Source organism: Salinimicrobium maris, from assembly GCF_049680855.1.
GTDB lineage: Bacteria > Bacteroidota > Bacteroidia > Flavobacteriales > Flavobacteriaceae > Salinimicrobium.
Map to the genome: position 1 here is coordinate 519,043 of NZ_JBMPGS010000002.1, position 57,671 is coordinate 576,713.

At 39.2% G+C, this 57,671-nt stretch carries 48 protein-coding genes (2 of these 48 only partly in view); 19 read left to right on the forward strand and 29 right to left on the reverse strand.

Going from position 1 to position 57,671, the window contains the following annotated elements; all coding sequences use genetic code 11:
• Positions 1-1,025, reverse strand: partial view of a S9 family peptidase gene (locus tag ACOV1Q_RS07815; RefSeq protein ID WP_424493838.1) — the start only. It extends 1,045 nt beyond the left edge of the window; only the first 1,025 of its 2,070 coding nucleotides appear in the window; it begins with the start codon at positions 1,023-1,025; its stop codon lies off the left edge, out of view.
• A gap of 127 nt (positions 1,026-1,152) precedes the next feature.
• Between ACOV1Q_RS07815 and ACOV1Q_RS07820 the strand changes: the two genes are divergently transcribed.
• Positions 1,153-1,473, forward strand: coding sequence for a YbaB/EbfC family nucleoid-associated protein (locus tag ACOV1Q_RS07820; protein WP_424493839.1), 321 nt, complete (start codon positions 1,153-1,155; stop codon positions 1,471-1,473).
• A 60-nt stretch (positions 1,474-1,533) separates the two neighbouring features.
• On the opposite strand, the gene ACOV1Q_RS07825 is transcribed toward ACOV1Q_RS07820, so the two are convergent.
• The gene (locus tag ACOV1Q_RS07825) at positions 1,534-2,568 is read right to left on the reverse strand and encodes a threonine aldolase family protein (protein WP_424493840.1); all 1,035 of its coding nucleotides are present in this window, start codon (positions 2,566-2,568) and stop codon (positions 1,534-1,536) included.
• A 195-nt stretch (positions 2,569-2,763) separates the two neighbouring features.
• Here ACOV1Q_RS07825 and prfB point away from each other — a divergent pair.
• The 4 genes from prfB to ACOV1Q_RS07845 all read left to right on the forward strand — a co-directional run bounded on the left by prfB (position 2,764) and on the right by ACOV1Q_RS07845 (position 7,427).
• Positions 2,764-3,862 (forward strand): peptide chain release factor 2 gene (prfB, locus tag ACOV1Q_RS07830; RefSeq protein WP_424493841.1). Its coding sequence is split into 2 segments (ribosomal slippage): positions 2,764-2,826 and positions 2,828-3,862, totalling 1,098 coding nucleotides; the frame shifts between segments, so codons are not numbered across the junction.
• Between the two features lie 153 nt (positions 3,863-4,015).
• Positions 4,016-4,360 (forward strand): arsenate reductase (glutaredoxin), encoded by a 345-nt coding sequence (gene arsC, locus ACOV1Q_RS07835; protein ID WP_424493842.1) that lies wholly within the window; start codon positions 4,016-4,018, stop codon positions 4,358-4,360.
• Between the two features lie 88 nt (positions 4,361-4,448).
• On the forward strand, positions 4,449-4,835 hold the full coding sequence (locus tag ACOV1Q_RS07840; protein ID WP_424493843.1) for a hypothetical protein: 387 nt from the start codon (positions 4,449-4,451) through the stop codon (positions 4,833-4,835).
• A gap of 93 nt (positions 4,836-4,928) precedes the next feature.
• The gene (locus ACOV1Q_RS07845; RefSeq protein WP_424493844.1) at positions 4,929-7,427 is read left to right on the forward strand and encodes a TonB-dependent receptor domain-containing protein; all 2,499 of its coding nucleotides are present in this window, start codon (positions 4,929-4,931) and stop codon (positions 7,425-7,427) included.
• A gap of 319 nt (positions 7,428-7,746) precedes the next feature.
• On the opposite strand, the gene arsB is transcribed toward ACOV1Q_RS07845, so the two are convergent.
• Together arsB and ACOV1Q_RS07855 are read right to left on the reverse strand one after the other, a co-directional pair.
• Positions 7,747-8,817, reverse strand: coding sequence for an ACR3 family arsenite efflux transporter (arsB, locus tag ACOV1Q_RS07850; protein WP_424493845.1), 1,071 nt, complete (start codon positions 8,815-8,817; stop codon positions 7,747-7,749).
• 1 nt (position 8,818) lies between these two features.
• Entirely contained in the window at positions 8,819-9,592 is a 774-nt protein-coding gene (locus ACOV1Q_RS07855; RefSeq protein WP_424493846.1) for a metallophosphoesterase family protein, read from the reverse strand.
• A gap of 435 nt (positions 9,593-10,027) precedes the next feature.
• Between ACOV1Q_RS07855 and ACOV1Q_RS07860 the strand changes: the two genes are divergently transcribed.
• The 4 genes from ACOV1Q_RS07860 (at position 10,028) to ACOV1Q_RS07875 (ending at position 12,338) form a co-directional block, all read left to right on the forward strand.
• Positions 10,028-10,774, forward strand: coding sequence for a LytR/AlgR family response regulator transcription factor (locus ACOV1Q_RS07860; protein ID WP_424493847.1), 747 nt, complete (start codon positions 10,028-10,030; stop codon positions 10,772-10,774).
• Positions 10,775-10,885: 111 nt separating this feature from the next.
• Positions 10,886-11,647, forward strand: a complete 762-nt coding sequence (locus tag ACOV1Q_RS07865; protein ID WP_424493848.1) for a hypothetical protein — start codon at positions 10,886-10,888, stop codon at positions 11,645-11,647.
• Positions 11,648-11,667: 20 nt separating this feature from the next.
• Positions 11,668-12,084 (forward strand): hypothetical protein, encoded by a 417-nt coding sequence (locus ACOV1Q_RS07870; RefSeq protein WP_424493849.1) that lies wholly within the window; start codon positions 11,668-11,670, stop codon positions 12,082-12,084.
• 14 nt (positions 12,085-12,098) lie between these two features.
• Positions 12,099-12,338 (forward strand): hypothetical protein, encoded by a 240-nt coding sequence (locus ACOV1Q_RS07875; protein ID WP_424493850.1) that lies wholly within the window; start codon positions 12,099-12,101, stop codon positions 12,336-12,338.
• Between the two features lie 10 nt (positions 12,339-12,348).
• On the opposite strand, the gene ACOV1Q_RS07880 is transcribed toward ACOV1Q_RS07875, so the two are convergent.
• A complete protein-coding gene (locus ACOV1Q_RS07880; protein ID WP_424493851.1) occupies positions 12,349-14,310 on the reverse strand; it encodes a histidine kinase dimerization/phosphoacceptor domain -containing protein in 1,962 nt (653 codons plus the stop codon).
• Between the two features lie 173 nt (positions 14,311-14,483).
• Positions 14,484-16,190: a gamma-glutamyltransferase gene (gene ggt / locus ACOV1Q_RS07885; protein ID WP_424493852.1), complete on the reverse strand. Its 1,707-nt coding sequence runs from the start codon at positions 16,188-16,190 to the stop codon at positions 14,484-14,486.
• 326 nt (positions 16,191-16,516) lie between these two features.
• Here ggt and ACOV1Q_RS07890 point away from each other — a divergent pair, with 326 nt between their 5' ends.
• Entirely contained in the window at positions 16,517-18,094 is a 1,578-nt protein-coding gene (locus ACOV1Q_RS07890) for an NADP-dependent glyceraldehyde-3-phosphate dehydrogenase (RefSeq protein ID WP_424493853.1), read from the forward strand.
• A gap of 7 nt (positions 18,095-18,101) precedes the next feature.
• On the opposite strand, the gene ACOV1Q_RS07895 is transcribed toward ACOV1Q_RS07890, so the two are convergent.
• From ACOV1Q_RS07895 to ACOV1Q_RS07910, 4 genes are read right to left on the reverse strand one after another with little or no spacing between them, the layout of a single operon-like run.
• A complete protein-coding gene (locus ACOV1Q_RS07895; protein ID WP_424493854.1) occupies positions 18,102-18,662 on the reverse strand; it encodes a biliverdin-producing heme oxygenase in 561 nt (186 codons plus the stop codon).
• Positions 18,646-19,209, reverse strand: coding sequence for a response regulator (locus ACOV1Q_RS07900; protein ID WP_424493855.1), 564 nt, complete (start codon positions 19,207-19,209; stop codon positions 18,646-18,648). Before ACOV1Q_RS07900 ends, ACOV1Q_RS07895 begins: the two co-directional genes overlap by 17 nt.
• 50 nt (positions 19,210-19,259) lie before the next feature.
• Entirely contained in the window at positions 19,260-21,470 is a 2,211-nt protein-coding gene (locus ACOV1Q_RS07905) for an ATP-binding protein (protein ID WP_424493856.1), read from the reverse strand.
• Positions 21,471-21,472: 2 nt separating this feature from the next.
• Complete coding sequence (locus tag ACOV1Q_RS07910; protein WP_424493857.1) at positions 21,473-25,114, reverse strand: CheR family methyltransferase; 3,642 nt, start codon at positions 25,112-25,114, stop codon at positions 21,473-21,475.
• A gap of 384 nt (positions 25,115-25,498) precedes the next feature.
• On the opposite strand from ACOV1Q_RS07910, the gene ACOV1Q_RS07915 reads away from it, so the two are divergent.
• The 6 genes from ACOV1Q_RS07915 to ACOV1Q_RS07940 all read left to right on the forward strand — a co-directional run bounded on the left by ACOV1Q_RS07915 (position 25,499) and on the right by ACOV1Q_RS07940 (position 35,230).
• Entirely contained in the window at positions 25,499-26,617 is a 1,119-nt protein-coding gene (locus ACOV1Q_RS07915; RefSeq protein WP_424493858.1) for an MBL fold metallo-hydrolase, read from the forward strand.
• Positions 26,618-26,844: 227 nt separating this feature from the next.
• Positions 26,845-28,128: a carboxypeptidase-like regulatory domain-containing protein gene (locus ACOV1Q_RS07920; RefSeq protein ID WP_424493859.1), complete on the forward strand. Its 1,284-nt coding sequence runs from the start codon at positions 26,845-26,847 to the stop codon at positions 28,126-28,128.
• A gap of 258 nt (positions 28,129-28,386) precedes the next feature.
• Entirely contained in the window at positions 28,387-29,607 is a 1,221-nt protein-coding gene (locus ACOV1Q_RS07925) for an exonuclease SbcCD subunit D C-terminal domain-containing protein (protein ID WP_424493860.1), read from the forward strand.
• The gene (locus ACOV1Q_RS07930; RefSeq protein ID WP_424493861.1) at positions 29,604-32,630 is read left to right on the forward strand and encodes an AAA family ATPase; all 3,027 of its coding nucleotides are present in this window, start codon (positions 29,604-29,606) and stop codon (positions 32,628-32,630) included. The genes ACOV1Q_RS07925 and ACOV1Q_RS07930 overlap by 4 nt, the downstream gene beginning before the upstream one ends.
• A gap of 120 nt (positions 32,631-32,750) precedes the next feature.
• Entirely contained in the window at positions 32,751-33,896 is a 1,146-nt protein-coding gene (locus ACOV1Q_RS07935; protein WP_424493862.1) for a PQQ-dependent sugar dehydrogenase, read from the forward strand.
• Between the two features lie 128 nt (positions 33,897-34,024).
• Entirely contained in the window at positions 34,025-35,230 is a 1,206-nt protein-coding gene (locus tag ACOV1Q_RS07940; protein ID WP_424493863.1) for a GAF domain-containing sensor histidine kinase, read from the forward strand.
• A 106-nt stretch (positions 35,231-35,336) separates the two neighbouring features.
• Here the strand turns inward: ACOV1Q_RS07940 and ACOV1Q_RS07945 are convergent, their stop codons facing one another.
• The 4 genes from ACOV1Q_RS07945 to ACOV1Q_RS07960 all read right to left on the reverse strand — a co-directional run bounded on the left by ACOV1Q_RS07945 (position 35,337) and on the right by ACOV1Q_RS07960 (position 38,601).
• Complete coding sequence (locus tag ACOV1Q_RS07945; protein WP_424493864.1) at positions 35,337-36,518, reverse strand: MFS transporter; 1,182 nt, start codon at positions 36,516-36,518, stop codon at positions 35,337-35,339.
• Positions 36,519-36,639: 121 nt separating this feature from the next.
• Complete coding sequence (locus ACOV1Q_RS07950) at positions 36,640-37,155, reverse strand: O-acetyl-ADP-ribose deacetylase (protein WP_424493865.1); 516 nt, start codon at positions 37,153-37,155, stop codon at positions 36,640-36,642.
• A gap of 66 nt (positions 37,156-37,221) precedes the next feature.
• Complete coding sequence (locus ACOV1Q_RS07955; RefSeq protein ID WP_424493866.1) at positions 37,222-37,833, reverse strand: class I SAM-dependent methyltransferase; 612 nt, start codon at positions 37,831-37,833, stop codon at positions 37,222-37,224.
• A 135-nt stretch (positions 37,834-37,968) separates the two neighbouring features.
• Complete coding sequence (locus ACOV1Q_RS07960; protein WP_424493867.1) at positions 37,969-38,601, reverse strand: Crp/Fnr family transcriptional regulator; 633 nt, start codon at positions 38,599-38,601, stop codon at positions 37,969-37,971.
• Between the two features lie 679 nt (positions 38,602-39,280).
• Between ACOV1Q_RS07960 and namA the strand changes: the two genes are divergently transcribed.
• Both namA and ACOV1Q_RS07970 read left to right on the forward strand, forming a co-directional pair.
• The gene (namA, locus tag ACOV1Q_RS07965) at positions 39,281-40,372 is read left to right on the forward strand and encodes an NADPH dehydrogenase NamA (RefSeq protein WP_424493868.1); all 1,092 of its coding nucleotides are present in this window, start codon (positions 39,281-39,283) and stop codon (positions 40,370-40,372) included.
• A gap of 129 nt (positions 40,373-40,501) precedes the next feature.
• A complete protein-coding gene (locus ACOV1Q_RS07970; protein ID WP_424493869.1) occupies positions 40,502-41,530 on the forward strand; it encodes a M28 family metallopeptidase in 1,029 nt (342 codons plus the stop codon).
• Between the two features lie 192 nt (positions 41,531-41,722).
• On the opposite strand, the gene ACOV1Q_RS07975 is transcribed toward ACOV1Q_RS07970, so the two are convergent.
• The 14 genes from ACOV1Q_RS07975 to ACOV1Q_RS08040 form a co-directional block, all read right to left on the reverse strand.
• The gene (locus ACOV1Q_RS07975; RefSeq protein WP_424493870.1) at positions 41,723-42,862 is read right to left on the reverse strand and encodes a PepSY-associated TM helix domain-containing protein; all 1,140 of its coding nucleotides are present in this window, start codon (positions 42,860-42,862) and stop codon (positions 41,723-41,725) included.
• 67 nt (positions 42,863-42,929) lie between these two features.
• Positions 42,930-45,410: a TonB-dependent siderophore receptor gene (locus ACOV1Q_RS07980; protein ID WP_424493871.1), complete on the reverse strand. Its 2,481-nt coding sequence runs from the start codon at positions 45,408-45,410 to the stop codon at positions 42,930-42,932.
• 370 nt (positions 45,411-45,780) lie between these two features.
• Positions 45,781-46,197, reverse strand: coding sequence for a hypothetical protein (locus ACOV1Q_RS07985; protein WP_424493872.1), 417 nt, complete (start codon positions 46,195-46,197; stop codon positions 45,781-45,783).
• Between the two features lie 41 nt (positions 46,198-46,238).
• Positions 46,239-46,583, reverse strand: a complete 345-nt coding sequence (locus ACOV1Q_RS07990) for a hypothetical protein (protein ID WP_424493873.1) — start codon at positions 46,581-46,583, stop codon at positions 46,239-46,241.
• 259 nt (positions 46,584-46,842) lie between these two features.
• Complete coding sequence (locus ACOV1Q_RS07995; protein WP_424493874.1) at positions 46,843-47,556, reverse strand: hypothetical protein; 714 nt, start codon at positions 47,554-47,556, stop codon at positions 46,843-46,845.
• Positions 47,553-47,831: a hypothetical protein gene (locus tag ACOV1Q_RS08000; protein WP_424493875.1), complete on the reverse strand. Its 279-nt coding sequence runs from the start codon at positions 47,829-47,831 to the stop codon at positions 47,553-47,555. Before ACOV1Q_RS08000 ends, ACOV1Q_RS07995 begins: the two co-directional genes overlap by 4 nt.
• A gap of 245 nt (positions 47,832-48,076) precedes the next feature.
• Positions 48,077-49,033, reverse strand: a complete 957-nt coding sequence (locus ACOV1Q_RS08005) for a M12 family metallopeptidase (protein WP_424493876.1) — start codon at positions 49,031-49,033, stop codon at positions 48,077-48,079.
• A gap of 50 nt (positions 49,034-49,083) precedes the next feature.
• A complete protein-coding gene (locus ACOV1Q_RS08010; protein WP_424493877.1) occupies positions 49,084-49,272 on the reverse strand; it encodes a Z-ring associated ZapG family protein in 189 nt (62 codons plus the stop codon).
• Positions 49,273-49,298: 26 nt separating this feature from the next.
• A complete protein-coding gene (locus ACOV1Q_RS08015; RefSeq protein WP_424493878.1) occupies positions 49,299-49,883 on the reverse strand; it encodes a peptidoglycan recognition protein family protein in 585 nt (194 codons plus the stop codon).
• A 288-nt stretch (positions 49,884-50,171) separates the two neighbouring features.
• Positions 50,172-50,567, reverse strand: a complete 396-nt coding sequence (locus tag ACOV1Q_RS08020) for a hypothetical protein (RefSeq protein WP_424493879.1) — start codon at positions 50,565-50,567, stop codon at positions 50,172-50,174.
• Between the two features lie 35 nt (positions 50,568-50,602).
• A complete protein-coding gene (locus ACOV1Q_RS08025) occupies positions 50,603-52,018 on the reverse strand; it encodes a right-handed parallel beta-helix repeat-containing protein (protein WP_424493880.1) in 1,416 nt (471 codons plus the stop codon).
• Positions 52,019-52,211: 193 nt separating this feature from the next.
• Positions 52,212-53,108 (reverse strand): hypothetical protein, encoded by an 897-nt coding sequence (locus tag ACOV1Q_RS08030; protein ID WP_424493881.1) that lies wholly within the window; start codon positions 53,106-53,108, stop codon positions 52,212-52,214.
• Positions 53,108-53,323 carry a hypothetical protein gene (locus tag ACOV1Q_RS08035; RefSeq protein ID WP_424493882.1) on the reverse strand — a complete coding sequence of 72 codons (216 nt, stop codon included), beginning with the start codon at positions 53,321-53,323 and terminating at the stop codon, positions 53,108-53,110. The genes ACOV1Q_RS08030 and ACOV1Q_RS08035 overlap by 1 nt, the downstream gene beginning before the upstream one ends.
• Positions 53,320-56,118, reverse strand: a complete 2,799-nt coding sequence (locus ACOV1Q_RS08040) for a hypothetical protein (protein ID WP_424493883.1) — start codon at positions 56,116-56,118, stop codon at positions 53,320-53,322. The genes ACOV1Q_RS08035 and ACOV1Q_RS08040 overlap by 4 nt, the downstream gene beginning before the upstream one ends.
• Positions 56,119-56,203: 85 nt before the next feature.
• On the opposite strand from ACOV1Q_RS08040, the gene ACOV1Q_RS08045 reads away from it, so the two are divergent.
• Positions 56,204-56,530 (forward strand): hypothetical protein, encoded by a 327-nt coding sequence (locus ACOV1Q_RS08045; RefSeq protein WP_424493884.1) that lies wholly within the window; start codon positions 56,204-56,206, stop codon positions 56,528-56,530.
• On the opposite strand, the gene ACOV1Q_RS08050 is transcribed toward ACOV1Q_RS08045, so the two are convergent.
• Positions 56,511-57,671: the 3' portion of a hypothetical protein gene (locus tag ACOV1Q_RS08050; RefSeq protein WP_424493885.1), read on the reverse strand. The gene runs 840 nt beyond the window's last position; only the last 1,161 of its 2,001 coding nucleotides appear in the window; its start codon lies off the right edge, out of view — the gene reads right to left on this strand; it ends in the stop codon at positions 56,511-56,513. The two genes, ACOV1Q_RS08045 and ACOV1Q_RS08050, sit on opposite strands and share 20 nt — an antisense overlap.

Sequence of the window (57,671 nt, forward strand, 5' to 3'; positions counted from 1 at the left end):
TTGCTCCTTTCACTTACAACCAAATATTTGTGAAAGATATCTATATCCTCCAACAGCACATTCTCTCGATGAAAAATGACATTTTTCCAATTTTTCATCCCGGGACTTACCACAGGGGTCTTCATAAGTTTGAAGTTGGTCGCGTCATCCTTATTCGTCAGGATGTAAAAGAAATCTTCAAAATGATATAAGGTATATTCCAAGCCGCGCACCCTTGGCTGCACAATTTTAAATTCTCCATTTGGGTTATTGGCGTTCAGGAAACGATATTCGCAGGTAAGCGTACTGCTGGAACCTATAATGATAAAATCCCTCGATTTGGATTTATAAACATAGGTGTTAAAAGTCTCATCTTCTTCATGATAAACCACTTTATCTTCTTCCACAAAAGTTCCCAGGGTATGCTTATATATTGTATCAGATCTTAATGTCTTCTCATCCTTCCTGGTGTAAAACAGGGTCTTGTTATCATTGGCCCAGGTAGAACCTCCCGTAGTAGTCTCGATCTTCTCCGGTAGCAGCTCTCCCGTTTCCAAATTTTTAATTTGAATAGTATACTTTCTACGACTCACTGTGTCTACCGCAAAAGCAGCCAATTTATTATCTGGACTCACGTTAATTCCTCCCAGGCTGTAGTAATCAAAATCCTTTGCCATTTCGCTTACATCAAAAAGCACCTCTTCAGGAGCATCAAGGCTTTCTTTTTTTCGAGAATAGACTGGATAATCCTTTCCTTTTTCATATCTGGTAATATACCAGTAGCCGTTTAGTTTATAAGGAACAGATTCATCATCTTCCTTTACCCTTGCCTTCATTTCCTCAAACAACTGCTCCTGAAAGGTTTTGGTATGAGCAGTCATCTCTTCATTGTACTCATTTTCTCTTTTCAAGTACTCTAAAACTTCAGGATTCTCCCTGTCCCTGAGCCAAAAATAATTGTCTATTCGAACATCATCATGTATCTCTAATTTTGTCTCTATTTTCCTGGCTTTAGGAGCCTTAATTTCTTTTTCTAAAAATTTCATTCCAACTATTTTACAAGGTTTGCAAAAGTACGGCTTCTATAGAAAATTAGAAGTATCTTTCTAATTAAAGAACGGTTTAGAAGTTTTTGTCATAATTTTGTATTTATCAACTTAAAAAAGAGAAAGCATGTTTGGAGATATGATGGGTATGATGAATAAGATCAAAGAAACCCAACAAAAAGTAGAAGAAACTAAAGAACGATTGAAAACAGTGATGATCGATGAAGAGTCCAGTGACGGACTTTTAAAGATCACCATTACTGCAAACCGTGAGATCAAAAATATTAGTGTGGCAGATGAGCTTTTGGAAGACAAAGAACAACTGGAAGATTACCTCGTGCTGACCCTTAACAAAGCCATTAATAAAGCTACTGAAGTCAATGAAGCCGAACTTGGTGCCGTAGCAAAAGCGGGAATGCCAGATATTCCCGGACTGGATAATATGTAGCAGAACCTCAAAAAAGGTAATAAAAGGGCTGATTCTAAATCAGCCCTTTTCCATTTACTTCTATTTCTTTAGCTTAATCTTTTCTACTACAGAAAGAAATTTCTGGTGCATTTCTTCAGTATAATCAAGATGAGTAACAATTCTCAATTTTCCCTGCCCCATGTTACTGATCCGGATACTGTTCTTTTCTAGTTGTTTCAGGAAATTCTGTTCTTCCGAAGGATTTTTAAGGTAAAAAATAACAATGTTCGTAGCCACCGGTTCTACTTCCTTCACGTAAGGCTGCCGGCTTAGAGCTTTTCCAATTTCTGCTGCCCTTTCATTGTCTTTTGCCAGGCGATCTACATGATTATCCAGAGCATATATTCCTGCTGCAGCCATAAAGCCTACCTGTCGCATTCCGCCGCCTAAAACTTTTCGAATACGCATGGCTTTTTTCATGTATTTTTCATCACCAATCAGCACCGATCCCATGGGAGTTCCCAGTCCTTTTGAAAGGCAGATAGAAATGGTATCAAACAACTCACCATATTGCTTTGGTGACTCACCTTTGGCAACTAAAGCATTGAACAGCCGCGCACCGTCCAGGTGTAATCCCAAGCCATTTTTGGTACAAACTTTTTTGATCTTTTTAATCTCTTCGAGATCATAACATGCGCCACCACCCTTATTGGTAGTATTTTCGAGACAAACCAAAGTGGTTAACGGACTGTGATAAAAATCTGGCGGATTAATACTGTTCTCAACCTGCGCGGCAGTGATCATTCCCAGGTGCCCGTCTACCAGCTTGCAGGAAACTCCGCTATTGAAAGAGACTCCGCCGCCCTCATAATTGTACACATGGGCCCATTTATCGCAAATAAGCTGCTCGCCCGGCTGGGTATGCATTTTTATCGCCGCCTGGTTTGCCATCGTTCCCGTAGGAAAGAATAAAGCAGAAGATTTTCCGAACATTTCAGCGAGTTTCTGCTCCAGGATATTCACTGTTGGATCTTCTTTATAAACATCATCTCCTACTTCTGCCGCCATCATGGCCTGCAACATTCCTTTTGTGGGTTTGGTTACCGTATCGCTTCTTAAATCTATTTCTTTCATATTGTTTATCCTGAAAATTTTAAAAATGCCGCTTATTTCAATTCAATCTTAAAGACTTCAAATGCAACAAGTTTCAAAAATGGCATTTTTGGATGGATTTCTTCGCTATTTCTTGTGCGGCCTAAAACTATAAAATAATCGTAAAATAGTTTCCTTTGCAGGTGTATAATTCTATTTTTGTGCAAAACTTAATCTATGATTACTACAGATACTATTAAGGACCTTAAAGATCGCCTGGTTGCGTTAAGGAGGTATCTTTGACGTTGATGCCAAGCAAATTGAAATAACCAATCTTCAGGAAAAGACACTTGCACCCGACTTCTGGAACGATCCTAAAAAAGCAGAAATTCTTGTAAAGAACCTGAATGCTGAAAAAAAATGGGTCGATGATTATCACGAAGCCGAAACTCTTGTAGAAGACCTTGAGGTTATTTACGAGTTCTATAAGGAGAAGGAAGCCTCTGCGGAAGATGTGGAAGAACGTCATCAAAAAGCGCTTGATCTCATCGAAAAATTGGAGTTTAAGAATATGCTTTCTGAAGAGGGTGACAGCCTGAGTGCAGTGCTGCAAATCACGGCAGGTGCCGGCGGCACCGAAAGTTGTGACTGGGCAGAAATGCTTATGCGAATGTACTTGATGTGGGCCCAAAAAAGCGGTTTTAAAGTAAGGGAACTGAATTACCAGGCCGGGGAAGTCGCAGGTATCAAAACCGTCACGATAGAAATAGAAGGAGAATATGCCTTTGGCTGGCTCAAAGGTGAAAACGGGGTGCACCGTCTCGTGAGGATCTCCCCTTTTGACAGCAACGCCAAGCGGCACACATCCTTCGCCTCTGTTTATGTATATCCCCTGGCAGATGAAACTATTGAGATCGACATAAATCCTTCGGAAATTTCCTGGGAAACCATGAGATCATCTGGTGCCGGCGGACAAAATGTCAACAAGGTCGAAACTGCCGTGAGACTTCGACATGCTCCCACCGGAATTGTCATTGAGAATTCCGAAACACGCTCGCAGCTCGAAAATAAGACAAAAGCAATGCAGTTGCTGAAGAGTCAGCTGTACGAGATTGAACTTCAGAAGCAACAGGCACAGCGCAGGGAAATTGAAGATTCCAAGATGAAGATTGAATGGGGATCACAAATAAGGAATTATGTGATGCACCCTTACAAACTCGTGAAAGACGTACGTACTGCTGAAGAAACAGGAAACGTAGATGCTGTCATGGATGGGGAAATAGATCAATTCCTGAAAGCTTTTCTCATGATGATGGGACAAAAAGAAGAAGATTAAAAAGTACGGAAAAATACTATTTTGAATGCAAACCTGAAGATGAATATCCAAAAATGACTTTTTGAGATGCTCTTCAGGTTTGTTATTTTTATATGTAGAAGCTTCTTCAGCTAAAGGAGAAACAATACAAATATCAACTTCAAAAGCAATTATATGATTACTATATATCACAACGCCCGCTGCAAAAAATCCAGGGAAGGACTGGAAGTGCTAAAGCAATCAGGCCAGGAATTTGAAACGAGGGAATATTTAAAAGAACCTGTTTCAGAAGAAGAATTGAGCACGTTACTGGACCAACTGGGCATGGCACCCATAGAACTGGTACGTCGCGAAGAAAAAATTTGGAAGGAAAATTATAAAAGCAAAGATCTTAGCGACAAGGAGCTGATAAGGATCATGACCGAAAACCCCAAGTTGATCCAGCGACCAATCGTCGTTAGAAATAACGAAGCTGTAGTAGGAAGGCCTGCAGAAAAGATTGAAAAACTGCTTCACTAGTGCCATTTTTGACTGTTCTTCAAATATTTAACTACGTATTAACCCCACAGGCGCATTCTTATTCTTATTTTTAAAAGAAAAGGAAGAAATGAAAATTCAGATAAAATATCAAATCCTGTTACTTTTTACCGTTACCCTACTCGCGGGAGGGAATATATACTCCCAATCTTTTGTTCAGGAAGACGCAAGCCAGGAAGTGCAGGAAGCAGCTAAAGAGAAAACTACGATGTGGATCAATGAACTTTCACTTACAGGAAAACAGGCTGCGCTTATGGAAAAAAAGATCATTGAATTTGCAATAAAGAAGGAGAAACTCATCCAATCGAAGATGAGGGAAGAAGCAAAAACAGAAAAATTACAGGCGCTTCAGGAACTGGAGTATAAAGACATGCGAGATATCCTTACCCAGCCACAGTTTAATCGATACCTGGCCCTCAAAAAGCAAGAGGTGAAGGCGCAGCAAGGAAATAAGTGAAACAAAAAATACTATTAGAAAATTTTAATAAAATTTTCATGCTCTCCATTTAAACCATTGGGTTTTTGTCCTGTCCTATAAGAAAAACAAGACATGACCTTCCAAACATCAAGGCCTTTTACAGCAAGTGCCCTTTTATTCCTTTTATTCTTAAGCTTTACGCTACATGCACAAAATCCCAGATATACAGTAACTGGAAAAGTTACAGATGAATCTGGTGTACCTCTGGAGTATGCAACAATATCCTTCGTAAACGCCAGTAATCCTGAAAATGTCAATGGCGGAATTACTGATCCTGAAGGTAACTTTGCCATTGACGTACGCGAAGGCACCTATAATATTACAGTAGAATTTATCTCATTTGAATCTAAATCTTTCCCAAACACTGAAATTACGGGAGACCGTGATCTTGGTACTGTAACCCTGGGCATGGCCGCCGGGGAGCTGGATGAAGTAGTTGTTACTGCCGAAACTACGCAGGTTGAAGTGAGGCTCGACAAAAAGATCTATAATATAGGTAAAGATTTGACTACCGCAGGAGGTACTGTAAGTGATGCGTTAAATAATGTACCATCAGTCTCTGTAGACCTGGAAGGCGGAATTAGTCTTCGTGGAAATGAGAACGTGCGCATTCTAATTAATGGAAAACCATCAGCAATGGCCGGTTTTGGAAGCACCGATGTACTGGCGCAATTACCTGCCGATGCTATTGAGCGCGTAGAAGTGATCACTTCACCTTCTGCACGGTATGACGCAGAAGGAACAGCCGGAATCCTTAATATCATTCTTCGGAAAGAAAAAACACTCGGTTTTAATGGATCCGTGACATTAAATGCTGGGTATCCTGATAACGCAGGAATTTCAGCAAATGTAAACTACAGGACAGATAAATTTAATGTATTCAACACCACAGGTTTCAGATATTTTGATGCTCCCGGAAATGGTTACTTCGACACAAGGTACAACGAAAACAGCAGTGTAGATTTCGACCGTATAATAGAGGACAGAGATATTGAAAGGCTAAACCGCGGGTACAATACCAACCTTGGTTTAGAATACTATCTTACAGATCAATCATCTATAACCGGTAGTATTTTCTTCAGGACAGGTGAAGATGAAGATGTAACTACAAATGTCACCTCCAACTTTATGGATGGCACAACTGGCCCTGCTTATAGCACTACGAGGATAGAAAATCAAATGGAGGAGGATAACAGCTGGCAGTTTGCGTTAAATTATATTAATCGATTTAATGACAGTGGTCATCAATTGACGGCAGATCTTCAATATGAAAACGACAAAGAAACACAACATACCATTATTGATGAAAATGAAGATGTAAATACCATTGGGTACGAGCGTTTCCTGTATGCTGAAGATATAGACCAGGAGGAAACACAAGAAGAATGGTTGCTGCAGGCAGACTATGTTCTTCCTATAGGTGAGGAATCACAATTTGAGGCAGGTTACCGTGGCAACTTCGAAAATGAAGTTACAGATTATGCCATTAGACAGGAGAATACAGGAGGTGAATTTGTATTGAATGAAAGACTGACCAATGTTTTTGATTATTCTGAAAATGTTCAGGCTTTATACGCTCAATATGGAACCAAATTAGGCGAATTCTCATTCCTGCTTGGATTAAGATTAGAAAATACGAATCTTAAGGGGGAAATAGATTCAGAATTAACGGAAGCTGAACTCGAAGAAGAATTCGGTTTTCCTATAAATACAAGTTTTGATAATAACTACCTGGGGCTTTTTCCAACGGTAAATGTTATTTATGAATTGGGTGAAACAGAAAACATCACTATAGGATATAACAGAAGGATTAATAGACCAAGAGGATGGTTCATTAATCCTTTCCCGTCAAGAAGCAGTACAAATAATGTCTTTCAGGGAAACCCTAACCTGCAACCTGCCTTTTCTAACGCATTTGATCTTGGATATTTAAAAAGATGGGATAAACTTACCCTCACTTCTTCTGTATATTATCAAAAGGAAACAGATGCTTTTGAAAGAATTGAAGAAAATGTTGCAGGAACAAATGTCATTCGAACCATACCTGTCAATCTCTCCAGTAATGTAAGAGCTGGTGGGGAAATTGGGCTTCTGTACAATCCTGCGAATTGGTTAAGACTAAATGGTAGTTTCAATTATTTCCAGTTTGAAACCGAAGGTGAATTTAATGGTGAAAGCTATGATGCTAAGAATACAAGTTATTTCGGGAGGTTTAGTTCAAAAGTTACACTCCCTTACCAGATAGACTGGCAAACCAATGCTTTCTACCGTGGACCTTCAGATGATATCCAGGGTACAAGAGAAGCAATACTTTCTATAGATCTTGCTTTGAGCAAGGAATTGTTTGATGAAAGAGCAACCTTGTCGGTAAATGTTCGTGACCTTCTAAACTCTAGAAAAAGGGAAAGCTTCACCACTACCCAAACTTATGAGCGATACAGTGAATTTCAGTGGAGACAGCGCTCTTTCAATGTTTCCCTCATGTATAGGTTCAATCAGCAGAAAAGAGAGCAAAGAAGAGCAGAACAGGAAAACAATGGAAATGAAATGGAAGGGGAAGGAGAGTTTTAGATTATTAGAATAGCCAAAAAAAAAGCCATCTAAAAAATAGATGGCTTTTTTTATACCATGACCTGAAGGAATATATTTTTTTAAAAAAACATATGGCCACCTGCATTTTAGCCCTCGAGCTAAATATTATAATTATAGTTCTTCAAAAAGAGCTTTAAAAGAAATACAGTCCCATTAATTCCTTTGGACAAATGCAGATGAGAAACTTGCAATTCTGATAGTGAGAAGAACAGGCTTAGCTTTAGAATTGCTATACAGCACTTTGCTTTCAAAAATTTTTAGTCTTGCCGCAAGTCTCTCCCCCTACTCATATACATATCTACCGTGTTTCGACTTTATCGGACTCTTTTGAATAATATTTCTTCCTCAGCCAAAATGCCACACGTACCAGTAATATCAAAGCTGGCACTTCTACAAGTGGACCTATAACTCCCGCAAAAGCCTGACCCGATTCTAATCCAAATACTGCTATTGCCACGGCTATGGCCAGTTCAAAATTGTTTCCTGCAGCTGTGAAAGCTACCGCTGCATTTTTATCATAAGTGGCGCCGGCCCATCGGGTAACAAAAAAACCAATTATAAACATGACGGCGAAGTAAATCAATAACGGAATAGCAATAAAAACGACATCCATTGGGATCTCCACAATGGCACCACCTTTTAGGGAAAACATCACCACTATAGTGAATAACAGCGCAATGAGAGTTAAAGGGGAAATAGCCGGGATAAAAGTTTCAGAATACCATTTTTCACCCATCTTTTTCACGAGTACAAAACGCGTGACTATTCCAAGAAGAAAAGGCAATCCCAGATAAACAGCTACACTTTCGGCAATGGTTCCTATAGAAATGTCTACAATAGCTCCTTCAAATCCAAAGTACGGCGGAAGTACAGTAATGAAGAGCCATGCATAAAAACTATAAGCAAATACCTGGAATATACTGTTTAAAGCTACAAGTCCGGCGCCGTATTCGCTACTCCCTTCGGCTAAATCATTCCACACCAGGACCATTGCGATACAACGGGCCAGTCCAATTAAAATTAGTCCCACCATATATTCAGGATGATCCTGTAAAAAAAGTAGGGCAAGTACAAACATTAAGACGGGACCAATGATCCAGTTTAGCACCAAAGAAATAGCTAAGATTGTCACATTTTTGAATACCCTGGGCAGTAAAGCATAATTCACCTTCGCAAGAGGAGGATACATCATAAGAATTAATCCAATGGCAATGGGAATATTAGTTGATCCACTGCTCATAGCATCTACTTTATCGGGAAAGGACGGAAAAAGATAGCCTATGGCTACACCCATAGCCATTGCAATAAAGATCCAGAGCGTAAGATAATTATCAAGGAAGCTTAGTTTCTTCTGTTTAAAGGTTGTCATATTAATATCCATTTCGTAGGTTTTCTGCAAATGTGTTTGGAAGTCGGCTGTTTTCTACCGCTTTTGCCGCTTCTTCAATATCATAATCAAATTTTATAAAATGTGGAATTATACTTTTTTTCTTCTTTACTGAAGTACGTTCGTTTATTTCCAAAATCACATAGGAGCCACGTGTATCATGGTCTTTTGGTTTCCCAACCGAACCCAGATTGATAGCATGCCTGTAATGAGGGTTCTTTTCTTCTCCTGAATTCAGGATGCGGTGATAAGGTTTATGGGTGTGGCCAAAGCACATGATATCTGCATTGGCCTGTTCCATAATTCGCAGCAGGCTTTTCTCTGCCCTATCTTCAAAGAGGTATTCATTGATCTTTCTTGGACTTCCGTGAACAAGGAGTAGATTTAATTTATCCTTGTTGAGCTGGTACTCGAGCCGAATATGCGCTGGAAGATGGCGAAGGTACATCCTGTTCTTCTCTGAAATGATCTCGTTGGTGAATGAAATTGAAACAGCTCCATTTTCCTTTTCTTCATCGGTTTTGTAGGCACAGCCGCAGTCGTCACTTGCCCTGCCAATACCAAAATCATAATTTCCTGCAATTGTAGGAATGTTGCGTTTCCGAATTTCATCAATTACTTCATTAGGCCAAATGTTGTAGCCAACCAAATCGCCCAAACAATAAATTGCATCTACCTCTCTTTTCTCCAAATCTTCAAAAAAGGCTTCCAGTGCAGGTAAGTTTGAATGAATGTCGCTAAAAAGTGCAATTTTCATGTCCTTAAATTTGTTTAATGCAATATTACGATAAATAGCAAGGTATAAATAAAAAATTTTCAGTTTTTCACAGGGATTCGTGAAACATAACAGTAGCATAACATTTAACAATGGCCACTGTTCAAATTACTGTTATTGATCATCCTGAAAACTATATTAAATATATCATTTTTCAATAGGTATAACGAGCTCATTCCTTTTCTCTATTTCAGAATTATAAATTTTCGCTAGATATTCATTAACTTAGGAAAATCAAAAGTTTATCATCCCCACTTCTCTTTCCCTCCACTAATTAATTTTCGTTGAAATTTCAATGAAAATCGTGACCCGCCTACCAGATGCCCTTTCTTCCGGATTTCTTAATCCTGAAGGATGAAGACCGATTAAGATTCATACCCCGGAAACTATATTTTCTGATCGAAATATTTATGGCCAATGATACAACCTGTACAGATATTAGTAGTTGAAGATGAAATGATCATTGCGGCCAATATTTCCCTGCAACTTAGTGAAATGGGTTTTGAAGTTTCGGGAATCATTCCCAGGGGAGAAGATGCGGTACAGCACATAAGGAACAATCCGCCAGAGATTGTCTTAATTGATATACAGCTTAAGGGCGATTTAGACGGGATAGAAACTGCTCAAAAAATGCAGGAAATTAATGATGAAATTGCTATAATTTATCTTACTGCCAATGCCGATGAATACAACTTCAATCGGGCGAAATTGACTCATCCATATGCATTCATCTCCAAACCTTTTAAGAAACTGGATTTACAGCGTAGTATTGAACTTACCATAAGCCAATTGAAATGCAGACCCGATGCCTCACTTGTGCCATCTAAAAATAAAGATTCTTCATTCGTGTTGAAGGATTGTTTATTTGTTAGACATCAGGAAAAGATGGTGAAGGTCAATATAGGTGCCATTCGTTACATAGAAGCCGAACGCAACTACTGCAGGATATTTTCTGAAGATAAACAATACCTGCTGGTCACCACCCTAAAGAAGATGAATGAAAAATTACCCGAAAAGCACTTTTTTCGAATCCACAGGTCTTATATCATTAATCTTGCACAGATAGAAGAGATTGCGGGTACTCACGTAGTAATTTCCCGGAAAGCCATTCCTATGGCAAAAGGAGTTCGACCAGAACTTCTAAAGAGGTTACAAACCATATAAGCTTCGGTAAAATTACTGGCAGTTAGGACAATTCCACCTTCCTTTCGTCCTAAAACCCTTGTTTTCATACACCTACAGAAGTAAATTCCTTCCCAATTAAAATCTTTTATTATGAAAACAAGTAACTTTATTCTAGTACTGTTTGCTGCACTACTACTGCAGTCAAACCTCTTAATTGCTCAAAATGCCACCCGGGCATATTGGATTCACGAAGACCAGGTAAAACCTTCTATGGTGAAAGAATATGAGTCCGTTACCAAAGATTTTATTGATGCCTGCCAGGAACATAAAGTCCAGGATGCAGACTGGACTACAGCAAGTATTAATGATGGAAAATACCTGACCATTGTGCCTATTCAAGAAATGGCCGATCTGGATAAAAATCCCCTCGCTCCTTTAGCTGAAAAAATGGGTGAAGAAAACTTTTCAAAGATCTTTACAAGATTCAATAAATGCTATGACGCGCACCGCGATTATATCGTGCATTTGATCAATGACATGTCCTATATGCCAAATGGCTTAACGACGAATACCGATGGGGAGAATTATAGAAAATGGCATTTCTTTCATGTCACTCCTAATAACGTTTCCAACCTAAGAGCAAAGATGAATGAAATTAAAGCGCTTTATGAGAAAAAGAACGCAAAACAACATTTTAGGATCTACCGGAATGGCTTTGGGACCAATGGCGATTATTACCTCGCAGTTATTTCAGCGAAAGATGCAGAATCCTATGCCAAAACTTCGAGAGAGACAGATGAGCTCTTGGGAGCGGAAGGCGCAAAACTCTTTGAGGAGATGATGAATTATGTGCACCGGTACGAATCTAAAACAGGGCAAATGCGACCAGACCTCGCATACACCGCCAATTAATTATTCAAAAATGACATTTTATGAAGACTTTCAAGAGCCATCCCGCATTTTTGCTCTTACTCTTGTCTCTTTCCTGGAACCTCCATAGCCAGAATATTGACAACAAGTTGGTAGTTAAACAAATATATGATGTGCTACAAGAAAAGAATGTTTCCTTCACAGCGATAAAAATTCTAACTCCGGCAATAAATTGGAATGACGCCGAACCAGGAACTGATAATTTCGACAAGTATAAAATTACATTGCATTCCACAATGCAAAACAAGTGGCAGCATCTTCAATTTAAAGATTTAAAGTTTGAAGAACCAGTAGAAAATGAAGTGGTGGTTACTGGTATAATCATGGGGCGGCAGTTAACCGAGTGCGAATATATTCTAACAAGATTTAAACACTCCTGGTATTTAAAAAAGGGGGAAATAACAGGCTTTTCAGAATAAATATACTGTGAAATATGAAAGTACTGGCATTTATTGTTTTAGGCTTAATTGTATTTGTTACCTGTAATCATATGAATATAGGTCATACTTTGAAATCTTCAGAAATTAAAAGCTCCAAGAAAGTAATGGAAGGCTATGAAGAATTCCAACTGGGGTTTTTCAGAAACCGAAACTACCTTTCTGCAATGATGGAAGCGAAGGGAAAAAGTTCTGCGCAGGGAAAGCCTGTTGAGGGTTATAACTTTAAATTTTAATTTTAGGGATTTAGTGAGGACGGTTAATTTTAAAATTGAAGAAGTATTGTGTTCCGGCGTTATAGACCACCTGCATTTGACCATTGAGTTGCTGGGTGAGCAATTTAATTAGTCTTGTTCCAAATCCTGTTCCTTTGATGGACTTTTCTTTATTGAACCCAATCCCATTATCTTTTACTGTCAATTCAATTTCTCTGGAGAATTTTTGATTTAACTGAATAATTATTTCTCCCGGCTGTTCTTCCGGAAAGGCATATTTAAGACTGTTTGTTAATAATTCGTTGATGATAAGCCCCAAAGGCACTGCCGTATCTACATCAAGATGCACCTTTGGCATATCATATTTAATTTTAATGCGGTTTTCTTCTCCAAAGGAATCTAGTACGTGGCTCCCCAAGCTGGCAAAATAGTCTTTCATTTCTATAGATGAAAGGTGATTCTTTTGATATAAACGTTGATGAATCATACTCATGGAAAAAACCCTGTTCTGACTCTCCTGCATTGCGCTCTTCACCTTAGGATTTTTGATTTGAGCAGTTTGAAGAGCAAGTAAACTGGAAATGATCTCAAGATTGTTCTTCACCCTATGGTGGATTTCCTTTAATAAAAATTCTTTTTCACTATTTTGTTTTTTTAGCAACCTGTTTTTCTTTCTATTATTGCGGAAACTGATAAACAACACCAGCAATATCATAAAGAGGAGAGCAGCAAAAAGGCTGATAAAGTTTTGTCTCGTTTGTTGCTGTATCAATCTTGTTTCCTGCAGCTGAATGGTGTTCTCTTTTTGAGCAACATTAAATTCTGTTTCAAGTTGAGAAATTCTTTTATCTGCTTCTGCAGTAAAAACAATGCTATTAAGGGAATCATAGATTGAAAAGGCCTCATATGCCTCCTTAAATTGGGAGTTGCCAGCATAAGCTTTTCCCAGGCTTTCATATGCCTTACTTAAAAAGAAACCGTCGCCAAAAAGCGGTGTAGCCACTTCTATCGACTTCCTGATATTCTTTACGGCAGCCTGATGATTCCCGGTGCGACTTTGCAGTTCCCCAACCGAAAGATAAGAACGCATAAGCATAAAGGCGTTATCTAGCAGGTATGCGTATCTAATTGCATTCTGCCCGGCCTCTTCGGCTTTTTTGGGATCTTCCATGATGGAATACAACTCTACAAGTGAAATATACACATCACTTAAGTTATTGTAGAATCCATAGCGCTCGCCAATCTCTATAGAACGTTGATAATATTCCAAAGCTTCATCGTACCGCTCCAGGCTTAAATAATTATTTCCAACTACATAAAGTGTGAAATCGTAATCCAGATCGTCCAGTCCTCTTTGTTCAAAAAAGGATAGTGACTTTAAACCATATTCCAAGCCTTCCTCGTATTTCTCCTGCTTCCAGAATAAGTTGCTGAGATCACTGTAAGCAAGCCCAATGGCTTTATAATCGTTGAGCTTTTCTCCCAATCGTAAAGATTCCAGGGCAAAATCTGCCGCTCTTCCCAATTGCCCCCTGCGTTCGTATACATAACCTAACTGAGTGTTCAAAAATGCGAGATCGCTTTCATTTACTTTATTTTTTGCCTCCCGTAAAACTTCTTCGGCTGCGTCAAGTTTTTCCTGCCTCAAGAGAATGGCACCTTGCGTGATCTGGAACCTTCCATGCCACAGGTTATTATTCATTTCAGAAGCTGTTTTCAAACCTGTTTCTGTAAAACCCATGGCAGTGGAAAGATTACGAGTATGCCAGTAATAAGCCAAATCATTGAGAACCGACAATTTCACTGTATCATTCTCAATTTTGTCCAGAGCACTTTCCATCTCCTGGAGATAAGAAAAGGAAAAGTCATCGGTTTCTACAAAGATTTTCCTGTAGGGATCAGGTTTTGTAAAGTCGAAGATTTGTCCAAAACCTGCATGACTAATGAAGGTTAAAAACAGAAACACCAGAACGATATCTTTTATCGTTTTCAAGAACTTTAATTTTAAGGCACCTCTGATAAAGGTACCACTAAAAAATTGTAGTTCAACAACTTAACCAGCTCCCTAATAAAAAATAATGATACTCCGTCTAGAATTTTTTACGTAAGCTGATAAACCATAAATAATTTACACCTACTTTCCATCGAGAAATAATAGATCAGGATTTAGTAACCCACTGCTTTATCATCTCCCCTGCGATCGGCTCCACCTTCAAGTTTACCGTCTGGAAGCACCAGGATAGCATCCACTTTGCCCAGTATCCTGGATTGGCCTTCGCTAAATTCATATCCCTTTTGCTTCAGCGTTTCAAGAATTTCGGGATCAAAGGAATTGGGTTCAAACAGGATCTCATCGGGCAGCCATTGGTGGTGAAATCGAGGAGCATTTACCGCGTCCTGCATACTCATGTCATAATCTGCAACGTTTAAGATGGTTTGCATGACTGAAGTTATAATAGTAGACCCTCCCGGTGAACCAAGCACCATGAATAGGTTTCCGTTCTTCTCTACAATAGTTGGGGTCATTGAACTCAGCATTCTTTTCCCTGGCTCAATGGCATTAGCTTCGGCTCCAATCAACCCAAACATATTTGGCACTCCTGGTTTAGCACTAAAATCGTCCATTTCATTATTTAAGAAGAAGCCCAGCTCTTCCGCATATAATTTAGACCCGTAAGCACCATTTAAGGTTGTAGTGACAGCTACGGCATTCCCTTCGGAATCTACAATTGAATAATGCGTCGTTTCCATACTTTCATAGCCCACAATTTCCCCATGTTCTAAAGAAGAAGAAGGTGTGGCGTGGGAAAACGAGAAATTTTTCATTCTCTCCTGCAGGTAGTCTTCACTTAATAGCGTATCCACAGGTATATCTACAAAATCAGGATCTCCTAAGTAGAAACTACGATCGGCATAAGCTCTGCGTTCGGCTTCTGTAATTAGCTGTATCATTTTAGCGGAATTATGACCATATTCTTCCAGGGGAAAATCTTCTATCATTTTCATGATCTGCCCCATTACGATGCCGCCACTGGAGGGCGGAGACATGGCAAAAATTTGCAGATCATCATATTGAAATGAAACTGGATCCCTCCACTTTGCCTCGTAACTTATAAGGTCTTCCATGGTTATTATTCCTCCGTTTTGCTGAAGAAAATTCAGAAGTTTTTCGCCTGTGCTGCCGCCATAAAACTCCTCCCTGCCATTAGAGGCCAGCCGCTCAAGAGTATTTGCTAATGCGAGATTTCTAAGCGTGTCACCTTCCTTTAATTCTTGAGAATACAAGATGCTGTCCCTGTTGACACGAAGAAATGATTCTCGGTAATGCGCCAGCGTATTCATTTGATTTTCTGTAATGCTATAGCCATTTTTGGCCAGTGCGATCACCGGAGCAAGAATTTCTGCCAGGGGCAGGCTCCCAAATTTTTCATGTACTGCAAAGATTCCGGCGACGGTTCCCGGTACTCCAACTGCTAGTCCACCGTAACGACTCCTTTCTGAAATTACATTTCCTGCACTGTCCTGGTACATTGTTCTTTCTGCAGCCAAAGGTGCTTTTTCCCGATAATCCAGAGCTCCGGTTTCGCCATCATGCATCCGGTACACCATGAATCCGCCGCCGCCAAGGTTTCCCGCAAAAGGATAAACCACAGCCAAAGCCATCTCTGTGGCAACCATGGCATCAAAAGCGTTTCCACCCTGTTTCATTATCTGCACGCCTATTTTTGAAGCTTCTTCACGCGCCGAAACTACCATTGCATTGGAAACAACCAGTCCGCGCTCTTTAACAAGCGAAGGGGCGGCAGTTTTTTCTTTCGCAGAATCACAGGAAAACATTGAAAGAAAGACTACTAGTAAAATGAACTTCTTCATATAATTCTCAGGTAAATTTTGTTGGTAGTTGTTATAAATTTCTGAACAGCTGTAGTTCAGAAAAACAAAATTCTAAAGTAAAAAAAATATGGCAGGAAAAAATACCGGCTGCTGTTTCTTAAATCCTAATTTATATGCTGAAATACTTTAGGACTGAAGCTAAAGTTCATTCAAAAAAAGGATTTAAAAAGATCATTTTTGGATGCTATTGTAATCTATAAAAGATTCCGAAATAAATGCTGCAGAAGTATTTGATTTTGTTAATTGAAAAATAGTAACTTTAATTTACTGAATTTGAATACCTAACCTTTACAACTAAAATCCATATGAGCATCCCTGAAAAATTTGCCATTACAGAAAAACTGAAACAAACTACTTACCTGTCAAACGGAGAACTAATTACCTGGAATGGTAAAATGGACGAAGTGTATTCCACGATTTCAGCTACAGAAGATTACCAGCCTACCCTTCTTGGCAGCGTACCTCATATGGATAAAGATACGGCACTCGAAGCGCTGCAATCGGCATGTGATGCATACGCCCGCGGCCAGGGAGACTGGCCAACCATGAAAGAAGGTGAACGAATTCAATGTATGCAAAAGTTCGTTGAACAAATGAAAACGAAGCGCGAAGAAGTCGTAAAATACCTCATGTGGGAAATTGGAAAAAATTTACCAGACTCTGAAAAAGAATTTGACCGTACCGTTGAATATATAGAAGACACGATCGAGGATTACAAGCAACTGGACCGTGATTCCTCAAAGTTTACAAAAAGGGATGGTGTCTATGCCCATATTCGGCGCGGTCCTTTAGGAGTCGTGCTTTGTCTAGGTCCTTACAATTATCCTTTAAATGAAACTTTTGCCTTACTTATTCCCGCCATTATCATGGGAAACACGGTGGTGTTTAAACCTGCCAAACACGGGGTACTTTTACTCTCTCCCCTACTGGAAGCTTTCAAAACCAGCTTTCCTAAAGGTGTCGTAAATGTCATTTATGGGCGCGGACGCGAAGTTGCCGCACCCATCATGGCTACTGGAAAAGTAGATGTGCTGGCGCTAATTGGTAATAGCAAATCGGCTATTGCATTACAAGACCAGCATCCTCATAAGAATAGATTGCGTCTTGTTTTAGGATTGGAAGCTAAAAATCCTGCGATCATTTTACCCGATGCAGATCTTGATTTAACGATTCAGGAATGTCTCGCCGGAACTCTCTCCTTTAACGGGCAACGTTGTACCGCTCTTAAAATTATATATGTTCATGAAGATATTCGGGAGGAATTTAATAAACGTTATGCCGAACAGGTAGATAAGCTCAAATTCGGAAATCCTTGGGAAGAAGGAGTGAAACTCACTCCCCTCCCCGAACCCGATAAACCTCAGTACATCCAGGAACTTATAGATGATGCCAGGCAAAAAGGTGCTGAAATTATCAACAAAAAAGGTGGTGAAACTTCCAATAATTACATTTTCCCAGCAGTTCTTTATCCTGTAACCAAAGAAATGCGCGTGTACCAGGAAGAGCAATTTGGTCCGGTGGTACCCATTAAACCATTTACTGACATCCAGGAAATTTTAGATGAAATGGCCGACTCAAATTATGGCCAACAGGTAAGTCTATTTGGAAAAGACATTCAGGAACTGGCACCGCTTATTGATACTTTAGTGAACCTTGTTTGCAGGGTAAACCTCAACAGCTCCTGCCAGCGTGGGCCTGATGTTTTCCCGTTTACCGGCCGAAAAGATTCTGCTGTTGGAACTTTGAGTGTACACGATGCTCTAAGATCGTTCTCCATAAGAACCTTTGTAGCATCTAAGGATAACACATATAACAACCAGATTCTGCAAGAACTGCTAAATTCAAAAAATTCCAATTTTGTAAATACAGATTACTTGCTTTAACCGCTTTTTAGATGGCAGTTTTCCCGGCTTCAGAAAAGATTTTCCCGAAAAATCGAAAAGTTTCTCTGGCTTTTTCGACGGCAATATTTTCTTCTTCTTTTGAAAAATGGTAGTTCTGGAGCTTCTTTTTAAAGAGGTTCCAGTTTTTCACGTCGTCTCTTTTTCCATTAAAGAAATGTTGCTCCCCCAGGTGCGAAAGCTGCGGACATTTTTGAAGTTCCCGGCCAATCACCAGTCCACCCATGGCCGAACCTTCTACCACATAAGCCGCGCCCAGAGCTTCAGCTTTACTGTCACAACTAAATTCCCTGTCAAACTTTGCCGCTATAGAGTAATCAATATTTAAATTTTTAAGATCTTTTTTAAGCTGCTCATGTTTGGTTGCAGGATAGTCTGAAAGATAGCCGGAAATGGCATTTTCGGTGACCTTGTAGGCAATATAATTCTGAAGTAATAAAAACTTATATTCTTCCAGAGTGATTGAGTGATCGATGATTTTACTGGCCTCGTTCTCCTTCTCAATTTCCTCATGAAGCTCCCGTGTCGCTTCTCTAAGCCTTTCTATCATTATCTCCGGTTTTGAATTGCCCCATGCTCTCCCTAATTTTTCCAATATTTTCTCTCTGCTCTTTATTATCGGCCTTTAAAGAATCCAGATAATTATAAATCTGGTTTACAGCAATCTTATTATTTCGAATCTGTTCCCTAATATCTTTCTTTGCAACCATTGTAAAAACTACCTTTTTTAAGAGCGGTTCTAATTTCTCGTCCAGAACATCCATATGTTTCTTAAGAATATATCCCGAACCACCTGCCAAAATAGTGTGTGCTGCCAGTTCTTCATCATTGATGGTCCCGGTGAGGAAAATAAAGGTCACAGATGAATCTATATCTAATGCAAGTTCCAGCACTTCCATACCGGTACAAGTAGGTAGATTATAGTCAGAAATTATAACATCGGGCACAAAATTTATCAGCATATGCTTGCAATCCTCCAGGTTATCTACCACCTCAATTTCGGGGGCTTCCACGATCTTTGCAATCTTTCTCTTTATAAGAACTGCATCCGTTTCCAGATCTTCTACAAGTAATATACGTAAGGGTAATCTAATCATTCGTCGAATTTTGCTATGCCGTCACATCATTTGGGCAGCTTTCTGGAAAATTACATCTCAAAAAAGAAGGTGGCACCTTTACCTTCTTCGCTTTCCACCCAAATTCTTCCTTCATGTTTTTCAACAACAAGCTTTACCAACGCCAGCCCAATACCAGAACCTTTGTACTCCTTTCCCTTTAAACGTGAAAAAGTGGCAAAGATTTTTTCCTGTTGTTCTTTCGGAATTCCAATTCCATTGTCGCGCACAAAGTAAACATTTTTTTCGGTTTCCCCTATATAACCAATCTCCACCTTGGGCTCCTCTATTTTTGCGGAATAAGTGAGGGCATTACCAATAAGATTTGCCCAAAGCTGGAAAAGCATGCGTTTATCACCTTCCATTTCAGGCAGATTTTTCGCTACAACGATTTTAGTTTTCGGAAAAGTCGCTTCAGGATTGAAGGTCTTTAAAATTTCTTCTAAAAGCGCATTTACATCAATCTTTCCTTTTCTCACTTCGTCGGAACTTGTTCTGGAATAGGCTAGGATATCATCTATTAAGGAGTTCATTTCTCTGGCAAGACCAATGCTGGTTTCCAGGGTAGTTAAACCAGAATCTCCCAGTTTTTCTGCATGATCCTCCATAAGAATGGATAAATACCCTTTCATTCCCCTTAAAGGAGCACGAAGATCGTGCGACAAACCAAAATTAAATAATTCAAGTTCTCTATTGGCTTCCTGTAGGCGCTCGTTAAGTCCTTTTATCTCGTTTCTTTGCTTTTCCAAAAGAAGATAACTTATATTTTCTCCAAAAGCTTTTACAACGTTCACATCTGCCTCTTTCCATTTTTCAGATACTCCCCTCACCTGCTCACTCCACTTTTCAAAAGATTTGCGCGGACTTATGCGTTGTTTTTCTTCATCGTAGGTGCCTTTTTTATTGGGGTCGCCACCCCAACTAACTGTTTGGATAACTTCAGGTTTAAACCATAAAAGGTAATTGTTCTCCGAAATGCGCAGGCTCAAAATCCCGGAAGCTATTTCCTTGTATTTTTCTGCGGGCTCAAATTCCTCAGAAAGTTTCGAACTGGTAAATAAATTTTCTTCCTTTTCCGCTAGAAAATTAGAAACAAGGGAATTAATGTCATTTTTAGATGGTGTGGTTCCCGCCGTTTGAAGCACTCCATTAAATAATAATGCACCGCCTATACACGGTACTAAATCTGTAAATAAAGTATTTTCAGTAAGAGCTTCAAAAAGGTCCTTTTCGGCATTCATTTGCAGCACGAGCCTTTCTTTAATCTTTTCCGCCAGCCTTCTTTCTTCCAGGAAGTTGTTGGTTTCCTTTAGCGAGAGCTCATTAGAAAATATTTCAACCAGGAGTCGGCAGCTTTCCCTTTGGTAGTAATTAATAAATATAGCCGTATTGTGATGACAGGTGAGAAGCCCCCAGAGTTTTCCTTTTACCACGATAGCTGCAGTTAAACTGGCTCCCACACCCATATTTTGAAGATATTCCAGGTGAATTGGGGATACTCCTCTCAAGGCAGACTGAGAAAGATCAAGAGGTTGTTGTGTTAAAGGAGAAAGTACAGGAGTAACAGGTACGGGTTCATCATAAACATTTGTAATAATACGCATTCTGTTCTCCAAAAACAGGGCTCTTGACTGCGCCGGAATATCGGTGGCGGGATAATGCAAACCCAACCAGGAAGTGGCGTTTTCAGCTTTTTCTTCGGCGACCACTTCTCCATTCCATGCTTCATCAAAACGATAGATCATAACCCGGTCATACTCAAAAATATCTTTTGTAAGGGAAGCTGCGCGCTCACACAAATCTTGTGTGGATTTAGCATTTTTGAGTCTGTTGAGGATCGAGCTTAGTTGTTTTTGGAAGCTTACAGGTTCTTGCTTTTCTTCCAAAGGTTCAAAATCAAGCAGTAGAATCTCTTCTGAAAAATGTGGCAACAACAGGAATTTTTTTTCATTTATAACCACCTCAACCGGAAAAAACTCTTGTTCTGAGCATAGGTGCTGTTTAAATTCCTTCTGAAGTTCTTTTCCTATAAGAACAGCTATTTCCTTTCCCAGAAGTTCATTATGTGGAATTGAAAAATGCACGGCCGTATTTTCACTGCATTGCAACACTGTAAGATCCTGAAGATTACAAGCTACAACCGCTCCGTGCGACTGGCATTTTCCAATTATATGTATAGGTTCCCTCGCACAATTGTCAATGTTCACCTCTTCAGGATAACTATTAGATCTTGAAAATGCCATTTTTAGGCCTTTAGTTTAAAATAAAAAGTACTTCCAACGCCTTCCTGGGATTCTACCCAAATATTTCCTTCATGTAACAAAACAATCTTTTCTACATGTGCCAATCCTACTCCCGTTCCGTCTTTTGCTTTGTGTTTGTCTACCCGGTTAAAGATGGTGAAAATATTTTTCAGGTTATCCTGTGATATTCCTACCCCGTTATCCATTATAGAAAAAACCCAATGTTTTCCTTCTCTGTAAGCCGAGATACGTATTTCAGGACTTCGGTCATCAGGAGTATATTTTATAGCATTACTAATAAGGTTTTGGAACAGTAATCTTAATTCCACTTCATAGCCCATTAGTTGTGGCAAAGAACCTACATGAATTTCGGCTTTTGTATCTCGAATTCTTTTTCCAAGATCATATTGCACAATTTCCACAAGTTTTTGTGTATTGACCTTCTTCTTTTTGCCATTGCGGCCTATCCTGGAATGTTCCAGCAGTGCTTTGATTTGGGCAGATAATCTATTTGAAGCTTCTTCAATATATTTTATGTAATTCTTTCCCTTATCATCCAGGTTTTGAGCATAGATCTTGCCTAGCACATCACTCCCAAATTTTATTGTGGAAAGCGGTTCCTGAAGATCATGCGTGCAAATGGAGACAAACTGCTCCAGGTCGCGATTGGCCCTTTCCAGATCCGATTTTTGTTGCTTCAACTGATCTTCCGCCTTTTTCAAAGCTGAAATGTCTACACAAGAATAGCGAATAGTGATAAGGTTATCTTCCTCGTCTCTTTCTGCGGTTGCATTAAGAATGACTGGTAGCACCTCCCCAGATTTCTTTTTTAAATTCTGTTCCAGGTTCACCAATTCACCTGTGTCCTGAAATCTTTTGTTGGTCTTGATCGCTTCTATCTGCCCCTCTTCACTATATAGATCAAGAAGCGGCAAACCCACAAGTTCTTCCTTTGAGCCGTAACCAAGTGTAGTAACCGCCATTTCATTACAATGCACAATTTGACTATTTCCAGGGTTTACGCTAATATGCATAATTGGATCTTCTTCATAAAAGGACTTGTAACGACGCTCACTCGCTAAAAGTTTTTCCCGGGATTTTTGAAGGGTTTCCACATCAATAAAAGTGATAACTACCCCTTTTATTTCATCTCTGGAATTCCTGTAAGGAGAAATCCTCCTAAGGTAATGTCCGCGTTCTCTGGAAACAACTACTTTTTCGAGTACTTTTCCAGACTCGAGTACCTTCTTACATCGCTCCAAAAGGTTATTTTTCCCCATACTTCCGGTGAAATGCGTGATGGGACGACCTATATCTGCATTTATAAGATTAAAATGCTGGGTGATTGCAGGAGTGAACTTTCTAATGCAGAGAGAGGAGTCAAGAAAAATAGTTCCTATCTGCGTACTTTCAAGAAGGTTGTTCATATCGGTATTTAATGCCTCCAGGTCTTCCATCTTCTGAATGTTTTCTGCATTTACCGTATTTATTTCCTCGTTGACGCTTTGCAGCTCTTCATTCGTACTCTGCAACTCCTCGTTTGATGCCAGCAATTCTTCATTTGCAGCTTGCAGCTCCTCGTTGCTGGTTTCAATTTCTTCAAGGGAGGTTTGTAAATCTTCCTTTGTTTGTTTTAACTCCTCCTCAAGGTTTGAAACATATTCCTTGGTGTGCCCTGTAAGGGTAATGGTATCTATAGTATTAACATCATCAAGATTTAATTCCTTTTCTATAAAAGTGATGACAAAAGTATCTTCGGAATCTACTGTTCTTTTTTTGTTCGGCTTTACAATAATATCCACTCCTTTTCGCTGTCCCTGATGCTCAAAAATGGCATTTTTGTAGTACACTTTTTCATCCAGCTTTTTAGCTTTCCGAAGGGTATTTTGAATTACATATTTAAGATCGGCGCCCATCATGTCAAGCAAATTAACAGAGAATCCCTGCTTGGGAAGATTTGCATACTTCCTGAATTCTCCCAAAGCCTCCATGATATTAAATTCTGAATCTACAAAGACACTGGCGCCGCCAAACTGCTCCAGGATACTTTCATGAAGTTCATCTCTCAAATTTTTCTTAACCGGATTCAATCGTGCGGTATCTATAGGTCTATGTTTTTCTGTATAACTCCTGTTCTCAATAAGGCTATTTGTTCGTACCGCAGAAATTCCCGAATCAAGTCTTTTATTCGGACTAATATTCTGGTAAATCTTCCACTTTCGGTCAATTTCCAGGAACTCGTCTTTCTTGGATTGTACATTTTCACTGGTACCCAATACCAGGATACCTTCTTTCTTTAGTGCATAGTGCAACATGTGCAGTGCCTTTTTCTGAATGGCTGTCTGGAAATAGATCAACAGGTTTCGGCATACCACCATGTCCATATTGCTGAAAGGCGGATTTTTGATAATATTATGAGCTGAAAAAACCACAGATTTCCTCAACTTTTCAACCACTTTGTAACCTCTTGGATTACTTACAAAATATTTTATCAAAAAATCATGAGGGACATCTGCAGCAATACTTTCGGGGTAACATCCCGCACTTCCGGCTTCAAGATGTTTTTCGGAAATGTCTGTCGCAAATATTTTAAGTTCGATCGTTTTATTTTGTCGCTCAATTTCCTCGTAAATACACATGGCTAAAGAATAAGCTTCCTCCCCGGTACTGCAGGCAACATCCCACACTTTAAGAGTCGAACCAGTTTCTTTTTCTTTGACCAATTCAGGAATAACCTTACTTCTTAAGATTTGCCACACGCTGCTGTCTCGAAAAAACTTGGTCACCCCAATTAGAAATTCATGATAAAGAATTTCTATTTCTTTTTTGTCTGATTTTAATTTACCGTAATATTCTGATAATGAATCACATTTACACACCTTTACACGGCGTGCTACTCTTCTTGCCAGCGTAGATTTTTTGTATTCTCTAAAATCGAGACCGGTTTTCTCATCAACGTAGCTAAGGATCTTCATGAGTTCTGTTTGCTCGGCTACATCCTCTCCCGTCTCAAATTGAAAATCGGGTGCTGTAAGAAAGTTTTGAAGTTCGATTCCCATGCTTTCTACGGGAACCACATAATCTACCAAACCTGTGCCTATTGCACTTCGAGGCATCCCATCAAACTGAGCCTGAACCGGTTCCTGCACCATTATCATACCGTCATTTTCCTTAATCGCCCTTGCCCCTCTTGTACCGTCGCTTCCAGTACCACTAAGGATAATCCCAATCGCCTGCTCTTTTCTTTCCTTTGCAAGGGATTCAAAGAACATATCTATAGGCAAATTGAGTGATTGGTGTTTAGGTTTTTCCTTAAGATGAAAAAAACCATTTTCTAATATAAGATTGTTTACAGGTGGGATGAGATAAATATGCCCTGGCGAAATTTCCATTCCTTCAGAAACTTCTACGATCTTAAGTCCGGTGCTCTTTTTCAACAACTCCCCCATCATGCTCTTATAATCTGGCGATAAATGCTGAATGACCACATATGCATTTGTATCATTTTTCGGACTTCCTTCAAAAAAAGATTTGAGAGCTTCCAGTCCTCCGGCACTTGCACCTATAGCAACAACCCGAGCCTGCTCTATAAATTGATTGCTATTAGGAAATTCAGAATGCAGCTTATGGGTATACTTCCTCATATGAGTAGGGATCGATTTTTAAAAGATGATCAAAAAGAGAAACCAAAAAACTTCAAAAATAGTATTATCTTCCCGGCTTAGTGACCACATTAGCCATAGAAAATGCCTCAAAAAATATTATTTTTAATAATATTTTTTATCCAAAACCACCGAAATTTTTCAAAACGTGAAATTATTACAAAATAGGCTTATAAACTGTTAAAAGAGCGTTAAGCTCGCTTCTTATTGTTGCTCGGTCAAGAAATTGCGAATAAGGACATTTTCTGAAATAAAAAATACTTAAACCTCTATACTTCAGACATTTGACTCTACAGAAAATAATCTTCTCTAATATTCAAGGTTTTCATAAGAACCTGTTTCTCTTAAAAAAGTATTATTTACGATATGAACCACAGCAAGCAAAAGTTGAAAATAGCTATTCCCGCGCTCGCCCTCCTGGGGTTTGGAGCATACGCTTTTATGAACCGTCCAAAATTCGGAAAGCGTCCTTCGGGAAAAAGAAAATTAGAACTTAACAATTCGCCTCATTACAGGAGCGGAGCATTCCATAACCTTAGCCACACTCCTTCCTTCACCGAAGGCGCCACCTACTTTTCGGTCCTTAAAAAATTCTTGTTCGAAAAAAATGAAAATGCCAGACCTAAAGCCGAAATTCCTTCAGTAAAAACAGATCTTCATAAATGGAAACCTGAAGAAAACATTCTTGTTTGGTTTGGGCATTCTTCCTATTTCATGCAGATCGATGGTAAAAAAATATTGGTAGATCCTGTATTTAGCGGCCACGCCTCGCCTATAAAACTTACAACTTCGGCATTTCCGGGAAGTAATTATTATACTGCCGAAGATATTCCCGAGATCGATTATTTATTCATCACACACGATCACTGGGATCATCTGGATTACGAAACCATCACGAAACTTCAGCCAAAAATTAAGAAGATCATTACCGGCCTGGGGACTGGTGAACACCTGGAATCCTGGGGGTTCGATCGCGACATTATCATTGAAAAAGACTGGTATCAAAAAGAGGTCTTAGAAGATAATTTTGTTGTAAATGCCGTCCCTGCCAGGCACTTTTCTGGACGAAATTTTAAAAGAAACACAGTCCTCTGGACTTCCTTTGCCTTAAGAACCCCATCCTTTAATATTTTTCTGGGCGGTGACAGCGGCTACGATTCCCATTTCAAAGAGGCAGGAGAAAGTTTCGGTCCTTTTGATCTCGCAATTCTTGAAAATGGCCAATACAACCAGGATTGGAAATATATTCACATGATGCCTGAAGAAACTTTACAGGCCGCCCATGACCTAAGGGCGGCAAGATTATTACCCGTTCACAATTCCAAGTTCGCACTTGCCAAACACTCTTGGTATGAACCACTGGAAAGTATTAGCAGTCTTCATAAGAATGGTAAAATGCAATTATTGACTCCTCTTATTGGGGAGAAGGTTTACCTCAACAACCCAGATCAACAGTTTACTAAATGGTGGAGAAATGTATTTTAAAACTGTAATAAATTCAGCTAAAAACCCTGTTTTTACGACCCTGCAAAATAGAAGTTAAACTGTGATTTTTTGAAAACATTAGTATTTACTCATCCTGCGAGAGTTACCTATGAACCTTTACCAGCGTTGCGATGAGCTACTTTCTTTTTACTTAAATGATAGCTTATAATTAACTTAATTTCAATATATTAGAAGGAGTATTTTAAGTTTAACTTAATTCTTTCGCCATGAAAACTTTATTAACACCCTTCCACGAAAATAAGTTGTTCCTTTTCATGGTCCTTTTTCTAGCGGGTTTCTTATCACAAAATGCTTCTGCCTTCCAGGAAACGGATCTTACCTATGAACAATATAAAGGTCAAGTAGTTGATGCGCAAAGTGAAAAAGCTATATCATCTGCATACCTAACTGTAGACGGTACGAACATTTCCACAATAACCAATTCTGAAGGTTATTTTTCTTTAAAAGTACCAAAAGAAATCTTTGAAACCACTGTGCAAATATCGGCAATGGGCTATGCCGGACAGAAACTTGCACTTGACTATTTTAAAGAAGGAAATACGATTATTGAAATGCAGCAATCTGCAGAGGAGCTTTCTGAAGTGAACATTTTCAGCGCTACAGATCCTAAAGGACTGGTTAGGGAGGTACTTCACAGGAGAGCAGATAATTATTTTGACGAACAAACGCAGATGAAAGCCTTTTACAGGGAAACCATCAAGAAAGGAAACAGGAATGTATCTCTTTCTGAAGCTGTGGTACAAATCCATAAAAAACCATATAATTCCTGGGCCAAAGACGAAGTATCTTTAATTAAAGCGCGGAAAAGTGCCGATTATGAACGGCTGGATACCCTGGCGCTCAAACTACGTGGAGGGCCTTTCAACACTCTTCATATAGACCTTATGAAAAATCCGCAGTTCATTTTCGATGAAGATAAGCTGGAGAATTATGAATTTGAATTTGATGACCCTGCAAGAATTAATAACAGGTATCTATATGTAGTTGACTTTAAAGAACTCTACGAGGCCGAAACCTGGTACTATGGTAAACTATACATAGATGCAGAAACACTCACGCTGGTAAAAGCTGTTTTCAATCTAAATGTTGATGACAGGAGAGCTGCAAGTGATCTATTCGTAAAAAAGAAACCTGGCGGCACCAAAGTTTATCCTGTGAGTGCGCATTATGAAGTGGATTACCGCGAGCAGGATGGAAAATGGTATTACGGTTACGGCCATGCCGAACTTGAATTCGTGGTGAACTGGAAAAGAAAATTGTTCAATTCACATTACACTGTGAACAGTGAAATGGCGATTACAGATTGGGAAGTTAATCCCCATGGTAAGGTAAATCGCGACAGTACCTTTATCAATGACAGAGTGGTAATGGCCGATGATGTTTCAGGTTTTACCGATATGGCTTTTTGGGGAAGCAACAACATCATAGAACCCGATAAATCTATCGAGAATGCCATTGAAAAAATTCAGCAAAATTTGAGAAGGAATTAAAAATTCATTTATTTAATCATAAAGGCCTTGCGGGATAACAACCTCAAGGCCTTTATCATTTACATATAATCTTAGCAAAAAGAGTGCAGACATTTTATTCAGGCCTCCTTATTTCTTGATCAGAACGTACAACCTGCTGAAGTTCCAAAAATAACATTCTGAAGCACATTTTTTGACGACATGAAATGTCGTAACCTTAAATTACTTTTGTTTTGCAGCACAGCAAATGAATCTTAATTTTGAGGAACTTCCGTAGCTATGAAAATATTACATACCGCCGACTGGCATATAGGCAAGAAACTGCACAAACACGAGCTTTCTAAAGACTTTGATCTTTTTATTAAATGGCTTTGCAAGACCATTTTGGAGCAAAAAATTGATGTTTTGATCGTTTCTGGAGATGTGTTCGATCTGGCAAACCCTTCATCTGAAGCAAGAAAACAATACTATAGAGCGCTAATGCAACTTCGGAAGTTGAACTGTAAAATAATCGTTACCGGCGGCAATCATGATTCCCCGGCCATGTTGGATGCCCCGAGGGAAATACTGCGGGAGCTGGACATGCATGTTATTGGCGGACTTCCCAAAAATCTTGAAGATGCCATTATCCCGGTATCCAAAAATGGCAAAACTGAGGTGGTTATTGCCGCCATTCCTTTTTTGCGTGATTCAGATCTTCGTACCGCAAATGATGGCGCTACTTATGAAGACCGGCTGAAAGCCATTAGGAAAGGCATTCAAAACACCTTTTTTGACGCTGCTGAAATCTGCGGAAAGAAATTCCCCGGAGTTCCCGCCCTTGCCATGGGACATTTGTTCGCTGCCGGTGCAGAAACTTCAGAAAGTGAAAGAGACATTCAAATAGGGAATCAGGCGGCCTTTAATGCGCTTCAGTTTGGAGAATATTTCAATTATATTGCTTTGGGGCACATTCACAAACCTCAAAAATTATCGGCAGCTGTTCCTGCCTATTACAGCGGCTCACCTCTTCCGCTGTCCTTTAGTGAACGCAAAGATGAAAAACGCATTTTAATACTCGATACCAAAAAAGGCTGGACTCCTGAAAGTCTCCCGGTTCCTGTCTTTCGTAAATTATTGCGCATTACAGGAAATATTGAAACACTCAAACTTAAACTAAGTGTTCTGGAAGATCATCACGAACTGGATTCGCTTATTGAGTTGGAGCTTAAGGAAGAGCATTATGATGCACAAAAGATTTATGAGCTTGATGAACTTGCTACCAGTTTTAAAACTGCAGGCTATGAGATCGTAAAACACCGGGCAGATTTTGAAAACAGGATAAAAGGTGCTGCGGAAATCTATGGAGATTCACGACAGCTGGAAGATTTAAAGCCCAAAGAGGTTTTCACCCAGCTTATTGCAGAGCATCATTACGACCCAGAGACCGAAAAAGAATTAACCGCTGCTTTTGATGAGCTTTTAGAAGAAGTGCAACAGACTGATAAAAACCCGGAATGAAGATCTTAAAAATAGAATTTCAGAATATAAATTCTCTTAAAGGGAAACACGATATAGATTTTACCGCGGCACCTTTTACTGCCAGTTCCCTCTTCGCGATCACCGGGCCAACCGGGAGCGGTAAAAGTACCATTTTAGATGTCATTTCTCTCGCGCTTTTCAATCAGGTGCCAAGGTTGGGCAAAATCACCAAGGGGGAAATTATTGCCAAAGGTGCCATCCTTACGCGTAATCAAAAAGAGGCCACAGCGAAAATTACCTACGAATCCAAAAATGGCATTTTTGCCTCACAGTGGAGCATTTCTACCAACCGAAATAACAAGCTGCGGGATTATGAGATGGAAATCCAGGACCTTGCAAATAATTCGGTGTTGGATCTTAAGAAAAGTGATGTTCCTGCAAAGAACGAAGAGTTGATTGGCCTCAACTATAACCAGTTTATAAAGTCTGTGTTGCTGGCACAGGGTGAATTTGCACAATTCCTAAAGGCGAAAAAAGAAGAACGCGGGGAACTTCTTGAAAAGATCACCGGCACAGGAATATATCGGCAGCTGGGAATTAAAGCCTACGATAAAAATAAGGAAGTAAACCGCAATATCGAAGAGCAGCAAAATGAGATCAAGATCATTCAGCAGAATTTACTGGAAGAGGAAATTATATTAGAACATAAAGCCAATTACGAAAAGCAAACTACTGCCTGCCTGCAATTTGAAAAGGAGATCTCCCGGCTACAGAAAGCGATCGAGTTAAAGGAGAATATCGAAAACCAAAAAAAGGAAATTGCACGGCTGGAAAACCAAAAATCTCAGGCTGTAGAGAATTTACAGCTATTTGAAAGAGAGCATGGTTTTCCATTAAAGCAGCATGAAAAAGTTCAGGATTTTTCAGATGATCTACGAAACTGGAAGCAGTACCATAGGGAGATAGAAAGCCTGAAAATCGAACTTGAAAACAATAAAATCAAAGCTACCGAAAATCTTGAGAAAGTAGAAACTCTAAAAAAGCGGGTTTCCGGCTTTATTCATTCGGAAGTTAATGCGGACGATCTGGAAGAAAAACTGCAGTATTTCCGGGATCATATTCAGAAGTTGCAGCTGGAAAAGCAGGAAAAAGGAAAAGAGTACAGCTTTAGAAAAAATGAAATTGCTGCAGAACTTCGGGAAACAGGTTTTGAATTAAATGAGCACAATTTGGAGAAAAGTTTGCGTGAATTGGAAGAGCTTCGAAAGAAAAATGGAGAATATTTGTCTGATTTACGGGAAAAGCTTTCAGAAATTGACCTTTTACAGCCTCAAAAGGAAAAAGAACGTCTTCAGAAGAAAACTGTTCTTGCCAGGGAAGCTGCCAGAGATTTTTATGAGCTTGAGAGACTTGATGAAGAACAGCAAAAATTTGTTGCAGAAAAGGAACAACTTCTTCCTAAGTTAAAGGAATTCCCGCAGGAAATCGAAAAATGGGATTTGCGAACAAAGTTTCTGAAAAATAATCTTGAAAACCTCAACCTGAAAAAGGAGAACCAAATGCTACGGGCGAGCCTGGAGGAACACCGGCACAAGTTGAAAGAAGGAGAAGCCTGCCCTCTCTGCGGAGCCCTGGAGCATCCTTATGCTGAAGACTTACCTCCTAAGGACACCAAACTTGATGAGGAAATAAAGAGAACGGAAAACGAACTGGTGGAGTCAAATCGCCACCTGAATACCGCAAATGTCAATTTAAGAAATACAAAGGAACGACTAAAGGAGCTTGAAGAGGTAATCTTAAGATTAAAGGATAAATCTAGAGATCAAAAAAAGGCATTTTCAGAGAAATATTCGAGCTTACCACAGATAGAAACATCCGCAGGCTGGGAGAGATCCTGTGATAACTTGGAACTGCAAGTGAGGCAGCTTGATGAATACACACTTCAGCTCAAGCAGGAAAGTTCAATTAAGGCCGCCATTCCGTTACTTAAGAACCTTCAGGAAATACTGAAGGAAGGAAAGCTGCTTAAGGAAAAACTGGAAGAATTATATACGGGAGAAAATATTCAGCAGGAAACTCAGCAGTTGCACAACCAATGGATCACCATCAATGCTGAAAAGAAAAATATACAGGTGCGCCGGCAGGAAATTGGCAAAGTTCTGGAAGACAAAAAGTCTTTTCTTTCAAAACTAAACGACGAATTGCAACCGAAGGTTTCAGAAAAAGATTTGGAACAGGTAGCTGATGCTTTTGAAGCGCTCATACCCGATGCGGAATGTAATGCACTTCGCTCAAAACGAGCAAGCATTCTAAAACAAGTCGACAATACTGCGGCGGCTTTAAAATTGCTCATCTCTCAACTGGCAACAGCCACCAAAATAGATGTGGAAATAGAAAAAGTTGCCCTGCAGCAGGAACTTGAAGATCAAAAAGAACTACTGCAAAATGTGAGCAACGAATGCAAGGAAATACACCGCCTACTCAAAAACCACGCTGAACAACTGGAGCGGTTGGAAATTCTAAAAAAACAAATTTCTGAAAAGGAAAAACAAACCAGGAGATGGCGCCTCCTCAATGAACTTATAGGCAGTGCGACCGGTAAAAAATTCAATGATTTCGCACAGGATCTTAGCCTCACGCAACTTTTAAAACTAGCCAATGTGCGACTAAAAGATCTAAGTGACCGCTACCATATTGATAAACCACAGGAGGATGAAGACGACGGACTTGTAGCCATAGACGAACACATGGGTGGGCAGCGGCGATCTGTCAAAACTCTTTCTGGCGGTGAAACTTTTATTTTAAGTCTTTCAATGGCGTTGGCGTTGTCTGATCTGGCCTCTAAAAATGTGGAAATCAACAGTCTTTTTATCGACGAAGGCTTTGGGACATTAGATCCCGAAACTCTAGATCAAACACTGGATACTTTGGAAAAGCTACAGGCAGAATCCTCAAAAACCATTGGAATTATTAGTCACGTAGATTCTCTTAAAGAAAGAATTGCCACACAAATTCAATTAAAACGTAACGGGCAGGGTTATAGCAGCCTTGAAGTCATATAGAATCCATAGTTGGCAGGAAATGGTTGTTAAAGCCTTATTTATTGATTGTTAACTGTTTACTAAGTAGCTTGCATTAGCAAAGGGGGAATGATAAATTAGAGAGAACAAAAAATTCTCAATATGAAAAAAGAAAACCTCAACCAGAAAACAGGAAAGCAAGCAACAGCTTTTTTAATTGCGCTGCTATTTTTCGCATTTTCTGGATTTGCTCAAAAATCCACGATAATGACAAACGGCCCAACTGTCAAAGTGAATACATTGGCCGAAAATCTTAATCATCCCTGGGGAATGGCATTCTTACCCGATAGTAGATTGCTGGTAACCGAACGAACCGGGGCACTAAGAATTCTTGATGAAAATAATGAACTCTCTGAGCCTCTAGGTGGTACTCCTGAAGTTTTTAATGTAGGACAGGGAGGAATGTTTGACGTGGTACTTCATCCTGATTTTGCGAAAAACAATTATGTGTATCTATCTTATGCCGAACCTGGAAAGGACAGCACTGCAGGAACTGCTTTGGGAAGAGGCATACTGGAGGGAAATGAGTTAAAAGATTTTGAAGTGATTTACAGAATGCAGCCAAAAGTAGAAGGACCCAATCATTTTGGTGGGCGAATTATTTTCACTGAAGATAATATGATTTTCTTTACATTGGCAGAAAGATTCAAGTTTGAACCAGCTCAAAATCTTTCCAATTCCCTGGGAACAGTAGTAAGAATAAAAGATGATGGAACCATTCCCGAAGACAATCCTTTTATAGCACAGGAAGATGCTGAAGATGCAATTTGGTCTTACGGTCACAGGAACATTGAAAGTGCCGCAATTGATCCTAATTCTGGGATGCTTTGGGTCGCTGAAATGGGACCTTTAGGAGGTGATGAATTCAATCAACCCGAAGCAGGAAAGAACTACGGTTGGCCGGTGGTAAGCTGGGGAACAGATTATGACGGTGCTGAAATTCCTGATCCCACTACCCGCCCGGAATTTGCAGATGCTAAAATCGTGTGGACCCCTACAATTTCCCCTTCTGGAATGATTTTTTACACTGCAAATATGTTTCCCGAATGGCAGGGAGATGCATTCATTGGCGGTCTTACCAGTTCAGGATTGGTAAGAGTAGATGTTAACGGTCCCGAAGCTGAAGAAGTAGAGCGGCTGCCTTTGGCTAAAAGAATCAGAGATGTGGAACAAGCGCCAGATGGATCTATTTATGTTTTGACTGATGAAGAAAACGGACAAATACTTCAGCTGACTAAACTTCAATAATAATACAAGTTTTCAAAATCCCGATCCCAAAGTACATTTTTGAGGGATCGGGTTTATTTTTGGCTTCATCTTAATTTTCTGTTATATATTAATTTTTTATAAGTTTGTACGAAACAGAAAAGAAATCAGTGGCTGAGAATAATATCGTATTGGAAAAAAGTTTTGCGGCAGATGTCGAAAATATTAATAAAATTCCCATAGTACCCCAATTACTGGATGTAATTTGTAGTACAACGGGAATGGGTTTTGCAGCCATTGCCAGGGTGACGGAAGATAGATGGATTACCTGTACTACAAAAGACAATATCTCCTTTGGGCTTAAACCCGGAGATGAGCTTAAGATAGAAACTACGATGTGCCAAGAAGTACGTCAAAGCCGTGATCCTATCTTTATAGATCATGTAGATGAAGATGAGATCTACTGCAATCATCCAGTCCCTAAAATGTATGGGATTACAAGTTATGTTTCGTTTCCTATCATCAGGAGAGATGGTACGTTCTTTGGTACCTTATGCGCTATTGACAATAAACCGGCTAGGGTAAAGACGGTAGAAATTAATTCAACTTTTAAGCTTTTTGCAGAACTTATATCCTTTCACCTCCAAAGCCTGGAAGAAATAGCCATCGCGAATGCAAAGTTGGAAGAAGAAAAACAACTTACCGAAACAAGAGAACAGTTTATTGCTGTTTTAGGACACGATCTAAGAAACCCGCTCGCTACGATGAAAATGAGTGCAGATATTCTGCAAAAATTTTCGAAAGAGGAGATAGCTCAAAAACAGGCAAAAACAATAAAATCTACTGCTTTTAGAATGCAGGGGTTAATTGATAACCTGCTGGACTTTGCCCGTGGAAGATTTGGAGAAGGGATCATACTTCAGGCCGAAAAAGACAATGAAGCACTGGAAGACGCTTTTTTACAGGTCCTTAAAGAGGCGCAAATGTTGTCTCCCGAAGTAGAGTTCGAAGTAGATTTCAACCTCGATGAGCCGGTAAATTGCGATTCTGAACGAATGGCCCAGCTCTTACTCAACCTGTTGAACAACGCCACCACTCATGGCGCAATGGATACATCGGTAAAGGTTGAGGCTACTTCTAATAAGGAAGAATTTCGCCTTTCAGTAACCAACAGTGGTACGAAAATTCCTGAAGAAGCCCAGAAACATCTTTTTCAGCCTTTTTATAGAGATGAAGTGAGGCCTGGAAAACAGGGACTTGGGCTCGGTTTATATATTACTGCTGAAATCGCCCGTGCTCATGACGCAAAAATGCATGTGGACTCAACAGAAGATTATACGACTTTTACTTTCATCATGCCGCATCAGGAAAATTAAATCTATTAGCAGACTTTAAAAAAATTTCAATAAAGTTCCAAAAATGTCATTTTTGGAACTTTTTTAATTAAGAACAAGGAGCTACAATTTCCGCAGTAGGTTGATCTCATTTTTTCCATGAGTGCCTAAGAAGTCCCAGCAGTCCCAAAGCAGGACCTGTGGCCAATAGGCTAAATACAGCCACGGAATCTGTACTTTCCATCAATAAGCTAAAAAGCTGAATACTCACAATAGTAATTGCAAAACCTATGCAGTTTACAATTGTAAGGGCGGTTCCTTTGTTCTCTTCTGGTGAATTGATTGCTACCAAGGTAGAAAACAGCGGAGAATCTGCCACTACTACCGCTCCCCAAAAAGTCATAAACAGACCAAAAACTACCACCGAATTATTTAAAACAATTAAAGGAAAAAATAAACAGCAACATCCAGAAAGAAAAAGGGCAATAGCAGCTATCTTTTTGCTCCCGTATCTCCTGCTCATATAACCGCCTGCAACACACGCGGGGCCGCCGGCAGCTATGATTATAAATGAAAGCAGACCCACTTTTATTTTAATGTCGGGATGTAAAAGTTCAAAGACCTGCAGCATAACAGGAACAAAGGCCCAGAAGGCATAGAGTTCCCACATATGCCCAAAGTATCCGAAAGCCGCTGCCTTAAAACGTTTTTGCTTAAAAATCTTAAAAAATGCTGCCGTATCTCTTTTTAACAAAAGTTTTCTATAAGGGCCATCTGGTACGAGCAGCAAGATTAGCAAGCCTCCCGCAGCGGCCATACTGGAAACTACTTGCAACACCAGTTTCCAGGATAAGTCGCCTGCGCCTGTTGCAAATTTTAATAAATGCGGAAAAGCTGTTCCTAAAACAAGTGCTCCTACCAAATACCCAAGGGATTTCCCAAGGTTTTCACGATAATAATCTGAAGCGATTTTCATCCCCACCGGATAAATTCCTGCAAGGAAAAATCCGGTTAAAATGCGCAAAGAAAGAAGACTTTGTAAAGAATTACCTTCGAAAATCATCCCAAGATTTAGCAGCGCTCCTGCAAGCGCACAAAAAAAGAAAACCTTGGAAGGCGAAAACCTGTCGGCGACACTTAGCAATGCGAACAGCAGCGTACCCGCAATAAATCCAACTTGCACTGCAGAAGTCAAATGCCCTAGAGCAGAAGCATCAAGATTAAGCTGCTGCCGCAAGTCTTCCATCACCGCATTACCGGCAAACCAAAGTGAAGTACAGAAAAACTGCGCAATAACAATAATTGGTAAAACTTTTCCTGAATAAGACATTTGCGGTTCAAAAGTACCGCGAAGAAACTGATTTTTTTAAAAAGGAAAGTAGGATTTAAACAAGAGCTTCAAAAAACGAATTTTTCCAAGGATATTCCTCTATCCATCAGAAGCGAAAAATTCATCTTTTATCCAGCTCCTCTCTTATAAATTTTTCATTTTCCTCATCAAAACAAACAAAAAGAACCTTTTTTGGCAGATTTCTTTCCCTCAAAAAATGCTGTACAGTAGAAACTGCAATTTGAGCCGCATTTTTCTTCGGAAAGCCAAACACTCCGGTACTTATATTTGGAAAAGCCACAGAATTACATTTTTTCTGAACGGCAAGCTCAAGAGAATTACGGTAACAAGCCGCCAGTTTCTCGTTCTCCCCTTTTTCTCCGCCATTCCAGACCGGCCCCACGGTGTGGATTACATATTTTGCAGGAAGTTCACCTGCCGTCGTAACTACTACCGCACCTGTAGGACAGTTGCCCTGTTTTTGCACTATTTGTTTGCACTCTTCTAGGATTGCCGGGCCGCCTGCGCGATGAATGGCACCATCTACTCCGCCGCCACCCATAAGCGAACTATTAGCCGCATTTACTACGGCATCTACCGCAACTTTAGTAATATCTCCTTTAAGAACCTCTATCATTTTTGCCATTTTTAGAGAACAGAATTTTAATATTTTCTTACAATGCCCATCTACGAAACTAAAATTCTATTTTCTTTGGAAGTTGCAAAAACTAAAATCCTGCGTGGCTCCGGAAGGAGTTTTATGAGTCACATTGCTACAGGAAATCACGTTGAAATCTGCAGAAAAAAGTGTAATTAGATCTGAAGTGGAATATTGCCTCACATTTATACCGCTACATTTATTAGGGCCTTCTTTTGAAAAAGTACCCAGGATACAATAACTTCCGGATTTAGTAGCATTTTTAAGGACTTGGATGTAGTTTTGAACATCTTCTTCCAAAGTGAAAAAATGAAAAGCAGCTCTGTCATGCCATAGATCAAATTTCTCCTTAGGCTCGTATTCCAGCACATCCTGATGTATCCATTTTACTCCTGCAGACCGCTCCCCTAACCTTTGTTCTGCGCGTTTAAGCGATTTCTCTGAAATATCCAGAACGCTTATATTCGAGTAATTTTCTGCCAAAAGGAAATCCACCAAAAAACTGTCTCCTCCACCAACATCAATAATTGCTGCAGTTTTATTCAGCTCAAGGCCTTTGATGTAAGTAAGAGAGGTCTCTGGAAATGGTTGATACCAGCTTACATCGGTTAATTTCTTAGTTTTGTAAATATTCTCCCAATGTTCCTTTCTATCCATTTCAGTTTTGGTATAATTAATAGGTTCTAATTTACTGATTTCTTACAGAATAAGCCATGAAGAAGACCATTTAGCCTAAGCTTGTGTTGAGTTTTTTAATCACTATGAACCTGTTCGATCAAAATTACAATCACTTTATAGTTCCAGCACTACTAATGAATTTCTTTGAAGTTTGATCTTTCCTTCCAATTCAAGTTTTTTAAGAATTCTGGAAATTACGACGCGGGACGTATGGAGATCATAAGCTATTTGTTGATGCGTGACCAGAAGCTTTTCAGATTGATTAATTTTTGCTTTGTCCCGCAGGTAGCGCATTAGCCGTTGGTCCATATTCATAAATGCAAGCGTGTCAATTGTTTCCAACATTTCATTAAGTCGGGATTGGTAACTTTCAAATACAAAATTTCTCCAGCTTTTAAACCTGGAGGTCCACTCTTCCATTTTTTCTATTGGAATCATAATGAGCGTTGTTTCCCGTTCGGCTACCGCACGGATCTTGCTCTGGGTTTTTCTGAGGCAGCAGGAAAGTGTAAGAGCACAGGTATCACCTCTTTCCAGGAAGTACAACAACAATTCGTCTCCGTCTTCGTCTTCTCTCAGGATCTTGATCGCCCCTTCCAGCAACAACACCATTGCAGTGACAAAATCTCCTATCTCCATTATTTTCTCACCCTCTGAAAAATTCTGGAGCACACCGCAATTACTAATTTCTTCTATTAATTCTTCTTCAAAGATGAAGTGATAAGCTTCTTTTAATGCTTTGTCCATAGATCTTCTTTTGCGGATTAAAGTTAGTACGAATTTTCCAATTCTGGCCTATTCTCACTTCCAGCCAATTCTTTCTTATTTATGCCTCCCTGATTACAGAAAAATTATCAAAAAATTATAACGTATGGTTGCCACCTGCATTTCCCAAATAGGGAATTACTAAATATTATAAATTTCTGTAATTCAGCGTTAAAAATCAGTTAACCAAAAACTTGCAGCTATAATTAACGAGGAAAAATAATACTTTTGAAATTCATTATTAACCATTCTAAGTAAGTTCATGAGCAATCTGGGCGATATATACACATCTCTACTTTTATTCCTTTCGGTTTCGTACTCTTCCAGCTCCTAAACTACAATTTTAAATAAATCATCTTCATAATTTCTGATTATGAAGAAGGTATTGGCCGGTTATAATATTTCAATATAAAAAAGATGAGTAGAATAATTATTTCTGGGGGGCAACAATTATTCTTTTGAGACTTTGGTCCTTTGGCCGAAGTCTCCTCATCGATTTTATCCCAATTAATTTTCAGCAAATAGAGGCCAAGTTTTATTAACTGAAGTTCCTGGCTGGAAATATGGATTTTCATATTCCGCCATTTGACTTATCTATAGCTGTTGCTTTTTAGCAATAAGTACATTGTCTACATTTGAGGTACTAAAAATTAAAAACAACATGAGTCAAACATCAGGATTATTCTCACCTTTAAAAATAAAATCTGTAGAAATAAAAAATAGAATCACGGTTTCACCTATGTGCATGTACAGCAGTGAAGATGGATTTTCCAACAATTGGCACCTGGTTCACCTTGGCAGCAGGGCTGTGGGTGGCGCCGGATTAATTATTTCGGAAGCGACCGCTGTCTCCCCGGAAGCGCGGATTACTCCAGATGATCTTGGAATCTGGAAAGATGAACACATTTCAGGATTAAAAGAAATTACCGCATTTCTCGAAGAACAGGGAGCAGTTCCCGGAATTCAACTTGCACATGCCGGAAGAAAAGCCAGCACCACCAGCCCGTGGAAAGGCGGGAAGTTTATTACGGAAGAGAAGGGAGGTTGGCAAACTGTTGCTCCCAGTGCACTTGCATTTAATGAAACCGATGCAACTCCCAAGCAGCTGGATCAAACCGGAATAGAAAAAATAAAAGATGATTTTAAAACAGCAGCAAAAAGGGCATTTGAAGCAGGGTTTAAAGTAGCCGAAATTCACGCAGCTCATGGATATTTACTGCACCAGTTCCTTTCGCCCTTAAGCAACAAAAGAACCGATGACTATGGCGGAACTTTTGAGAACAGAATTCGCCTGCTTCTGGAAGTTTTGGATGCTGTAAACGAAGAATGGCCTTCTTCCCTGCCCCTTTTTGTACGTATTTCGGCGACGGATTGGGTTGAAGGTGGCTGGAATGAGGAGGAATCTGTGAAATTAGCCCAACTTTTAAAGGAAAAAGGTGTTGATCTTATAGATTGTTCATCTGGCGGATTGGTACCACATGCTAAAATTCCTGTGCAGAAAGGGTATCAGATAAAATTTGCTGAAAAAATTAAATCTGAAACCGGAATTCTCACCGGCGCCGTCGGCTTAATAACGACTCCGCAGGAAGCTTCCGAAGTTATTGAGAGTCAACAGGCAGATCTTGTGCTACTTGCAAGAGAATTTCTGCGCAATCCTTATTTCCCAATGGAGGCCGCACAGGCTCTTGATGAGGAATTAAAATGGGCGCCGCAGTATGAGCGGGCGAAAAGAATCAAAAGAACCATTGGCTAAAAAAGAACGAAAAAATGTCACTTTTGGATTAGCAGGAGTTCAAAAATTATCCTTTTAACAAATCAATGAAGCCGAATTGCTGCGAAAAACTGTTATATTGCTGCCTCTGAATATAAAATTTAATAATTTATGAAAAAAGTACTGTTTTTGGCTATTGCCGTGGGCATGGTTGGGTGCAAAGCCCAGCAGCCAAAAAGCATTGAATCTGCAGACGTAATGGAATACGCAAGCACAATTACGGCAGATGAATTGAAAAATCATTTATACACTTTTGCCAGTGATGAATTCATGGGTCGTGATACCGGTGAACCGGGCCAAAAACTCGCAGCCGAGTATCTAAAGAAGGAATACCAGGAGCTGGGAATACCTTCGCCCTTAGGAGGAGATAACTACTACCAGGAAGTACCTTCAACTGCTTTTCGAAGAGGGAATGTAAAGGATTCAGAAAATGTGCTGGCTTTTATCGAAGGAAGTACTATGCCAGAGGAAATCCTCGTACTTTCTTCTCATTATGATCACGTAGGAGTTGATGATGAAGGAAACATCTACAACGGTGCAGATGATGATGGTTCTGGAACCGTTGCTATTCTTGAAATAGCCGAAGCTTTCATGAAAGCAAAGAAAGATGGTTATGGTCCTAAACGTTCTATCCTATTCCTAAACGTTACCGGAGAGGAAAAAGGACTTGTTGGTTCTAGATATTATACTGAAAATCCTGTTTTTCCATTAGAAAATACTGTTACCAATCTTAACATTGACATGATTGGTCGTATTGGAGAAGGTATGGAAAACAGCGGAGACTATGTGTATCTTATTGGAAGTGATAAATTGAGTACAGAACTACACAATTTAAGTGAAGAGGTTAACAGCAAATACCTGAACCTAAACCTGGACTATACATTTAATGATGAAAACGATCCAAATCGTTTTTATTACCGAAGTGACCATTACAACTTCGCAAAAAATGATATTCCAATCATCTTTTATTTCAACGGGGTTCATGAAGATTATCATAAGGCAACGGACACTCCAGATAAGATCGAGTACGACCTGCTTGCAAAAAGAGCAAAACTTGTATTTTTAACTGCCTGGGAAGTGGCAAACCGTGCTGAGCGACCATTTGTAGATAAACCAACACTTACCGAAGCAAGCGAATAAACGGCTTTTCTTTAGGAAATTAAAAGGCTGCTTAATAGGGCTTTCCGCTAATGGAATGGCGCTTTTTTAAGCAGCCTCTTTTTATGTATAAAATTTAGCAAATTTAAGGGTTCCAAAAATCATGGTTTAATTTGCTTTTTTTGGCAGTTGGTATGTAAGTCAATGCCTGGAAAAGGTGAATAAAATTACCTTCTAAAGATTTTTGAGCTGCAGTTTCCTTTTCTTCTTTTTGTAATTTCTCCCCCACCAAATCATGAATCCGCTAACGGGAAGCCCGGCGACAAAAAGGCTTACAAAAAAGGCAATAATCTTTCCTGTTATTCCAAAGAACTGGCCCGTGTGCAAGCCATAATTCATTTCCTGAAGTTTCAGGCCGGTACTTTTGTCACTGTAGAAATGTTCCTGCAGCAATTCTCCCGTTTCAGGATGAAAATAAAAGTTGGACTGGTGGTGAAAACCGAGTGCTTCAGGATATGCCCCTGTAACTATGGGTGCATTCTGGCCCTGGTCCCAAACGAAATACATTCCGCTGTCGGGAAGCATTTCCACGGTTTTTGCAAAAGCAAGATCAAAGGCATTTATGCCATTTTTGGTACTTTTCTCCTCTATTTCCGGGGAAATGAAATCTGAAGGATATTCCTTTCCCAAATTTCCGAAGTAATAAAAGCTTTCATGCATCCATTCATATGAGAAACTAAGCCCAGTGAACGCAATGACCAGCGCGAGCAGCGAAATATAGACACCGGTTACCTGGTGCCAGTCGTAATTAACACGGCGCCACCGGGCTTTCCACTTGATCTGGAACTTATCGGAAACATTTTTACGCTTTTTGGGCCACCACAAGATGATTCCTGTGATGAGCATAAAAACAAAGATAATAGTGGAAATTCCCACAACCTGCTTCCCTATCTTCTCTGGCAGCAAAAGGTGCATGTGCAGGTCTTCAATGATTAAAAAGAAATCCTTTTCCAGGTTTTGAACATGCAATAATTCTCCTGAATACGGATTGAAATAAATGTGATGGGCTACTCCTTCAATACTACTAAACACGTGCGCTGGCCGCTCCTTGTTCTGGTAGACGACCATGCTGGCTTCTGCTTCGGGAAAACCTTGTAAAACTTTACTCCGAAGTACAGAAGGTGCTATAAAAGCTTCATCCTGAGGTACCACTTTTCTCCAGTCGCTCGTGAAATCCCTTATTTCATCATGAAAAACAAAAATGCAGCCGGTGATGGATACAATAAAAACAATGAGACCAGAGGTGAGACCCATCCAGAGATGTATTCTCCCGATCCACTTTTTTATACTATTTTTTTTCTTCCTGTGTTTCATTAAAAAAAGACTGCCCGAAAGTAGTACAAATTTACTATTTCCGGGCAGCCGTTTAACTTAATCCTCCTTAAAACTTGTAGGTAAGACTGGCCATTACATTTCGGGGAGTCTGAGGGTTAATGGTAGACCACCCATTGTAATATTCTTCATCTCCTATATTGTTCAGCTTCACATTAATTGAGTATTTCTGCACGTTATAGAAAACACCTGCGTTAAATACAGTATAAGAAGGCAGGGTAAACACTCCGCCCAATTGCCTGTTAAAAATCATGTTTTCACTTGCGTAATTTCCGCCAAAACCAAAACCAAAACCTTTCAGATTTCCTGAAGTAAATCCATAACTCGCCCAAAGGTTCGCCGTATCAACAGGACCTGCAGATTCAGGCCTTCTTCCGAGGAAATCGGTTTGATCAGACACTGTTAATTCACTTTCGTTATGACTGTACCCGGCGATGATGTTGAATCCTTTAAAAGGGTTGGCTACAAAATTTGCTTCAAATCCTCGGCTATATCGCTCTCCATCCTGAACATAGAAAAAAGGTCTTCCCGTTTCTTCCATTACAATATTAGAAACCTGAATATCGTAGTAACTAAAGGTAGCAGCCAGCCTGTTATTCATAAGGCTTAATTTCGTTCCCACTTCTACCTGTTTCGCTCTTTCGGGATCAAAGATTACAGTAGTAGTTGCTCCTGTAGTTGGATCTCCCTCTTCCTGTGGTGCAACATTGGTAAAACCATCCATATAATTAGCGAAAATGGATATTTTATCATCCAATGGCTGGTAAACAACTCCAAACTTTGGGGAAAGTGCTGTTTGGCTATTGTTGTCATTTTCAAAGTGGTCAACCCGCAAACTGGCCATTACAGACAGGTTGGGAGTGAAATTAAGAACATCAGAAACGTATGCGCTGTAAATATTCTCTTCAGTAGTATTATTATTGCGATTGCTGTTGGCAAGAAGTGCATCTGCACCTGCAGCAGAAAGAATCCCACTGTCATTATCTGTAATATAAGCCGAAGGGTCATATATTCCGAAGACGCTTTCATTTACATTTTGAAGAGTCGCGTCTCCTATGTAGATGTTCCCGTTTGCCACATAGCCTGAGCCGTTGTCAATCACCTGGCGATTAAAATAATCCAATCCTGCCACCATACGGTTTCTCATTCCCAGAAATTCAAAGTCTCCCACGAAATTCTGTTGGATATCTGTCGTAAGAGTAGTCGAGTTTTGATCATTCATATAGCGGGTAAGCACAATTCCCTCATTAAGATTTGAAACACTGCCTTCCACTTCTTCTCTCCCCTGGTAGAAACGTGTTGTTTCATATAGGTAAGAATAATGACCAAGAGATTTGGCAGAACCTCTTGAGATCACAGTTTGAGAAGTCCATTCGTCAGAAAGTTTATACAACATTTGTCCCTGCAGGCTAAAAGTTGGGTTTTCAATAGTCAAATCATTACTGGTGTATGAACGCTCAGGATCATATCCCAGCTCTTCTATATTATTCACACGTAATGGCGCGCCACGGTCTACAAATAGCATTGTAGGATTGGTGCTTTCACTGTCATAAAATTCCGTATTTACGTAAAAAGACAAGCGATCGTTTACTTTATAGCTAAACGAAGGAGCAACAAACAATGACTTCTGGAATCCTGCGTCCTGAAAGCTGTTTTCTGTATGGTAGGCAGTATTTATGCGCATTGTTATATCTCCTTCTTCATCAAGCGGCGTATTAATATCTGCAGTGATTCGATTAAGCCCGAAGCTACCCATTGTATAGGAAATATTTCCTCCAAAGTAAGCATATGGCTTTTTAGTGACTATGTTAATGAGTCCACCGTAAGATATAAGGCTGCTTCCATAAAGAGTACCTGAAGGTCCTTTTATCACCTCTATACGTTCTATGTTAGCAGGATCGGGGCTGGCATTGGTAAGGCCGGGCAATCCATTGACCAGTGTTGGTTGCACCGCAAAACCTCTAAGGGAAAAATATCCTGCACCGTCATTACCACGTCCGGTTGATTCCCATAGTTTACTAATACCTGAAGCGTTTTTAATTGCATCATCAAAATTAGTGACAATTTGCTGCTCCATTAATTCGGCTGTAATGGTATTATACACCTGTGGGTTCTCAATATCTTTTAGAGGTAATTTGGCCACGAAATCACTTTTAGGTCGGGTGAATTCATTGATATCCCAGGTGGCGCTAATGACCACTTCATCCAGTTCCTGCTCATCATCCTGAAGAACAATGGCTGGAAGACTTACCGTCTCGTTTGCCGGTAAAAATACTTCCAGTTCTTTTGCTTCAAATCCCATATAGCTAAAGCGTATTAAACGGTTGCCCGAAATGATTCCCTGAAGCAGGAAGCGGCCATCTAGATTAGAATTTGTTCCCGCTGTGGTACCTACTACTTTAATATTGACATTGGGGATAGGCGTTCCATCCTCTGCTAGAATTTGCCCGCGCAAATTACTGGTGTTTTGTGAAAATCCCAGTTGAACCAGGAATAACAACAGACTTAAAACAAGGTATTTTTGCTTCATTACTATTTCTTTGTTTATTTAGACTTATTATAGATAAGGGCAAAAGTAAGAAGCCTTTCTGAAACTGAAAAGCTTATTTAGAATTAATATGAATAAATAATTTTAAGAAAATTCTAAGATTGAGATTGCCAACATATTAAGCCTGCATTTTTTTCTATTTCTTAACCGAAGCCAACGCTTCATGATCAGAAATACCTAAAACAAAAAAAGCTCCTTGTTTTCACAAGAAGCTTTCTGGGTGGAAGACCGGGTTCGAACCGGCGACCTCCTGAACCACAATCAGAAGAACTATTCTTTATTTATAGTACCTAAAAAGAATTTTATATTTAAATCGTACATTATTCGTATAATATGCGGTTTTCAACCTGTTTTAATCTCTAAAATCACGATTCAATTCGTACGTCAAAAAATAGTAAAAAAAGGCAGCTTTCTGACTTTTATCCATGGGGCGTTTTCCAGATAAATATAAACTCAATGAAGATTTATCAATGGCCATCTGCTTGATCAGATCATTACGTTTTATTCCGAACTCCTTCATTTTATTCTCAATCCATCCCACCGTGATATCCTCCACATCTAATGAGTAGACCACAGGAACTATTTTAGCATCGGGAAAAACCTCACGTGCCCTGGAGATTAATTGCTTTTGATTTAAAATATAGCCGTTGATAAGCCGGGCCTGAGTGATCTTTACGCGATCTTCATCTATAACTTCTATTTCCAGGCCCATGCGCCGGTAATTTACTATAGATAATTCTTGCTCCTTTATTACATTTAAAGTTTCCATAAATACGATTTTAAAAAGCAAGGGCGGGGAGACTTTCTCCCCTATTTAATTTTTATTTCTCTTAAATTAGTCAGATCAAAAATTGCAAGTTGTTTATTTTGCTTTGCAAATTCAATTGCTTTTTCCAATTCTGAATTTTTAAAGATTTTCACACTGTCGAAATAGTAAAAATCATTCTCATTATTTAACCAACCTCCTATTGTTTTGCTGTTTTTTAAGGAGTGATTAATTACAAGCTCTAAGGCTTCTTTGCCGAAGCTGTTTTGCGTTTCGTAGTAAGCAACTACAATTCCAAATTTTACAGCTTTCATGGTTTCAATATTTAAAGTAAAACCGTCAGGATTGTTTTTTGAGTATTCCCAAACTCGGTCAATTAAATTTTCCATTTTTTCAACTTTTGTGTTAATCGTTATGTCAAAGAGCCCTTGCTGTTATTACTGATGTAAATATACAACAAAGTTTGCTTAAAGCAAACTTTTAAATAGTTTATTTTAATGTTTAAAAAAGAAAAACCCTGCCGTAAATGACAGGGTTTCTTGTAGCTTATGGGTGTTTCGGGGTTCCAGGATTGCAAGGCGTATTACGAACCCTTGTTTGATTGCCTTGCCTAACTGCGTACTCACTACGGAATACAAAAATAGGAATTTATCTCTTCCCAAAAACACTCCTCAATCCTTCCCAAAGATCAAAACCTAATCCAACACCGGCATAAGGAGTGGCACCATAAACCGTAAGGCCGTAGCCTATCTGGGCATCTAGTGAAATCAAACCTTTGCTACTTTTAAAGGTATAGGAATCAAGACCTGTAGTTAAAACATAAGGATTAGAATTCACTGCTTCAATCCTGTATTCACTACTGAAAAGGCCGGTTTTCTTTTTTCCAATGGCAAAGGAAAGGGTATTAGGCACCGTCAAATTATTGATAGTAAGCCCGCGGTTTGTTGAGATCCCGGAAAGTGAATAAAACTGAGTTGACTTTTCAAAGTCTCTGGAGAATTCCATAGGCACCGGAACTTCATACGGGACCGGAATAGAATCAATAATAGTCACCGTCGTAACATTTCCGGCTGCATCTACATTCCGGAAATTCTTCACCAATCGCTTAAGCTGGCCCAGGCTATCCATTTTTTCAGAAAGCAATACTTCTAAAGCCTGTTTGCTGCCTTGAATAGCTTCTTTCTGTGCGACCTCTTGCCCTATCTCATTGTCATAATAAGAAATTGTGTCATTCAAAAAAGCCTGAATAGAATTCTTTTCCTTTCGTTGTTCCGCGGTTTTATCGCATTGCCTGAATAAAAGGAAAGCCAAAACTACCACGGCGGCATATAAAAGGATTTTTTGGAGTGGGATTGTTTTCATGGTTTAGGATATCCTTTATATAATTCAAATTTTTTACCGTTAAACAGCTCCCATTTATTAGGATTATAACCATTAGTACCGCACATTTTTGTCCAGTAATAATGATTGCCTGAGTACTTGTTTTTTCGGCACGCAAATATCACTTTATCGTCGTATTCTTCTTTCCATCCGTTCCAAACATTTACTTGTAGATTATAGTAAGACCAATCAAAACCACATCCGAATGGCTCTAAAATTAAATTTAATGTGTAAAAAATGTAATATTTAAGCTTCATTTATATTGGTTTTAAAGTGGTCGAATTCGACCACTTTGGATTAGGTGCCTATCCTTCCCAGGTACTGCCTCACAACATTTGATCACCTCTTCCAATTTCTCTCTTTTAATTTTTAATAGTTTTCTATTTAGACATTTTTAGACGGACTTTTAGACATTTTTATTTGATTATGCTACCCTCATTCATTCGGGCAGCATCTGCCAGCGCCCTATTTTAAACGCTTCATTTATTTGATCGTTATTTGATTACCTGTAAAACCAAATCCCGTTTATAAGCACCACTCCTTTCATTCCGTACCTTCCGCTATAAAACCATTGATTATAAAATCTGAGTACTGTAAGGCCGTGAATTGTGTACCACTTGCCATTGATATATTCCGGTTCCCCAATTTCAGGATAGATCTTATTCACCCCTTCAATATCTCCAGGAGAAAGCCCGGACCTTTGCGTGTAATATAAATCGCCGTTCAGCTTGGTAATAGTTGGCAATCCGTTCTTAGAAAAGGAATAAGCAGAATACATCATAATTGAAGGAAAATCCAATTTATCTGTCAGATTCTGCCCGTTGGGTGTCATAAAGCTATCTGAGAAGTTCTGAAAGTTATACTCATATCCTTCAATTACATTATCATAGTGAACCGTAACATATTCGTCTCTGTCAGATCTTGACTGCTCGTGCCATAATCCAATAGCATGACCTATTTCGTGAATAGCATTTCCAGTGGAACAACCTCTTGCTAGCGTTATTTTTTGACCGCCGCCAATCTTCCCTAAATAAGAAGCGCAACCATTACCTGTGGTGAAATACACATAATCCCTTTCGCTGGTTCGTTCAACAAATTTGATATTAGTGTGTTCCTCCCAGTGTTCAATAGCATCATTCACCCGGTATTTATTAGGCAGGAAAGGATCTATAGCATAATAAACTGTATTATCCTGCCAGAAGCCATTTAACAGTGCTGCAGATTTCGGTTTTTCTCCCGGCTGGTGAACTCTCGCATTTACATTTCCAGGAATTAAAATATCACCTTCCACAATGAAGTGATCATTTGCTTTTTGAGCATTGAACTCCATGCCGCCGAAGTCTGTTTTTATAAGTTCACTTAATACGGCTACCTCAGGATTATCAACCTGTGGGTTTACTTCTTCTTTTTCACATCCTATTAGAAGGATAAATAAAATGGGGAGCAATAACTTTTTCATTTTCTTAGTTGTTTTATAAAAGCCGAAGCATAACGCCCCGGCTTATTGGTTTAAATTCGGGAATCTCTTTCATTCAACTCCTTTTTGAGTTCTTCAAACTTAAGCTCAAGCTTGTCAAACTTCGCGTCAATCTTACTTGCAATAGGGGCAAACAAATCAACGTTGTTTCTGTAAACAAAAACTCCGATAATGAAGCCTACTACTGCAGCGATCAATAATCCAATAATTCCAAATTCCATAATTCACATTTTTAAAGGTTAATTTTCTATTTTATATAAGGCAATTTGCCATATCTGTCTTTCGATGAATAGAGATAATGATATTCAGATGTGATCACATTCCATGAAGGACACTCTTTTATCCTCTCCCAAGGCTCAATAGCTCCGTTTCCGTTTGAATCTTTGGAGTATTCCCGGTGACCATAAAAACCTAGATTTTTTGTAACATCCTTCCCGTTATCTGCTAACCATTTTATTTGTAACTGTGTTACTTTATGAATAGCTCCTTTTTGCTCGGGTGTTCTGGTGTCAACTGCTTTTGAATAATCCTCGGAATCCACACCACCTATTAAGCAGTTATTTATAAGTTTGGAATTATATCCACCCACTCCATTTGTGATATATTCGAGGTTAAGATCTTCTGGATCGAGAGAGTAGCCATTTACTGCAGAATTATCTTTTAAATACCATGTAGTACCGTCAAGCTCAGTAATAGTATGGTAGCCTTTATGTTTCCAACCTGCCCCTCCTAAATGCTTAGCTCTCCTCCAAAAAGCTTCTATAGATTTAATCCCGGAGAAACCTGCCGAACAATGCCATACTATCGCATTAATATTTTCTGCTCTACTCATCATTTATGGTGTTGAGAGTACTTTTCTATTTTCTTATTCCGGTTGTACAGGTAGCAAACCACTATGCCGCCAAGCACTGTTAAAGCTGAAAGCAGAATGATTGTCACTAGCGTGTACGAAATCTGTTCACCGTACACTAATTTGCTTCCCCAGTTTATCCCCAGGCATCCCATGACAAAGAATATCGCAGAAAGGGATAATCTAAGCACGTTGTGGATCTTCCATTGCACGAATGCAAATAGGGCATAGCATATAAATAAGGCTCCTGACATGAAGCACACCCATATTTCAATTTCTGGTATCGATTTCATCGTCTATATAATTTTGATTGTCTGTTTTATCTACTTTTTCACCTTTAAATCCGTTAATAATCATGTTTACGAGCCCACGGGCAATGCTTCCTCCAAACTGAGTTTGCCCCTGCTCTGAATTGAGATATTTGAAAGTAGGGTAGGAAACGGCGGTCGCTATCATTATGATAATCATCTTGGCTCCAAGGTTCACCCAATTTAAAGCCCATCCCCACGCAGCGGCCACACCTAAACTGCTGCATAAGAAATTCAGAAGCCAGTCTTTTGGCCTTACTTCTATCTTTGGATTATCCACCTGGATTAACATTGATGTGATGTAGCTCATAATAAAGACTGATATTAATATTTTGTCTACAAGGGTAACTGTTATCATTCTTGTGCATTTTTAGGGCATCATTTAAGAGGGGCTTATGGTTTTTCCCCGTACTTATACGGAATTAGTTCAGGGGTGTTGTTTTCTGTTTTAACGCTTTCGGTATCTATCAGAAGCATATATTTACCGTGGTTGAAATCATTTCCTGACACTTCAATATTACCGCCGCAATTAATGAAGCTAGCAACGTTTCTTCCTTGATCTGGTTCAATAGATTCAGTGTTGTTTAAAATTTTGATACCGTCTGTTTTCTTAAATCCTATAGGCGAAACAGTGGAAGAGAAAGAACCTGTTCTAATATTATTTTCTATCCTCCAATTGCTTCTCCTAAAAGCTCCTGAAGAATCCCAACAATTAACTAATGCCCCTCTTTGGTATTCGTTGTCATGGAAGTAGATATTACTCACATCACCTCTTCCTAATGCCGCTATAACTGTTCCTACAGAATAAAATTTAGAGTTTTTAACCTCTACATTCCTCACGTATAATTCAGGTTTATGCGGTTCAAAGTCTAAGTCTGACCTTCTTCCTCGATCTATAAATACATTATCTATTAAAAGACCGTCAACGTGCGAAGCGGCTCCGCCTTGCCTACCTGTGTATTTGAACGTGGAGTTTGATATGGTTATATTCCGGCTCGGTAACTTTGAATCTCCTGCTATGTAAAAACCGTCTCCCCAAACATCAGATACGCTTATATTGTTAATTAAAACATCTTCACAACTATAAAGCTCTACGCCATGCTCTTGCTCCCAATATTTTGTGTATCCGGGACTATCTGCAATACTCCCGTTATCTTTACCGCCTTTCCAGAAGATAGGAGTGTATTCAGGAGCAGTCCCTAATAAGCTGCCCTTTATGGAATTGCTGCCCTTAATTGTAATGTTTTCTAAAACAATATTTGAGCAAAACAGAAACTTAAAATGCCGTCTTAAAGAATAGTCCCCTTTAGTAACATTACCACCGTAGGGCGTAGCCGGTGCTTTAGTGTAGAAAACAGTTTCTTTACCGTGTCCTGAGATAATTAAATTATGCCTGTTTTCTATTTTAAAAACAGAGTTAATCCCTCTAGGGTTGTTTTCTAAATCTCCCTCAGTCCAAAATTCGCCTTTAGGGAATATTACGTGGTTGGGTACTACTTTTAATTCGCCTAATGATTTAAAAGTAGAATCAGTAAATTTCTTACCTACAATTGATTTAGCAACCTTATAAGTTTTTTGATGCTTTACAATTTCTACTCCATCAGGAATTTTACTAAGTTGCTCTCTTATGAGTAAGGTTTTATCTTCCGCATTGTCTGGTATTTCAATGTGAAAAATTTTAGGTTTTACAATTACTGGCGGCTCTGGTATAGGTTCGGGTTTAGTTACACCTTTGTTACTTTTCTTCCTCAGAAAATAGATCCCTACTCCTAAAACGATAAGTACCGATAATATGATTATTGTATTCATATTAAGTCTATATTTACAGGCGGTGGCGGTACAAATTCAGATTCTACGCCTAAGCCACAGTTATTGTGTTCTACTTCTGATATAAAACAATATCCATTTATGTCTGGAATAGGCGCATATTTCAATCCTCCTTTCATTGTTTGCTTCTGTAAAGCTTCCGCTTCGTTTTTGTATATCTTGTAAAATCTCATAATTACATTCTTCCTAGTGCAACCTCTAATTGTCTCTGCCCTTCAGCTATTATAACTGCCTGTGCTTTACTTGTAGGGCTAAATAAAACTTGTGAACCTATGTAACCAGAATTCACAGGAGTAAGTAGGTTTCCGTTATATTTAGTGGTTCCATAATGCCATTCTGTTGAAGGTTTTACTATATTAACATTACTCGTGAACTTAGTAACTTGATCTATTAAAAGCTCGTGTACGTCACTTATATTTATACCTGTAATAATTCCCACTCCTGAAGGATTTGAAACTTCGTGAGCTTCATTATAACCCCCTCGCATCCACCTGGCTTTACCTACAGGTTGGTTAGCTGAAGCATATGTAAGTTCAGAACCTGCTAAATAACCTCCTGAACCTTTTGTTAATTGAGCTATCGAAAATCCTACATTACCAGGCCAGTGAGCTGAAGGGGTGAACCCACAGGTAGCGTAAGTGTTAGTCCCATTTCCTTTATTTCCCGAAGCATCAAAAACCCAGCCCCCAGCGAATGTAAGATTGAAAGCAGAAGTATCTTTAGCATTAAAACCTCGCTGGGTAGCATTAGAGCCGACCATAGGCTGAAAAGCTGTGATTATACCCCATACATTTTGAGCTTTGTAATATTTTATTGTTTGGTCTAAGGCTGATAATTCTAAAGCATCTGTTACGCCTGAATCTATTGAGAACTGGGTAGTTTCCTGTTCGTATCCTGCTACTTTTTGGAAATTCCTTACGCTGCTAGATATTACGTTGTTATTTTCATCGTAAATTCTTGCTGTAACACTATGTGTACCTATTGATAACGATGTAAAAACATCATTGACTACTAATCCAGATTCTATCTCTGAACCACTATCGAATTGATATGTTATTTTCCTTGCTGCCATTATTCTAATTCTAATTGTAATTCCTCTACCCCTGTTACTTCTTGACCTTCTGCCGGGAAAACCACGTTTATTTCAGAAGCGTTTATTTCCATTTGAAGGGCGGCTGTAGATTCTACTTCCTGTCCTTCTGCTGGGGATATTATGTTTATATATGAGGGTTCAGTACCACGCTTGTACCGACCTCCCATCGTAGATGCTATAGTTAAGTAATTCATAAAGCTGTTATTACTTCGTTTCCTGAATTATCTACCGATACTTTCCATAGTGTTCCGTCGGGGGATTGTCTTACTTGGTATTCTTGAACTAAATCTCCTGTTAAGAACATGGTGTTGTACCATAAATTAAGCTCAAAAGTTCCGCTAACTTTAACTTTTGGTAGATACCCTTTTGGAATAACTAATCCCGCGCCAGAAGCCGCACCTATTTCTAAGAATTCTTTACCTGTATTCTCAGGAGAAGCATTAATTCCTTTTATTGGTTTAGTTATGTTTTCGTTCTCTAAACCGTCAGGTATATATAGCGTTGCTTGATTGTAAAAAATAAGCGTTTTCCCTTGATCTTCAGGAACAAATGTGTAGGGATTGTTTATGTCTACCTGTGGTCTGCTTTCATAATTCCCTTCATCTATATCACCTTCCAAAGTCCCCCACACAGCTAAATCATTGACCGAAGTTTTAGGCTGTAAGGTGACAAGGCTATTTATCCCTGTAGTTCTAAGCAAACTACCTGCTGGAACACCGAAGTTTACAGTACCTGTTCCTGCTGTTGGGATAAGAATATTATCCCCCGTACTCATTGCAACGATTGACTTATTGTTGTCGGGTAGTGTATTGGCATTGTAGATTAACTGTATTTCTTCGCCGCCGTTAGCTGTGAATTTGAGTAACTTATCTACATCACTTGCAAGTATGGTGTATTGAGTAGTGTTTGGTATTAGTTTTTCAACACGCTCTGAAATGTCTCCACTAACCGGCTGCAAATCCCCAAACAAGCTATAATTATTCACGGTGTGCATTCTCATTCCAAACCTAGAGCGGTCTCCTTTAGTTTTAGGTAAGTAGCCCTCTGTAGGAGTTACATTTATACTTCCTGAGTTAGAAGATATATTTACAATAGTATTTCCTATAGTTAACCCCTGAACCTCTCCTGAAGCATCGGTATTTCCGCTTATTATAGCATTTACATTGCCGCCATTGGTAAAAACAAGGAATTTTCTTTTAAAGTCTTCTGCTACGAAAGAGTATGAAGAGGAGGAAACGATTTTAACTTCTCTGTTTGCAGGAATATCTTCAGGCAGCGTAACAATGCCATTAACTTTAGATAAAGCTGTACCATCTGATTTATTTATTTGTTTTACTACTTCTGAATCGTTGGCTTTAGAAGATAATGCGCTCCCTTCCGCTACTGTTCCAGATGTAGTTCCGAAGTTCTTATTAAAAGCAGTGTTTTTACTAAAGGTGGGTTCCTTTCCATTTAAAGCAGACTGCAAACCTGCAATATTTGAAATAGATAAGTTTTCTAAATCGCTTTTATTCTGCTTTATGTAATTTACTATTTCCTGAAGCTCGTCTAAAGTAGTATCATCTGAATTTAAAAGCGTATTTATATCATCAATAAATCCTTTTAAAACTCGCCCTTGATTAGCTGTAAGTCCTGCTGTTGTGCTTGTAGATGTTAGGTTATCTAGTAATTGAGAAACTTTTGCGTTCCAAGTATTCTTTTCAGTAGGCGAAACCCATTTACGCGTATCACTTTCGGATATTTGGTCTGCTGAGTGAGTATGTCCTAACAATGAATACCTGCCGTCTAAAGAAACGCTTATAGGCGTACCTTCTCGTGTTGTTGCTTGTAGAACCCCGTCATTATTTAGATTAAACTCTAAAGAGTTAACAACGTCATCTATAGTTGTGCCTGTGCCGTCGTTATTATCGTTAAAAGAAGCTGTTAGTGTTGATCCGTCTTGCCTGGTGAAAGTTATTGTTTTATTGACGTCACCAGTAACAGAAATAGAAACCGCTTTAGAATCAAATGCATCATTCCAGTTAGTAATATCATTTTCAGTTATATCTTTTACGTGCTGCGGAACCTGATCAGGGTTTATCTCCCTTATAAAAAACAGTCCTATATCCCCACTGGAAGCTTCATTCATGTACATATAGTCTGTACCAAATTCAGGCTCATAAATCTGAATATCCCCGTCTAAATCATCGCCTTGGGAATATGGAAGTAAAGTACCTTCCTGAATATCTTTAAAAGCAGCATAAGAACGGGTAACAGTCTGCCCGTTGTCATCAAAAAGTCTTATAGATACAATTTGATTTAATACGTTGTGATCTTTACGGGTAGCGAAAGCATAGGTATTATCTGTTTTTTTTATCAGATAGACGTTATAGTCATTGATTCCAATAAGCTCTCTTAAATCCGAGTAATCAGTCGCTACTCCTGTAACATAATAAACGTAATCTAGCGAAAGGTCATTTATAAGAATGCTACTTAAAGTGCTTCGGTTTGCAGGGGTGTATTGTAGTGCAAGTGCGATTTGCTCGGCTGTTATATTTCGCTCGAAAGGCTGGAAATTAGCCCCGTCCCAATAATAGAAAACCAAATCTCCAAGGTCTAAATAAAGTATTCCTATTTCTCCCTGCGTGAGATCGTCAAAGGTGTCAACGAATTGAACTCCTGAATCAGAACTTGACCCCACAATTACATAATCTGAAATAGTTTCTTTCCACCTGTACAAAACATTTTTCTCCTGCTTCCCTTCCACCGTAGCTATTTCAGATAAATACAGCCTGTTTTCTGATCCTGTATTTGGGAAGTCATTCACAGTAGGGTAAATTCCAAAAGAACTGGTATCAAACCTTACATTTTCCTTTTTAACCTTAATAAGTTTGCCTTGCTGAATTGACCCGATAAGTATGTAATCCCCGTCCAGAATGTTCATTCCTTCCGGTAATTGGTCAAAAGTTGGGGAGTTAGCGATAATCCGCTGAAGATCATTTCCTGCCATGTTTCAAATATATTACTTTATTTAGAATCATTCTAAATAAGGGTATTAAAATTTACTGTATTTCAATATTTTGTAGCTTTACAGGATGCTGTTACTAGTCGCTGTTATAGTAGGTTACATCATTGGTAAGTACTTTTACCCGAAACGGAAAGCTGCCGCCAAAGAACCTCAAGAACCTTTTGTAATTTCCTTTCCAAAAAAGGACACCAGACCAATCCATGAGAAGCATGATCTCACCAAAGATTCTGAATACTACAAAAGAACTTTTCCTCAATATTTAGATCCTGAACATCCTGACTATGTTAACCCAGTACCTGAAGCTCCCAGAGAGGAAAAACCCCGGATCATCATTGAAAATTTAACTGTTAACGTTACGCACAACCACCTTCACATTACAAACGAAGAAAAGTAACACCATTGGCGTCTTTGGTGACCGCTAAGAATCGCCCTTCTATTCCGCCGGTAATTTGCTGCTGCCCTACAATAGTTTGGTCGGTAAGAGTTAACCTGGCGACTGGATAATACCATTCTCCCTCTTTTTGAAGCTCAACTAATTCCTCACATAAGAAAACAGCGCCATTTATTACAATATAATCTGCATGATCAAAGCCTGTTTGTAATCCCCTGGCGACTTCCATCGGCATTTTCCTCAGAATAAGCTCATACACTGCAAAGGTTTTGGAGTTTATATTTTTTACTGTGGTGTCGGTATCAAATGTTTCTTTTTCGCCTTTTGGAATCAGCGTGAAGTATTTTTCCCATTCAATCCACCTAAAATGTCTTATCCCGGTGCCGTAGAAAACAGAGTTGTTGTCTTCACTCCACCATTCTGTTTTAAGAAAGGTTTCTGGAAGATCGTTATACACCTCCTGGATTTCAGATAAGTAAAACTCTTTTTCATTGTTCCAGTATTCAAGCCTTAACTGGAAAGATCCCTCTACTAAGTAGTTCACTTCAAATTCATAAATCTCGTAAGGATGTTCTGAATGTATAGAAGTTATCTTTTTACCCGTTTCGGTTCCGGCTGCGCTTTTTTGGGTAATTGCATATCGCACGCCGTCGGGATCAATAAATATTCTTTCTACCTGGGTAACTCCGATTCCTTCAATATCAATATACATTCCTTCTTCATACCAGATAGGAAGTCTTCCTTCCAGTATATGCCCTTCCTCCTGCAAACTCCCATCTGGATTATAAATATTCCCGTAAGTGAAGTAAACTGCGACACGCCCTTCTTTTTCAGTATAATTACCTTCAAATATGTTTATCCTGTTAATGTTGTTTGATTTCTTAACTACAGGAATCTCAGTCTCATTTCCTTGACAATCCATCATTATAAGCTTGTGATTATTGTAAGCAGATCTGAATTGCTGCCTTACAATGTCACCTATTTTCCATGGTTGCTCATAGTGGTGCATTTCAATATAACCTGGCGTTTCGGTGCTTAAGAAGTTTAAAAAAGTATTACCGGTTCTTTTCGCAAATCGTATGGAGTTATGAATCGGCATTTCAATAAATTCTTCCGCGGTAAGTCCGCTTGCTTGCTCCTGGGT

Excerpts from the sequence above, each read along its gene's own strand:
- ACOV1Q_RS07820 (WP_424493839.1), top strand. The coding sequence starts at position 1,153 with ATGTTTGGAGATATGATGGGTATGATGAATAAGATCAAAGAAACCCAA.
- ACOV1Q_RS07825 (WP_424493840.1), bottom strand. The coding sequence starts at position 2,568 with ATGAAAGAAATAGATTTAAGAAGCGATACGGTAACCAAACCCACAAAA.
- arsC (WP_424493842.1), top strand. The coding sequence starts at position 4,016 with ATGATTACTATATATCACAACGCCCGCTGCAAAAAATCCAGGGAAGGA.
- ACOV1Q_RS07840 (WP_424493843.1), top strand. The coding sequence starts at position 4,449 with ATGAAAATTCAGATAAAATATCAAATCCTGTTACTTTTTACCGTTACC.
- ACOV1Q_RS07845 (WP_424493844.1), top strand. The coding sequence starts at position 4,929 with ATGACCTTCCAAACATCAAGGCCTTTTACAGCAAGTGCCCTTTTATTC.
- arsB (WP_424493845.1), bottom strand. The coding sequence starts at position 8,817 with ATGACAACCTTTAAACAGAAGAAACTAAGCTTCCTTGATAATTATCTT.
- ACOV1Q_RS07855 (WP_424493846.1), bottom strand. The coding sequence starts at position 9,592 with ATGAAAATTGCACTTTTTAGCGACATTCATTCAAACTTACCTGCACTG.
- ACOV1Q_RS07860 (WP_424493847.1), top strand. The coding sequence starts at position 10,028 with ATGATACAACCTGTACAGATATTAGTAGTTGAAGATGAAATGATCATT.
- ACOV1Q_RS07865 (WP_424493848.1), top strand. The coding sequence starts at position 10,886 with ATGAAAACAAGTAACTTTATTCTAGTACTGTTTGCTGCACTACTACTG.
- ACOV1Q_RS07870 (WP_424493849.1), top strand. The coding sequence starts at position 11,668 with ATGAAGACTTTCAAGAGCCATCCCGCATTTTTGCTCTTACTCTTGTCT.
- ACOV1Q_RS07875 (WP_424493850.1), top strand. The coding sequence starts at position 12,099 with ATGAAAGTACTGGCATTTATTGTTTTAGGCTTAATTGTATTTGTTACC.
- ggt (WP_424493852.1), bottom strand. The coding sequence starts at position 16,190 with ATGAAGAAGTTCATTTTACTAGTAGTCTTTCTTTCAATGTTTTCCTGT.
- ACOV1Q_RS07890 (WP_424493853.1), top strand. The coding sequence starts at position 16,517 with ATGAGCATCCCTGAAAAATTTGCCATTACAGAAAAACTGAAACAAACT.
- ACOV1Q_RS07895 (WP_424493854.1), bottom strand. The coding sequence starts at position 18,662 with ATGATAGAAAGGCTTAGAGAAGCGACACGGGAGCTTCATGAGGAAATT.
- ACOV1Q_RS07900 (WP_424493855.1), bottom strand. The coding sequence starts at position 19,209 with ATGATTAGATTACCCTTACGTATATTACTTGTAGAAGATCTGGAAACG.
- ACOV1Q_RS07905 (WP_424493856.1), bottom strand. The coding sequence starts at position 21,470 with ATGGCATTTTCAAGATCTAATAGTTATCCTGAAGAGGTGAACATTGAC.
- ACOV1Q_RS07910 (WP_424493857.1), bottom strand. The coding sequence starts at position 25,114 with ATGAGGAAGTATACCCATAAGCTGCATTCTGAATTTCCTAATAGCAAT.
- ACOV1Q_RS07915 (WP_424493858.1), top strand. The coding sequence starts at position 25,499 with ATGAACCACAGCAAGCAAAAGTTGAAAATAGCTATTCCCGCGCTCGCC.
- ACOV1Q_RS07920 (WP_424493859.1), top strand. The coding sequence starts at position 26,845 with ATGAAAACTTTATTAACACCCTTCCACGAAAATAAGTTGTTCCTTTTC.
- ACOV1Q_RS07925 (WP_424493860.1), top strand. The coding sequence starts at position 28,387 with ATGAAAATATTACATACCGCCGACTGGCATATAGGCAAGAAACTGCAC.
- ACOV1Q_RS07930 (WP_424493861.1), top strand. The coding sequence starts at position 29,604 with ATGAAGATCTTAAAAATAGAATTTCAGAATATAAATTCTCTTAAAGGG.
- ACOV1Q_RS07935 (WP_424493862.1), top strand. The coding sequence starts at position 32,751 with ATGAAAAAAGAAAACCTCAACCAGAAAACAGGAAAGCAAGCAACAGCT.
- ACOV1Q_RS07945 (WP_424493864.1), bottom strand. The coding sequence starts at position 36,518 with ATGTCTTATTCAGGAAAAGTTTTACCAATTATTGTTATTGCGCAGTTT.
- ACOV1Q_RS07950 (WP_424493865.1), bottom strand. The coding sequence starts at position 37,155 with ATGATAGAGGTTCTTAAAGGAGATATTACTAAAGTTGCGGTAGATGCC.
- ACOV1Q_RS07955 (WP_424493866.1), bottom strand. The coding sequence starts at position 37,833 with ATGGATAGAAAGGAACATTGGGAGAATATTTACAAAACTAAGAAATTA.
- ACOV1Q_RS07960 (WP_424493867.1), bottom strand. The coding sequence starts at position 38,601 with ATGGACAAAGCATTAAAAGAAGCTTATCACTTCATCTTTGAAGAAGAA.
- namA (WP_424493868.1), top strand. The coding sequence starts at position 39,281 with ATGAGTCAAACATCAGGATTATTCTCACCTTTAAAAATAAAATCTGTA.
- ACOV1Q_RS07970 (WP_424493869.1), top strand. The coding sequence starts at position 40,502 with ATGAAAAAAGTACTGTTTTTGGCTATTGCCGTGGGCATGGTTGGGTGC.
- ACOV1Q_RS07975 (WP_424493870.1), bottom strand. The coding sequence starts at position 42,862 with ATGAAACACAGGAAGAAAAAAAATAGTATAAAAAAGTGGATCGGGAGA.
- ACOV1Q_RS07980 (WP_424493871.1), bottom strand. The coding sequence starts at position 45,410 with ATGAAGCAAAAATACCTTGTTTTAAGTCTGTTGTTATTCCTGGTTCAA.
- ACOV1Q_RS07985 (WP_424493872.1), bottom strand. The coding sequence starts at position 46,197 with ATGGAAACTTTAAATGTAATAAAGGAGCAAGAATTATCTATAGTAAAT.
- ACOV1Q_RS07990 (WP_424493873.1), bottom strand. The coding sequence starts at position 46,583 with ATGGAAAATTTAATTGACCGAGTTTGGGAATACTCAAAAAACAATCCT.
- ACOV1Q_RS07995 (WP_424493874.1), bottom strand. The coding sequence starts at position 47,556 with ATGAAAACAATCCCACTCCAAAAAATCCTTTTATATGCCGCCGTGGTA.
- ACOV1Q_RS08000 (WP_424493875.1), bottom strand. The coding sequence starts at position 47,831 with ATGAAGCTTAAATATTACATTTTTTACACATTAAATTTAATTTTAGAG.
- ACOV1Q_RS08005 (WP_424493876.1), bottom strand. The coding sequence starts at position 49,033 with ATGAAAAAGTTATTGCTCCCCATTTTATTTATCCTTCTAATAGGATGT.
- ACOV1Q_RS08010 (WP_424493877.1), bottom strand. The coding sequence starts at position 49,272 with ATGGAATTTGGAATTATTGGATTATTGATCGCTGCAGTAGTAGGCTTC.
- ACOV1Q_RS08015 (WP_424493878.1), bottom strand. The coding sequence starts at position 49,883 with ATGAGTAGAGCAGAAAATATTAATGCGATAGTATGGCATTGTTCGGCA.
- ACOV1Q_RS08020 (WP_424493879.1), bottom strand. The coding sequence starts at position 50,567 with ATGATAACAGTTACCCTTGTAGACAAAATATTAATATCAGTCTTTATT.
- ACOV1Q_RS08025 (WP_424493880.1), bottom strand. The coding sequence starts at position 52,018 with ATGAATACAATAATCATATTATCGGTACTTATCGTTTTAGGAGTAGGG.
- ACOV1Q_RS08030 (WP_424493881.1), bottom strand. The coding sequence starts at position 53,108 with ATGGCAGCAAGGAAAATAACATATCAATTCGATAGTGGTTCAGAGATA.
- ACOV1Q_RS08035 (WP_424493882.1), bottom strand. The coding sequence starts at position 53,323 with ATGAATTACTTAACTATAGCATCTACGATGGGAGGTCGGTACAAGCGT.
- ACOV1Q_RS08040 (WP_424493883.1), bottom strand. The coding sequence starts at position 56,118 with ATGGCAGGAAATGATCTTCAGCGGATTATCGCTAACTCCCCAACTTTT.
- ACOV1Q_RS08045 (WP_424493884.1), top strand. The coding sequence starts at position 56,204 with ATGCTGTTACTAGTCGCTGTTATAGTAGGTTACATCATTGGTAAGTAC.